At 47.2% G+C, this 57,671-nt stretch carries 49 protein-coding genes (1 of these 49 running past the window's edge); 7 read left to right on the plus strand and 42 right to left on the minus strand.

Going from position 1 to position 57,671, the window contains the following annotated elements; genetic code table 11:
- Window positions 1-156 precede the first annotated feature (156 nt).
- On the minus strand, window positions 157-2,829 hold the full coding sequence (locus tag RWO08_RS07740) for a cation-translocating P-type ATPase (RefSeq protein WP_314211700.1): 2,673 nt from the start codon (window positions 2,827-2,829) through the stop codon (window positions 157-159).
- A gap of 330 nt (window positions 2,830-3,159) precedes the next feature.
- Here RWO08_RS07740 and RWO08_RS07745 point away from each other — a divergent pair, with 330 nt between their 5' ends.
- Window positions 3,160-3,570, plus strand: coding sequence for a (deoxy)nucleoside triphosphate pyrophosphohydrolase (locus RWO08_RS07745; protein WP_311466257.1), 411 nt, complete (start codon window positions 3,160-3,162; stop codon window positions 3,568-3,570).
- Between the two features lie 49 nt (window positions 3,571-3,619).
- Here the strand turns inward: RWO08_RS07745 and RWO08_RS07750 are convergent, their stop codons facing one another.
- The 10 genes from RWO08_RS07750 to RWO08_RS07795 form a co-directional block, all read right to left on the minus strand.
- Window positions 3,620-4,282 (minus strand): redox-sensing transcriptional repressor Rex, encoded by a 663-nt coding sequence (locus tag RWO08_RS07750; RefSeq protein ID WP_070756831.1) that lies wholly within the window; start codon window positions 4,280-4,282, stop codon window positions 3,620-3,622.
- A gap of 311 nt (window positions 4,283-4,593) precedes the next feature.
- A complete protein-coding gene (locus RWO08_RS07755) occupies window positions 4,594-5,622 on the minus strand; it encodes a MupG family TIM beta-alpha barrel fold protein (RefSeq protein WP_314211701.1) in 1,029 nt (342 codons plus the stop codon).
- On the minus strand, window positions 5,619-7,040 hold the full coding sequence (locus RWO08_RS07760) for a PTS transporter subunit EIIC (protein WP_314211702.1): 1,422 nt from the start codon (window positions 7,038-7,040) through the stop codon (window positions 5,619-5,621). Before RWO08_RS07760 ends, RWO08_RS07755 begins: the two co-directional genes overlap by 4 nt.
- A complete protein-coding gene (gene murQ / locus RWO08_RS07765) occupies window positions 7,037-7,978 on the minus strand; it encodes an N-acetylmuramic acid 6-phosphate etherase (RefSeq protein ID WP_311468579.1) in 942 nt (313 codons plus the stop codon). Before murQ ends, RWO08_RS07760 begins: the two co-directional genes overlap by 4 nt.
- A gap of 171 nt (window positions 7,979-8,149) precedes the next feature.
- On the minus strand, window positions 8,150-8,998 hold the full coding sequence (locus tag RWO08_RS07770) for a formylglycine-generating enzyme family protein (RefSeq protein WP_311466266.1): 849 nt from the start codon (window positions 8,996-8,998) through the stop codon (window positions 8,150-8,152).
- A 2-nt stretch (window positions 8,999-9,000) separates the two neighbouring features.
- Complete coding sequence (locus RWO08_RS07775) at window positions 9,001-10,500, minus strand: arylsulfatase (protein ID WP_314211703.1); 1,500 nt, start codon at window positions 10,498-10,500, stop codon at window positions 9,001-9,003.
- Between the two features lie 192 nt (window positions 10,501-10,692).
- Window positions 10,693-11,202, minus strand: coding sequence for a hypothetical protein (locus RWO08_RS07780; protein ID WP_314211704.1), 510 nt, complete (start codon window positions 11,200-11,202; stop codon window positions 10,693-10,695).
- On the minus strand, window positions 11,192-11,716 hold the full coding sequence (locus tag RWO08_RS07785; RefSeq protein ID WP_314211705.1) for a hypothetical protein: 525 nt from the start codon (window positions 11,714-11,716) through the stop codon (window positions 11,192-11,194). Before RWO08_RS07785 ends, RWO08_RS07780 begins: the two co-directional genes overlap by 11 nt.
- Window positions 11,717-11,721: 5 nt before the next feature.
- Window positions 11,722-12,240 carry a hypothetical protein gene (locus RWO08_RS07790; RefSeq protein ID WP_314211706.1) on the minus strand — a complete coding sequence of 173 codons (519 nt, stop codon included), beginning with the start codon at window positions 12,238-12,240 and terminating at the stop codon, window positions 11,722-11,724.
- A 125-nt stretch (window positions 12,241-12,365) separates the two neighbouring features.
- A complete protein-coding gene (locus tag RWO08_RS07795) occupies window positions 12,366-12,878 on the minus strand; it encodes a hypothetical protein (RefSeq protein WP_314211707.1) in 513 nt (170 codons plus the stop codon).
- A 200-nt stretch (window positions 12,879-13,078) separates the two neighbouring features.
- Between RWO08_RS07795 and RWO08_RS07800 the strand changes: the two genes are divergently transcribed.
- From RWO08_RS07800 to RWO08_RS07810, 3 genes are all read left to right on the plus strand, one after another.
- Window positions 13,079-13,846 carry a DM13 domain-containing protein gene (locus RWO08_RS07800; protein ID WP_314211708.1) on the plus strand — a complete coding sequence of 256 codons (768 nt, stop codon included), beginning with the start codon at window positions 13,079-13,081 and terminating at the stop codon, window positions 13,844-13,846.
- 172 nt (window positions 13,847-14,018) lie between these two features.
- Window positions 14,019-14,714 (plus strand): response regulator transcription factor, encoded by a 696-nt coding sequence (locus tag RWO08_RS07805; RefSeq protein WP_314211709.1) that lies wholly within the window; start codon window positions 14,019-14,021, stop codon window positions 14,712-14,714.
- Window positions 14,711-15,748, plus strand: a complete 1,038-nt coding sequence (locus RWO08_RS07810; RefSeq protein ID WP_291454453.1) for a cell wall metabolism sensor histidine kinase WalK — start codon at window positions 14,711-14,713, stop codon at window positions 15,746-15,748. Before RWO08_RS07805 ends, RWO08_RS07810 begins: the two co-directional genes overlap by 4 nt.
- 36 nt (window positions 15,749-15,784) lie before the next feature.
- Here the strand turns inward: RWO08_RS07810 and RWO08_RS07815 are convergent, their stop codons facing one another.
- From RWO08_RS07815 to RWO08_RS07825, 3 genes are all read right to left on the minus strand, one after another.
- On the minus strand, window positions 15,785-16,858 hold the full coding sequence (locus RWO08_RS07815) for a hypothetical protein (protein WP_314211710.1): 1,074 nt from the start codon (window positions 16,856-16,858) through the stop codon (window positions 15,785-15,787).
- A 124-nt stretch (window positions 16,859-16,982) separates the two neighbouring features.
- Window positions 16,983-18,740 carry a tannase gene (locus tag RWO08_RS07820; RefSeq protein WP_314211711.1) on the minus strand — a complete coding sequence of 586 codons (1,758 nt, stop codon included), beginning with the start codon at window positions 18,738-18,740 and terminating at the stop codon, window positions 16,983-16,985.
- A gap of 51 nt (window positions 18,741-18,791) precedes the next feature.
- The gene (locus RWO08_RS07825) at window positions 18,792-19,475 is read right to left on the minus strand and encodes an NAD(P)H-dependent oxidoreductase (protein ID WP_314211712.1); all 684 of its coding nucleotides are present in this window, start codon (window positions 19,473-19,475) and stop codon (window positions 18,792-18,794) included.
- 146 nt (window positions 19,476-19,621) lie between these two features.
- Between RWO08_RS07825 and RWO08_RS07830 the strand changes: the two genes are divergently transcribed.
- Both RWO08_RS07830 and RWO08_RS07835 read left to right on the plus strand, forming a co-directional pair.
- Window positions 19,622-20,641, plus strand: coding sequence for a putative sulfate exporter family transporter (locus RWO08_RS07830; protein ID WP_314211713.1), 1,020 nt, complete (start codon window positions 19,622-19,624; stop codon window positions 20,639-20,641).
- A gap of 25 nt (window positions 20,642-20,666) precedes the next feature.
- Complete coding sequence (locus tag RWO08_RS07835) at window positions 20,667-21,254, plus strand: hypothetical protein (RefSeq protein ID WP_314211714.1); 588 nt, start codon at window positions 20,667-20,669, stop codon at window positions 21,252-21,254.
- Window positions 21,255-21,299: 45 nt separating this feature from the next.
- On the opposite strand, the gene thrB is transcribed toward RWO08_RS07835, so the two are convergent.
- Window positions 21,300-22,184, minus strand: coding sequence for a homoserine kinase (gene thrB / locus RWO08_RS07840; RefSeq protein WP_314211715.1), 885 nt, complete (start codon window positions 22,182-22,184; stop codon window positions 21,300-21,302).
- A gap of 12 nt (window positions 22,185-22,196) precedes the next feature.
- A complete protein-coding gene (locus RWO08_RS07845) occupies window positions 22,197-23,393 on the minus strand; it encodes a homoserine dehydrogenase (protein WP_314211716.1) in 1,197 nt (398 codons plus the stop codon).
- 159 nt (window positions 23,394-23,552) lie between these two features.
- Between RWO08_RS07845 and RWO08_RS07850 the strand changes: the two genes are divergently transcribed.
- Window positions 23,553-24,992 (plus strand): aspartate kinase, encoded by a 1,440-nt coding sequence (locus RWO08_RS07850; RefSeq protein ID WP_314211717.1) that lies wholly within the window; start codon window positions 23,553-23,555, stop codon window positions 24,990-24,992.
- A gap of 487 nt (window positions 24,993-25,479) precedes the next feature.
- On the opposite strand, the gene RWO08_RS07855 is transcribed toward RWO08_RS07850, so the two are convergent.
- The 26 genes from RWO08_RS07855 to RWO08_RS07980 all read right to left on the minus strand — a co-directional run.
- On the minus strand, window positions 25,480-27,153 hold the full coding sequence (locus RWO08_RS07855; protein ID WP_314211718.1) for an alpha-glucosidase: 1,674 nt from the start codon (window positions 27,151-27,153) through the stop codon (window positions 25,480-25,482).
- 5 nt (window positions 27,154-27,158) lie between these two features.
- Entirely contained in the window at window positions 27,159-27,824 is a 666-nt protein-coding gene (pgmB, locus tag RWO08_RS07860; protein WP_314211719.1) for a beta-phosphoglucomutase, read from the minus strand.
- 17 nt (window positions 27,825-27,841) lie between these two features.
- The gene (locus tag RWO08_RS07865) at window positions 27,842-28,846 is read right to left on the minus strand and encodes a LacI family DNA-binding transcriptional regulator (protein WP_314211720.1); all 1,005 of its coding nucleotides are present in this window, start codon (window positions 28,844-28,846) and stop codon (window positions 27,842-27,844) included.
- Between the two features lie 60 nt (window positions 28,847-28,906).
- Window positions 28,907-29,734, minus strand: a complete 828-nt coding sequence (locus RWO08_RS07870) for a carbohydrate ABC transporter permease (RefSeq protein ID WP_298077290.1) — start codon at window positions 29,732-29,734, stop codon at window positions 28,907-28,909.
- A gap of 12 nt (window positions 29,735-29,746) precedes the next feature.
- Window positions 29,747-30,655 carry a sugar ABC transporter permease gene (locus RWO08_RS07875; protein WP_314211721.1) on the minus strand — a complete coding sequence of 303 codons (909 nt, stop codon included), beginning with the start codon at window positions 30,653-30,655 and terminating at the stop codon, window positions 29,747-29,749.
- Window positions 30,656-30,727: 72 nt separating this feature from the next.
- Window positions 30,728-32,005 (minus strand): ABC transporter substrate-binding protein, encoded by a 1,278-nt coding sequence (locus RWO08_RS07880; protein WP_314211722.1) that lies wholly within the window; start codon window positions 32,003-32,005, stop codon window positions 30,728-30,730.
- A gap of 1 nt (window position 32,006) precedes the next feature.
- Window positions 32,007-34,340 carry a glycosyl hydrolase family 65 protein gene (locus RWO08_RS07885; protein WP_314211723.1) on the minus strand — a complete coding sequence of 778 codons (2,334 nt, stop codon included), beginning with the start codon at window positions 34,338-34,340 and terminating at the stop codon, window positions 32,007-32,009.
- Between the two features lie 811 nt (window positions 34,341-35,151).
- Complete coding sequence (locus tag RWO08_RS07890; RefSeq protein ID WP_314211724.1) at window positions 35,152-35,388, minus strand: hypothetical protein; 237 nt, start codon at window positions 35,386-35,388, stop codon at window positions 35,152-35,154.
- Between the two features lie 249 nt (window positions 35,389-35,637).
- Entirely contained in the window at window positions 35,638-37,983 is a 2,346-nt protein-coding gene (locus RWO08_RS07895) for a TIM-barrel domain-containing protein (protein ID WP_314211725.1), read from the minus strand.
- Window positions 37,976-39,016, minus strand: a complete 1,041-nt coding sequence (locus tag RWO08_RS07900) for a LacI family DNA-binding transcriptional regulator (RefSeq protein ID WP_314211726.1) — start codon at window positions 39,014-39,016, stop codon at window positions 37,976-37,978. The genes RWO08_RS07895 and RWO08_RS07900 overlap by 8 nt, the downstream gene beginning before the upstream one ends.
- Window positions 39,017-39,039: 23 nt before the next feature.
- Entirely contained in the window at window positions 39,040-39,861 is an 822-nt protein-coding gene (locus RWO08_RS07905) for a carbohydrate ABC transporter permease (RefSeq protein ID WP_023392404.1), read from the minus strand.
- A complete protein-coding gene (locus RWO08_RS07910; RefSeq protein WP_314211727.1) occupies window positions 39,858-40,727 on the minus strand; it encodes a sugar ABC transporter permease in 870 nt (289 codons plus the stop codon). The genes RWO08_RS07905 and RWO08_RS07910 overlap by 4 nt, the downstream gene beginning before the upstream one ends.
- 108 nt (window positions 40,728-40,835) lie before the next feature.
- Complete coding sequence (locus tag RWO08_RS07915) at window positions 40,836-42,164, minus strand: extracellular solute-binding protein (protein WP_291454662.1); 1,329 nt, start codon at window positions 42,162-42,164, stop codon at window positions 40,836-40,838.
- A 492-nt stretch (window positions 42,165-42,656) separates the two neighbouring features.
- Complete coding sequence (locus tag RWO08_RS07920; protein WP_314211728.1) at window positions 42,657-43,112, minus strand: hypothetical protein; 456 nt, start codon at window positions 43,110-43,112, stop codon at window positions 42,657-42,659.
- A 224-nt stretch (window positions 43,113-43,336) separates the two neighbouring features.
- On the minus strand, window positions 43,337-43,522 hold the full coding sequence (locus tag RWO08_RS07925) for a transposon-encoded TnpW family protein (RefSeq protein ID WP_268445227.1): 186 nt from the start codon (window positions 43,520-43,522) through the stop codon (window positions 43,337-43,339).
- A 99-nt stretch (window positions 43,523-43,621) separates the two neighbouring features.
- On the minus strand, window positions 43,622-44,026 hold the full coding sequence (locus RWO08_RS07930) for a nuclear transport factor 2 family protein (protein WP_070755722.1): 405 nt from the start codon (window positions 44,024-44,026) through the stop codon (window positions 43,622-43,624).
- A 214-nt stretch (window positions 44,027-44,240) separates the two neighbouring features.
- Complete coding sequence (locus RWO08_RS07935; RefSeq protein ID WP_314211729.1) at window positions 44,241-45,284, minus strand: hypothetical protein; 1,044 nt, start codon at window positions 45,282-45,284, stop codon at window positions 44,241-44,243.
- A 289-nt stretch (window positions 45,285-45,573) separates the two neighbouring features.
- Window positions 45,574-46,818 carry a DNA (cytosine-5-)-methyltransferase gene (gene dcm, locus RWO08_RS07940; protein ID WP_314211730.1) on the minus strand — a complete coding sequence of 415 codons (1,245 nt, stop codon included), beginning with the start codon at window positions 46,816-46,818 and terminating at the stop codon, window positions 45,574-45,576.
- A 41-nt stretch (window positions 46,819-46,859) separates the two neighbouring features.
- Window positions 46,860-47,843 carry a phospholipase D family protein gene (locus RWO08_RS07945; RefSeq protein ID WP_314211731.1) on the minus strand — a complete coding sequence of 328 codons (984 nt, stop codon included), beginning with the start codon at window positions 47,841-47,843 and terminating at the stop codon, window positions 46,860-46,862.
- Complete coding sequence (locus RWO08_RS07950; RefSeq protein ID WP_314211732.1) at window positions 47,844-48,542, minus strand: hypothetical protein; 699 nt, start codon at window positions 48,540-48,542, stop codon at window positions 47,844-47,846.
- Complete coding sequence (locus tag RWO08_RS07955) at window positions 48,535-49,479, minus strand: hypothetical protein (RefSeq protein ID WP_291454581.1); 945 nt, start codon at window positions 49,477-49,479, stop codon at window positions 48,535-48,537. Before RWO08_RS07955 ends, RWO08_RS07950 begins: the two co-directional genes overlap by 8 nt.
- 11 nt (window positions 49,480-49,490) lie before the next feature.
- Window positions 49,491-51,467 carry a hypothetical protein gene (locus RWO08_RS07960; protein WP_314211733.1) on the minus strand — a complete coding sequence of 659 codons (1,977 nt, stop codon included), beginning with the start codon at window positions 51,465-51,467 and terminating at the stop codon, window positions 49,491-49,493.
- Window positions 51,454-54,183, minus strand: a complete 2,730-nt coding sequence (locus RWO08_RS07965; RefSeq protein ID WP_314211734.1) for a Z1 domain-containing protein — start codon at window positions 54,181-54,183, stop codon at window positions 51,454-51,456. The genes RWO08_RS07960 and RWO08_RS07965 overlap by 14 nt, the downstream gene beginning before the upstream one ends.
- 191 nt (window positions 54,184-54,374) lie before the next feature.
- Window positions 54,375-55,694, minus strand: coding sequence for a restriction endonuclease PLD domain-containing protein (locus tag RWO08_RS07970; protein WP_314211735.1), 1,320 nt, complete (start codon window positions 55,692-55,694; stop codon window positions 54,375-54,377).
- Window positions 55,695-55,706: 12 nt separating this feature from the next.
- Entirely contained in the window at window positions 55,707-56,927 is a 1,221-nt protein-coding gene (locus RWO08_RS07975) for a DNA cytosine methyltransferase (RefSeq protein ID WP_314211736.1), read from the minus strand.
- 220 nt (window positions 56,928-57,147) lie between these two features.
- Window positions 57,148-57,671, minus strand: the 3' portion of a protein-coding gene (locus RWO08_RS07980; protein WP_314211737.1) for a CHAP domain-containing protein. 157 nt of this gene lie beyond the right edge of the window; the window shows 524 of its 681 coding nt (coding positions 158-681); its start codon lies beyond the right edge, outside the window; it ends in the stop codon at window positions 57,148-57,150.

A 57,671-nucleotide genomic window follows, 5' to 3' on the forward strand; every position in this document is an offset into this window, starting at 1 on the left:
CCACGTCGTGTTGGAGGCCCAACGCGTCATGGCGGGTTCCCAATGCGACGTGACGCGCTTTTTTTACCTCCTTTCGGGCTATTTTGGCGCCTTTGTCTGGGCACTTCAACAAAAAAAGCCACCTCTGAGCTAAGTCAGAGGTGGCAGGCCTAATTCTTATTTGGTTTCTTGTTTGCTTAACTTGTCAGCTAGGCCACTAGCGCGTAGGCCCCACTTGATGAGTTCGACTAGCACGATGATGCTGAAGGATACAGCTAGTACCAAGCCCCATTGTGGCAAGGTAGGCGCGGTCACGTCGAAGAAGTCGTTGATGCCTGGAATGACGATAACGCCTAGTAACATGACAGCCGACAAGAGGGCTGCGCCGTTAAGGAACTTATTATCGAAAGCTTTCCCTGTAAAGAGAGAGGTGAAGACATACTTGACGTTGAAAGCATGGAAGAGTTGAATCAAACCTAAGGTCGCAAAGGCCATGGTTTCGGCCAAGTTTTCTTGGTGGTACCATTGACGGGCTAACCAGTAGATGAAGAGGGTCAAGGCACTTTCCAAGACCCCTTGGTAGAGGATACTTGGCAAGATGCCGTTAGATAAGAAGCTAGACTCCTTAGTCCGTGGCGGACGATTCATCACATCTGGCTCGGCTTTTTCCATCCCCAAAGCGATGGCTGGGAAGACGTCTGTCACTAAGTTTATCCATAAGATATGAACAGGTTGCAAGATGGTCCAACCTATTAAGGTGGCTACGAAGAGGGTAATGACCTCACCCAAGTTAGCTGACAAGAGATATTGGACAGCCTTCTGGATGTTGGCGAAGACCTTACGCCCTTCTTCAACCGCCACAACGATGGTTTCAAAGTTATCGTCTGCTAGGACCATGTCAGAGGCACCCTTGGACACTTCGGTCCCGGTAATCCCCATACCGACCCCGATATCTGCTTGTTTGAGGGAAGGCGCATCGTTGACTCCGTCCCCGGTCATGGACACCGTCTTACCTTTAGACTGCCAAGCCTTGATAATGCGCACCTTGTGCTCAGGTGATACACGAGCATAGACTGACAAGTCTTGAACACGCGCTTCTAATTCTTGATCAGAAATAGCATCGAGTTCGGCCCCGGTCATGACGTGATGGTGGTTGTCTTCGTTTGGATTCAAGATGCCCAGACGTTCCGCAATGGCTTGCGCGGTTTCAGCGTGATCACCGGTAATCATGACGGTCCGCATGCCGGCCCCTTTGGCTACGGCAATGGCATCCGCAGCTTCTTGACGCTCAGGGTCAATCATCCCGACCAAACCAGCAAAGATTAAGTCATGTTCTAATTCCTCAGATTCGAACTTGCTAGGCAATTGATCAATAATCTTATAAGCCCCTGCCAAGACACGTAAGGCCTGACGCGCCATGCCTGTATTTTCGGTCAAGATGGCTTGGCGATCAGCATCGGTCAAGTCGGTCACCTGGCCGCCAAAGTCCTTATGAAGGCAGCGTTTGAGCAATTGGTCTGGCGCCCCTTTGGTGGCTACCAGGTAGCGACCATCCGCTAGCGGGTGGACTGTCGTCATCAATTTACGGGTAGAGTCAAATGGAATCTCGCCCACCCGTGGGAAGCTAGCCAAGCGTTCAGCCAAAGGATAGCCCTTGTCTAAGGCAAACTTAACCATGGCAGTCTCAGTTGGATCCCCGATCAAATTACCTTCGGCGTCCACCTCCGTGTCGTTAGCCAAGACAATGGAACGTAAGAGCGGCAAATCTAAATCTAAGTCTTCAGAGGCATTGTGGAGAACCCCATCATAGTAGGCTTTTTCAATGGTCATCTTGTTAAGGGTCAAGGTCCCCGTCTTATCGGAACAGATAATTTGGGTCCCACCCAAGGTCTCAACGGCAGGCAAGGTCCGAACCAAGGCCTTACGATCTGCCATAGTTTGAGTCCCGATAGAGAGGATAATGGTTGAAATGGCTGGCAAGCCTTCAGGGATGGCAGCCACGGCCAAGGAGATAGACACTAAGAGCATGTCGGGAATCTGACGGCCACGCAACAAACCAACGATGAAGGTCACAGCCGCAATGACTAAGATCATAATAGTCAAGGTCTTACCCAAACGGTCTTGGTCGCGTTGCAATGGGGTCTTGGTTTTCTCAGCACTGGCTAACATGCTAGCGATATGGCCGACTTCGGTATTCATCCCGGTTGCCGTTACAATGGCTAAGGCACGACCGTAAGTCACATTGGTGCTAGAGAAGACCATGTTATGGCGGTCCCCAATCCCGGCACCTTCTTCTGCAATCACGCTGATGTCCTTATCAACTGGCACCGATTCCCCAGTCAAGGCTGCTTCTTCAACCTTGAGTGAGTTGGCTTCAATCAAACGCATATCCGCTGGTACAATATCTCCAGCTTCCAATAAGACGATATCGCCTGGCACCAAGTCATGAGACTTAACGGTCATGACATTGCCATCACGGCGAACGCGAGCGTCAGGTGAGGCCATTTCCTTGAGGGCGTCAATGGCTTCTTCAGCCTTGGCTTCTTGGACTACCCCCATAATGGCGTTAAGCACCACCACTAGGAGAATGATGACCGCGTCGTGCCACTCGTGGCTGGCCACGAAGGAGACAGCCGCCGCAATCACGAGGATGATAATCATGAAGTCCTTGAATTGCTCAATAAACTTCTGCAAGAGGGTTGAATGAGCTTCGGCCTTGAGTTCATTAGGACCGAACTCTTCCAAGCGTTGCGCAGCCACTGCAGCTGTCAAGCCCGTCTCAACATGGCTTTCTAAGCTGTCAATGACGGCTTGCGCCTCTTGGTTATAGGCTGATAATTTTGTTGACATAGTAACCTCCTATTTGATCCATTCCTTCATACTGGCCGCCCCAGCTTGTAAAAAAAGACCTATGCCGCCACCCAACGAGTGAATCAGCATAAGTCTCACTATTTCAGTCAGTACCAGCAGCAGATGCTACATATTTGTTGATACCAACGAGCTAGGCTCTAGTTACTCCCTTATGAAGTCAATGGTTATATTACTCTTACTATTATAGAGATAAGCTGCCAAAAAAGCAAGAAAAAAACACTTGCTATTTTGGCTTTGACAAAAGCGGCGATCTTGACGATTGAGACCGGACGCGCTAGGATAGAAGTGAAGAAAAGTGGAGGGATTGACATGACAAAGACAGGCAAAATCATTCGTGTAGTAGGTGCCGCCATTATCCAAGATGGCCAGGTCCTCTGCCTACAGCGTGGCCAAGAAATGAGCCTAGCCGGACTCTGGGAATTTCCCGGCGGCAAGCTAGAAGCTGGCGAGACAGAAGCCCAAGCTCTGGCACGGGAAATTAAGGAAGAACTGACCCTTGAAATTGAAGTCGGTGACTGGGTGACGACAGCAGAGTACGCCTATGAATTCGCCACTATCCAGCTAGCAGTCTACAAGGCTAAGATTCTATCTGGCAGTCTGACCCTGCTCGAGCACCAGGCTAGCCGTTGGGTCCAGCCCCAAGACCTCATGAGCCTAGACTGGGCTCCCGTCGATATTCCAGCGGCTCAGCTACTGGCCCAAGAAGGCTCCTCCTTATAGCTATAGACAAAACAAAGGCGACCAGGACCCAGTCCTAGTCGCCTCTATTTTAATGTCTGCGGAAATCAACAAAGTCATCATGCTGATGCATGTTGCTGTCGATGAAATAAATCAAGGTTTGCAACTCATTGGTTAAATCCACATGTTGCATACGAACATGACTTGGCACATCGAAACGCAATGGCGTGAAGTTGAGAATCCCTTTGATGCCTGCTGCCACCAAACGTTCTACAGCTTCTGCTGCCTCTTCTTGCGGTACGGTCAAGAGCGCAATTTCAATTCCTTGGGCTTCTAATTGTTCTGACAATTCATCAATGGAATAGACAGGAACTCCTGATTGAATGGTCCCAATCAATTTAGGGTCTACTTCGAAGGCCGCCCCGATTCTCACATTATTATTCTTGCGGAAGTTATAATGGAGGAGCGCATTCCCCAGATTCCCTACCCCGATGAGAGCAACCGATGTCAGACGATCTTGGTTGAGGGTCTTGGTGAAGAAGTCTAATAAGTAATCAACATCATAGCCATAGCCCCGTTTGCCCAAGGCGCCAAAGTATGAGAAGTCACGACGAATGGTCGCACTGTCTACTTTCACCGCATCACTGAGTTCAGTAGATGAGATCCGCTTCTTACCGGCATTCTGTAAAAATCGTAAATAACGATGGTAAATAGGAAGCCGGTTCACAGTTGCTTTTGGTATTTCTCTACGCATTTGATCACTTCTTTCACATAAAAATATTTCGCTTATTCTCCAGTCGATATCTTTAGTATATCATCATATTTGACTAGACTCCATTATTTAGGGGTGAACTTAATACAATTATTATAGTTCAGTAATAATTGTCGCACTCCTGCCTTTATCCGCTTTCATTTACGTGATAACACAAACTTCAAATAAGAATCTTTATGTGACTCAGGCTACGATGAGAGAACTTCTCATAGTGCAAACCTTTTCACTTTGGCATTTTTCCTTAAATATTCAACCCCCATTATGGCCTTATGCTAGCCACAATGGGGGTTGTTTTATTCGCTCAGTGACAAACGAAAGCGAGACCAGTCGCCCCGAATATAGTCCAGAAGGCCTAGATCTGAGCTAGCCACCTGGCCAACAATGGCCTGGCGGTCATCCGTTGGCAAGTCTGTCAGGCAAATTTCCAATTCATTGGCGTAGCTACCATAGTTGGCCCGGCCCAGGACTAGGTCCCCTCGCTGGCGAGGGCCAGGCTGGCCCACTACTTCTTGCCCACGCAAGGCTTGACGGGTTTCCGAGGCCCGAATGACCCAATCACTGGCATCCGGTCGATTGGACCAGACCTGATCTAGCAAGGCTTGCGGAGCCTGAGCCCGCAAGTCTACCAAGCCATCATTAAGGCTGGCCAAGCGTCTCAATTGATCTTGACTGACATCACAATCCCCTATGTAGACCCGGTCAACCTGACATTGCGATAGGAGATAAAGAGCTGCCTGCTGACTTGGCCACTGGCGGGTCTGCTCGACTGTACAGAGGCCATCAAAGTAAGGCCCCCTAGCTACCTGGCCACTGACGAAGGCTAGACAAGGAATGCCTAAGGCATGCAGTCTTTGATTTTGGGCCAGAACATAGGCATGGCTGAGGCCACTATAGACCTTGGGATAATAGTTATGGGTAGCCCAGACCCGGCTCAAATCGACCCCTGCTTGAGCTAATTCTTCTAGCAAGGTCTCCGTAAGGGTCGAAGCATTAAGGACCAGGTGACTGGACTGGCTGAGGACGGCCATCTGCTGAGGGGTCAGTCCGGCATCTACTCGCAAGGAGCCAAAGCCCCAGGCTTGCAGGCGGTCCAGGCCATAACAATCCAGGCTGGCCTCATTAATATCTGCCATGACCTGGACCCCTTTTTCGTGGCAGGCCGCCATGATTAGGTCTAGCTCAACCGGCTTATAATGAGGGCTTAGGTTAAGACTGGTAAAGGCGTGGCCAAGGCCCTGCTGACTAAAACGATCAATCCGAGCCAGGTTGTCGTCTAGCGACTGATTACTATAGAAGGAAAAGCCGACTACCTGTCCTTTCATTGACTATCGCCACCATAGACTTGAGCAATCCGAGCTTCATCCACCCCGAAGAACCAGGTCAAGACAAAGCCACCTAGATAAGCTCCTAGCATGGCGATGACATAGGAGATTTGTGTGCCCGGCACCATAATCAGCAAGCCGAAGAGACCGGATACCCCTTGGGAGACAGCCCCTAGATGGAAGAGGACCGCTAGAACGCCCCCCAAACCTGAACCTAAGCAGGCCGTAATAAATGGTTTACCTAGTGGCAGGGTCACGGCATACATCATGGGTTCACCAATCCCGAGAATGCCGACTGGCAAGGAGTCACGAGTCAATTGTCTCAGGCGTTTGTTGCGTGATTTGAGGTAGAGGGCCAGACCCGCGCCGACCTGACCGCCCCCTGCCATCATAAGAATTGGCAAGAGATAGTTGACCCCGGCCGTTGGCCCTTGCGGATTATTCAGCATGGTATGAATTGGCGTTAAGGCTTGGTGGAGCCCCACAGAAACCAGTGGCAAGAAGCCAACGGAGAGGAGGAAGCCACCGAGGGCACCCAATTGGGTATAGAAATAATCTAAGCTAGCATAAATCCCGTCCGTCACTAGGGCTGCCAGCGGTTGAATGACAATGACCGATACCAGCACCCCGACTACGACGGTTAGGAGTGGCGTGAAGAAGGTGTCCAAAAGATCGGGCATGATACGACGAATGGCCCGCTCTAGGTAGGCGAAGAAAATCCCCATAAAGAGGGCGGCTAGGAGCCCACCAGCCCCTGGTGAGAAGGCCTTATTAGTTATTGGAAGAAGAATTGGCGCATCTGCCACCTTAGCTAAGAGAGGCATGCTTGGAACTGCCACGGACAATGCCCCGGCCATGCCACCCAGAACAGCACTGCCCTTGAATTCTTTGGCCGCATTCATGCCCACATAGATTGGCAAGAAGGCGAAAAGGGCCCACCCCATGGTCCGAATGGCTTGGAACCACCATTCGCCGGCCCAGGCATTCTGGTTGGAGACATTGATGACATTGGCAATCCCATTAATCATACCGGCTGCAATAATCCCCGGCAGTAAAGGAATGAAGATATTGGCAATCCGTTGCAAGAAGCGTTGCAGGGGCTTGTCATACTTAGCCTTTTGCTGGTCTTTGTTGGCCTTAGCCACTTGGTCTGCTGCTAGCTCTTCATAGCCCAGACTGAGACCTGTTAATTGGGCAAAGGCTGACCCAACTTGATTGACCTTGCCCGGTCCTAGGATGACTTGCACTTGGTCTTGGATGACTAGGCCCATGACCCCATCCACTTGCCTGAGGGCCTCTTGGTCCACTAGGGATAGATCGCGCAGGGTCAGGCGCAGACGCGTCATACAGGTTGCATTGGCCAGGACATTGTCCTTGCCTCCCACTAGGGATAGAATTCGACTTGCTAATTCATTCATGGTAATACCTCCTTAATTTGATCTTGCTTATTTACTGACTGCTGGCTGGCCTGGATAGCCTGGGCAATGTGGTCTTGATTATCAGCCAAGAGGGCTTGAGCACCCGCCAAATCACAACCCGTTAAGGCCATAAGGATGGCGCATTTGACCTGGCCCTGGGCTGCTTGAAAATAAGTCGCTGCCTGCTCCAAGGACAAACCGCTTGTGGCGGCAATAATACGATGGGCGCGGTCAATCAATTTCTGGTTAGTGGCTTGGACATCGACCATGTAACCTTGATAGACCTTACCTAATTGAATCATGGCAGTGGTGGAAATCATATTGAGCACCAACTTTTGCGCCGTCCCCGCCTTAAGTCGGCTAGAGCCGGTAATAATTTCTGGTCCCACTGGAATTTCGATTGGATAATCTGCCCACTGGCTAATCTCGGCCTCCTTAACACAAGCAAGGCCCGCCGTCAAAGCGCCCTGCTCCTTAGCATAACGTAAAGCAGCCACCACATAGGGGGTGCGGCCTGAGGCTGCGATACCGACTAAGGCATCTTTGGCTGATAGTTCGAGGGCGGCCAAGTCCTGGACCGCTGCTGCTTGGTCATCTTCCGCCCCTTCAACGGCCTGGGTCATGGCCTCTAAGCCACCAGCCATCAGGGCTTGGACTCGATCAGGGGCGACACCAAAGGTTGGGGGACATTCCGAGGCATCCAAGAGACCTAGTCGGCCTGAAGTTCCTGCCCCTATATAAAAGAGGCGACCGCCTTGAGCCATAATGGGTACCAGGGCTTCTATAAAGGCATTAATCTCTGGCAAGGATTGCCTGACGGCTAAGGGGACTCCTTGATCTTCTTGATTCATGCGCTGGGTGATTTCGGCCACTGACAGGGTCTCAATGGCCTGCGACAGGGGGTTGGCTTGTTCTGTTGCTAACTTGCCTAGTTCCATAGTAGTTCCTCCTTCCTACAAGCTTATTATACCCCTTATGTAAGCGCATTACAAGGCGCTGTCTAGCTTTTTGTCAAGACATTTCTTGCATTACAACAATTCTTGCTCTGTCTTATCTTAGAAGACAAAAAATGCCACAAGACCCTTCAAACTTAGAGGTCTTGTGACAGCTTATTTGATACAACGGAAACCAATATGGCTGGCCGTCACCAAGGCGTCCGCCCCATTGCGGGCCCCTAGGCGATAGCGCTGGCAGTAAGAGGCATGACAGAGGAAGGAACCGCCGCGAATGGCGTACTCCCCTTTCAAGTCCGCTAGACTTGGAAGAGGCTGGGCCTGCTTAAAATCCTGCAAAAGTTGATAGCGGGGATTGACGCACCATTCCCAGACATTGCCGATGACCTGATAGAGCCCCCAGTCATTAGGGGCGTAGGTCTTGACCGGCGCCGTGCCCAAGTAGCCGTCCGCCTGGCTATTAAAACCAGGAAAGTCCCCCTGCCAGGTATTGGCATGATAGCACCCATCGGCTTCTAGCTCCTGGCCCCAAGGAAAGGTCGTGGTCCGGCCAGCCCGAGCCGCATACTCCCACTGGGCTTCAGTGGGCAAAGTCACCCCTGCCCACTGACAGTAAGCTAGGGCATCGGCCAAGGAGACATGGACCACCGGGTGGTCAGCCAAGACGTCTGTGGCAAGGGGGCCTTCAGGTCCAAAAGGATGGAGCCAGTCGGCGCCCGCCACTACCCGCCACCAAGGCGTGCCCGGCACCCGTGGGGCCTTGGCTTCTAGGTCTTCTGACAGGAGGGCTTCAAAAACCAGGGAGCCTCCCGTCCGACTGGCAATGGTCTGGTAGCCAGTGGCCGCCACAAATTCAGCAAATTCCTGGTTAGTGACAGGCGTTGTAGCCACCGAGAAGGCCGCCACTTGCATGGGAATAGCCGGGGCCTCATAGTCCTCTACAAAACCCTGACCTAGGGGCGCCCCCATTTGGAAGTGCCCTGCTTGTAACTCGACCCACTCCATGACTAGCCCTCCTGACGGGGATAGCCCATGACATCCCCACGCCGGGCGGCTGCCAAGGTGGTCACTAGGGCTGACAGGGGCCGCGCCACTAAACGTCCATCCGCAACAAAGCCCTCTTCACGATTGGCTAAGTAGGCAACCAGCTTCTGAGTCAGCTCCAAGACTACGGGCGCATAGTCGGTCTGGTCATAGAGATTGACCTGCTCATAAGGATCGGCCACATAGTCGAAGAGTTGATAACGATCCTGAACCGGATACCAGATTAACTTATAACGTTCATTGAGGACAAATTGACTGGAATCTTGGCCTAGAACATGTTCCCCATGGATATCGGTCCGCCAGCCGTCAATTTGACCAAGCAAGAGCTGGCGCACGCTGCGACCGTCCGTGGCCACTTGCTGGCCCAAGACCAGGTCTACCAAGGATGGGAAGATGTCTTGAATCTTAACCAGCTGCGGAATAGTATGGTGGTAGGCGGCAATCAGATGGCCAGGATCATAGATAAAGGAAGGAATTTGGATGCTACCTTGATAAGGATAACCTTTGCGGAAGAGGTCATGCTCCCCTAGTTGGTCGCCATGGTCAGAGACAAACCAGAAGAGAGTATCCTGAGCATGGCCGAACTCTTCCAAAGCCGTCAGGAAGCGACTAATCTGATGGTCCAGATGGGTCACCAAGCCATAGTAGCCTGCCAGCAAGCGCCGTTGATCGTCGGGCTTGAGGCGCCCTTTTTTACTATCAATGCTAGGAACAGCATCCACTAGCTGCTCCCAATCCCCTAGATGGCGATCCCATTCCTGGCCCAAGAGTTGATAATACATATCGAAATAATACTGAGGCGGATTAAAAGGCGAATGTGGCTTCTCAAAGGACAACTTGAGGAAGAAAGGCACAGTTGGATCCTTGGTCTTGAGGAATTCAATAGCTTCGGTCACCAGCCAGTTGCTTGGATGGAGAGCCTCTGCATAAGGCCAAGGCCGGGCCATCCAGGAATTACAATTGAGGCCGTCGTCCATGAGATCGGCTTGAGGCCCCAACTGGGCCTTGAGGAATTTGAGATAGTCACTGGACTGTTCAAAGGAAGCCCCATAAGCCCCATCATAGTGGCGATCGACATGGAGGTAGCCGTCGTGCAGGGTCACATGGTCAAAGCCCAGACGCTTGCGGGCTGGGTAGACGTGCATCTTGCCGATACATTGGGTTTGGTAGCCGGCATCCCGGAAGGTCTGGGGCAGGGTCTGGGTGAAATTCCAAGGCATTTGGTCTTCGTAGCCCACCCGTCCTGAATTGGCCTGGTCCAAGCCAGTCAAGAGAGCTGCCCGAGCCGGCACACAGGAGGGCACCGGCGAATAGGCATTGACGAAATTATAACCTTGGCTGGCCATCATATCTAAGGTTGGGGTTGAGAGAAAATCAGGCCCCTGGTTAATCCCTAAGGCGTCGGCCCGCATCTGGTCGACGACAATAAGCACCACATTGGGGCGTTGCTTGCTGTTGGTCATGGTAGTGGAGTCCCTCCTCATTCGGTCGCATGATCAACGACCTGTCTTCGCTTTCATTATACACCCTCTGGCATCAAATTGCCTATCTTCTACTAAAAAAGATGAGAATATTAACAAAAATTATAAAGCAGGGCCAAACTTGAGCCAGCCTTCACCCTAAGAATTAAACCAAGCAAAAAGCCTGACTGAGAGTCAGGCTTTTGTTTTAAGATTTTGCTTTTTTAACTTGGCTTGCATATAAGCTTCTAAGTCACTGAGAGGGGCTACGGGCTGGTCCTTGGTCAGACGGAAAGAGCGGCTTTCAAAGACTAAGATTAAATCCACGCTAACCAACTTGCCCCGATTGGTGGTTCGATCCAAACGCACCTTGCGTAGGCTAGACCAGGGCAAGAGATAGTGACGACTGCCCAGCTCAATCCGAACCTTATCTCCCAAATCTTCTATGGTAACGGTTCGCGTCCAGAGAAAATTATAGAAGGCATTGGCCAGGAAAAATAGTAGGAGCAGTAACACAACGAACAATAAGGGTCCATATTGATTATCGCGCGGGTAGAGGTCCAAGTCCAACAAGAAATTGACAAGGTCCTTGATGCCTAGTTGTGCTAGACCTAGCAAGACCAGAATAGAGAGCAAGCGTTGGCCGACAAAGCGACTGACCCTTAACTTGACTTTATTCAGTAGATACTTGTTTTTACTTGTCATTTGGGCCTAGGCCTCCTTTTTGGGATCGCTTCAGGCCCTTTTCTAAATATTGAATCAGCCACTCTAGCTTAGCTACCTGGTCATCTGAGGTCAGGTAGAAGCTGCGGCCATGAAATTTGAGGACTGCCGTCTTGCTGAAGATTCCACCATGACGTTTGGGTGCGTTGAAAGTCTTGACACGACGCAGGCTAGTCCAATCATAGCGATAGAGCTTGTGGTTAATCAGGATTTCCAGACTTTGGCCCCGATCGTAGATGGTGACTGAGCGTTTCCATAAGCTATTGTAGAGCAACCAGCCCAGAATGACTGCCACTAAGAAGATTAAAGTAGCTAGCCAACTCCTAGGGTTCAAGTTCAATCTCTTGGCCAAGTCTAGACTCACAGGCGTCAAGATAGAGTAGACGAGAATGAAGGATAGGGCCTTAGCGCCCAAAAAATAAGACACCCGACAATCCAAGGTCATCACCAGGCCTTCTTGGCCTGGAGCCAAGGGCTTGCTTTTAGCAATAATCATACACGCTAGGCCCCTCTCTGATCTAAATAGACCTGAAACTCTTGACCCAGCTCCATCAGGGCGCCCATGGTCTTATCGGATGAAGACAAGCGGTAGGTGCGGTCCTCAAAGACCAAGACTAGGCTAACCACGACTAGGCGACGTGATTTATTGCGAAGCTGGGATGGCTTGACACGGCGGAGCTCCCGCCAGTCATAGCAATCCACTCGGCTACCTACTTGCACCAAGACTTGAGTTCCCAAGTCCACAATACGCACCGTCCGCTTCCAGATCCAATCATAGAGCCAGAAACCCAAGCCCAAGCATAGAAGTGCTGTCACTAGCGCATAGGCTTGGCTCCATTTCTGCAAGTCCCGATTCAATAGTCCCCAAGTGATGAGCCAATGTACGCCATAGGCAAATAAGAAGGCCATGAGGATGGCGATGACAACACCGCTATAGAAGCGTAGGCCAAATAAATGGCTGACCCGAAGCTTTCCCTCAAAGAGTAGCTTTTCCTCTCTATTCGAATTTCGATATTGCATCTTATCACCCTTCCTTACCTTCTCATTATAACTTAGCTAACGCCGCTTGAGAAGCCTAGCCCTACTTGGAAAGAATCCCATGAGAAAAGGCCAGGCACAAGGCCTGACCTGCTACTTCTAATGGCTTATCCCTGCTTTAGATAGGCCTGGAGGGCTTGACCTAGATCGCTCAGGGCCACCATACTCTTATCCGATGAAGAGAAACGATAGGTGCGACCCTCAAAGACCAAGACTAGGTTATAGGTACTGACCTGACCACGTCTAGAGTAGAAGCGATAGGCTCTGACCTTACGAAGAGTCTGCCACTTATAGTAGGCCTGGTCACGGCCGACTTGTAGGCAGGCTTGGTCGCCTAAGTCCAAAATACGAACCGGCCGCTCCCAAAGCTTATTGTGGAGCCAGTCACCCAGCATCCAAATCAGGATGCCCGAGATTATGAAGGAAGCCACACTCCAGCCTTTCAGATCCTCCTGCCACAAGCCTACTGCTTCCAAGAAATGTAGGCTGAGGATAAAACCACTGAACATAACCAAGGCCATGAGAACGCCGCCTAAGAAGCGCACACCCAAGACATGGCTGACCCGCACCTTGCCTTCAAATAGTAAGTGATTGGCTTGATCATTCTGTCTAGCTTGCATGTTTTCACCCTTTCTGGTCCTTTCATTATAACTTAGCGAGGGGTCCTTGAAAAGCCTGGTTCCATTTGCCTAGCTGTCAACGGGCTCAAATTTAATAAATTGTTAGCGACAAGTTAAGAAAGACTTAATACTTGCTTCAAGAAGTCTTCAGTTTCACCCGCTATAGTAAGGTCATCAAATAAATCCAAGGAGTGATTTCCATGTCAACCAAACACACACTAACCAAACTCAGCCTTGTTGCCTTACTTAGCCTAGGTCTTGGAGCCGGCAGCTTATCCCAAGTGGTCTTAGCTGAGGAAAGCAGCGCATCATCCAGCCAAATGCCAGAAGATAAGCAAAAAGACGAAATGAATCAAGCCCTTGTCGGCCAATTAATGGGTCAAGGAAAACACAAGGTCATGGGTATGGCCAAGGTCACCGCTAAGGAAGCAGTACTGACCGGCTTTTCAAGTGATGAAGCCCCTGACCTCAATGCCTACCTAACCAAGGATGGCGATGTAGAACATGGCCTCAAATTAGGCAAGGTCGATGCTAAGGGTGCCATCCAAGGCTACAAATTGGACAAAGTCGACCTCAGTCAATACAACACCCTCACCATCCACTGCGACCAAGTCAATGAAACCTTCGGTTCTGCTATGTTGACCAAGTTTTCTGACGGGGCCATGGACCAAGCTATGAAACGTATGGGCGAACTCATGGGCGCCAATGGCAAGATGGTCATGGGTTCCGTTAGCATCGAGAAGAACCAACTTAAACTCAGCAACTTCAAGAGCGACAAGGCACCTGACCTCCACGTCCTCCTTAGCAAAGACGGCAAATTAGAGACAGCCGTTGAAGTCGGTGCGGTAGACAATGAGATGATGGAACAAAGCTATGACCTTAATGGTTTGAAGGCAGATGGCTACAACAAGGTCTTAATCTACTGTGTTGAAGCGCATGAAGTCTTCGGTCAAGCTGACCTTAAATAAGCTTTCGAGCATCCCAACCACCTGAAGTCCTTTCAGGTGGTTGAAGTGCTTTGGGCTCAAGGTCTGCAAGCGTCGCTGACCCCTTCCCCTCTCAAGCTATGCTATAATGGCATTGCCCCTGCTACTTTCAAGCAGGTTTTGATTTCAGTCATTAATCGAAAGGAGGGTCCCTATGACCCACATCCTCCTAGTTGACGACGAGCCAGCCATCCTGGATATCGTCACCCGCTACTTAAGTAAGGAAGGCTATCAAGTCACGATCGCGATGAATGGTCAGGAAGCCTTAGACCACTACCGAGCTCAGGCCGTCGATCTGATTATCACGGACATTATGATGCCCCAAATGGATGGTTATGACTTCATTGATGCCGTCTTGCAATTACGCGAAGACCAGCCTTTTATTTTCATCACGGCCAAGGATCAGGCGGTCGATCGCATCTATTCCCTGACCCTAGGAGCCGACGACTACCTGACCAAACCCTTTAGCCCACGGGAGCTCACCTTGCGGGTCAAAAATCTCTTGCGTCGCATTCAGCCCAAGCAAGCGGGGCAGTCGGTTTTGAGCTATGCGCCCTTTGCCATCGATGAAGGCCAGCATCGCGTCACGCTCTACGACCAACCCTTGCAACTCTCACTCAAGGAATTCCAGCTCCTGGCCCTCTTCCTCAAAAATCCCGGTCGGGTCTTCGCTAAATCAGAACTCTTCCTCAAGATTTGGGAGACCGATTATATGGAAGATGCCAATACCCTTAATGTCCATATCCACTCCTTGCGCGATAAATTAGCCAAGTTAGCAGGTCAGCGTCCCTACCCTAAGATTGAGACAGTCTGGGGATTGGGCTACCGCTTAGGAGGTGACCCATCATGAAGCTGCGTTCACTTGTCTTCCTGGCCTTTCTTACTTCCACCCTCTGCGCCCTCCTGCTGGTCTGGTGGGGCCTGCAGCAAATGTTAGTCTCCCCGAATGTGGCCTATATCATTATCTGGATGACCTTAGGGGCTAATTTGCTAGGGGCCCTAGTGGGCTTCTGCCTACTTCAGCCCAGCGTCAAATCCCTGCAGCGACTGAGCCGAGATGTGAGACGGGTGGCCGACCAGGATTTCCAACCAGTTCAGACCATTAAATCACCGGCTGAACTGGCCTCGCTGACAGCCAACATCAACCTCATGATCCAAGACCTCAACCAAAGTTTCCAGGCCCTCAGCCAAAGCGAGCAGGACAAGACCCGCCTCATGGCTAGCCTAGGTCACGACATCAAGACGCCGCTGACCGCTCTCCAGCATCAAGTTGAAGCGCTAGAAGATCAGATGGTGTCAGAAGATGAAATGCAAGCCCTCTGGCAGGCCATGGCCCATCAAATCGACCGACTCAAGACCCTGACCCAGCAACTCATGGAAGTTGGCCTCATGGAGAAGCAAGCCAATCAGCAGGCTAGCCAAATCCAAGTCCAGACCCTCCAACTGGATGATTTTCTCATACATTTGCTGACCAGTATCCAACCCCATTGTCAACAGAAGAAACAAGAACTTGAGGTCAAACTAGCGCCAGAGCTAGAGACCATCCAGACAGACGGTGACAAACTATCCCGTATTCTCCTCAATCTCTTGGAGAACGCCAGCAAGTACTCGCCAGAGCAGAGTCGCATTCAACTCCATATCCAAAAAGAAGGCCAAGGAATCGGCTTCCATATCATTGATCAAGGCATGGGCATTCCCGCCCAGGACCTGCCTCATATCTTTGATCGTCTCTATCGGGTCGAACAGTCCCGTAATCGGGAGACAGGCGGCGCCGGCCTGGGACTCTATATCAGCCAAACCCTGGCCCAACAACTGGGGGGCCAGATTGAGGTCACCAGTCAAGTCAACCAAGGCAGCCACTTCAGCTTATGGCTTCCACTATAGCCATAGCAAAAGGCCAGGAAAACCCTGGCCTTTTTCTTATGGTCTAAATAGTTGATGAGCCCGCCAGGTCAAGTGGCTAGAGAGGCGACTGACCGGCTCCCAAGTCAGCCATTTGAGTGAGACTAGCTCATAGACGCCCTCTTGGGCATAAGCAAGAAGTGAGCTCCAAGCCTTGTGGTCATGGTCATGGTAGACAGCACCAGGCGGCAGGGGTCGGTTTTCTCCAGAAGACTCGGACTCCCGCTGCTGACGGGATTCGGTCTCATCAGAGGAAGACCAATCTTGCTGGCTAGAGCCAGATAGCTCACTATCCACCTCCGCCCCCTCAGGTAATCGGAAATCTGAGGCCTCTAATTGATTATAGCCAAAGAATTCAAATTGGCCCCGTACCTCACCGGACGGATCCAGGCAACGGTAGTTGAGACTGGTCATTTGGAAGTCGTCCTTGCTGAAGCGAACTTCCATATAGTTATAGATATCTTCTACCGGAGTATCTTCAGGTACTAAGGTGATTCCCAAAGTCTTAGAGGTAAAATCCGCCAAGTCAAAGTTACGTTCTAGGACCGTGAGCCGATAATCATCCTGGCCTTCTTCAAACTGGAAGTCGGCTTCATGGTCCAGTATCCAGTCTAACATGAGGCGATAGTTAGGTCGCAGGCGAAAATCATCGGGCATCTGGATGGCAGACCATTTGTTAGTCCGCTCTGTATAGAGGTAATACTTGTGGTTGGTGTCCCCCAGATAGTAGACCTCCATATGGTCAATCCCCCGACTATAATCCAAATAACCCTGGAGGACCTTGCCAGTCTTGGCTTCATAACGGTAGGCTGCTTGATAGCTTGACTGGCTTCTTCGATCGCCAGACACTCCCTTGAGGGCTACCGAGGTCAAAAGGTCCCGGCTTTTACGTACTTGATTGAGGACATCCTTGCGGTCTAACTGTGCACAATCATGATTCTGCCATTCTTCAGAGGTCTCCTCATGCCCTGATTCCTGGCTACTAGCAGATTCCAGGCTGACAGTCGCCTGCCCTTGGAAGCCTGGCCAGCTTAAGGCCAAGGCATTAGCAGTCAGAGCCGAGACCAGTAGGTATTTGAGACTTTTCTTCACGTCACTTCCTCCTTCATTCGAATCTAATCGACTTGCTTCTTGTCCCTTCTATTATAACAAAGCGGTCAAGACGACACAAACCCCTGGGGTCAGTCACTCGCTGATTCCAGGGGTTGCTTAATACTTAGTTGGCGTCTTGGGCTACAATTTCTTGCACCCATTGGATGAAGTTAGCCGACGCATGGCCGGTCCGTTCAGCTGTGGTATTACCTTGCCCCCATACCGTGGCAAAGTCCACTGATTTGACAGCCCCATTAGCTTGATTTTCCAGGGCTAGAGCCAGGTTGGTTTCCACCGTTAAGGCCGTGTCTCCTTGGCTAAGGCCGGAACGAATCCGCCAGTGAGGTGCTGGTTTAGAGGTTTGGTAGCCAGAATAAGCGGACGTCAGATAGAACATTGGATTGTAGAGGTCCTGACGTTCTGCAATGGTCTTACCCAAACTATCGGTCTTAGCCAAGTCAGACTCAAAATCCGTCACATACTGGCTGTTCCAGCCGGTCAAGCTCTCATACTTGGCCTGATTGTTCTTGAGCAGGCGGGCCACTAGCTGGTCAAAGTGAAGCTCATTGGCACCCGCTACCCCGAAGACCGCATTCTCCGCTAGGCTACGGTCCAAGGCATCGAAGGCAGGCACAGACTTGCTGGCCGTCTTAACATACTTGGCGAAATCCGCCAGGCTGGAAATCTTAGCCCTATTGGCGGCCGCATCATAAGTCACCCATTGGGTCTCAGCATTCAAGCTATCAATAAAGGCTTGAGCCGTCTCATAGGTGACAGATTCTGTCGTTCCACCCGGACCAGCACCATCGCTGGTATAAGGAAAGCTGGTATCGGCTAGAAAGTTATTGAGGGATTGATTGACGACCCCTTCTAGATAAGTGGCATAGGAGCCTTGGGTATAAATCCCCTCACTGGATTCTGTCAGGGTCAAGGCTTGGCCTTCATGTTTGAGGCCTAGCTGATTGATATAGTTGGCATATTCCTTAGCCAAGTCTTGGGATAAGGCCTGAGTAAAGGTACCCTCTGCCCGCGTATTGCTGTCAGCGAACTGACCCAGGTTCCATTCATAGGCAGCATCCGCATAATCCAAGCTGGTAATGGGACTCCAAGTCATAGTCCCATAAGGTGCATCGGAAATTGGGTTGCCTTCCTTGTCCTTCATGGCCGCCCCTAAGGCTTCCAAGTAAGGATTGTAGAGGGTCGAATCCCCACTAGCCCCTAGGACAGCAGACTGAGCCCCACCGCCACTATGGCCAAAACTCACAATCTTGTCGGTGTCACCTGGCAGGACATCCTTGTTATAACGAACATAACGGATAGCGGCCTTAAGATCGGTGACGCCCCATGGTGCACCGCCCACTACTTCTTGGCCCTGGCTATCGGTGGTGTTGTCGCGGCCACGAATACCAGGTTGCAGATAAATCATCCCGGCCTGGGTATAGTTGGCAATGCCGTCAGCAAGCCAGGTTGGTGCCTGAGAGGCATTAAAACCCGGCGTGTTAACCGGTAGGACATAAGGAGCAGTCGCAGCGGTAAATTGGCCCACTTGGGCGTCAGACTTGACGCTGGCAGTATAGGTCCCATCGCCATTGGCAGTTGCCTCTAAATAGGCACCCGGCACATAAATACCCAGGGTCTCATAGTCCAAGGAAGCAGGGTTGGCGACATAGACCACGCCGACTTGCCAGTAGATATCATTAGCCTCATCGTATTGCCAAGCCGCATTGTCAAAAGTCAAGCTGTATTGGCCGACGGTGGTCGTTTCTTGGCTCGACGCTTCTTGGTTATTGGCCTCTTGGGCTAGCACAGGCACTTGGCTAGCCAGCAGATTGGCACAAAGCAAGGTCAGGGCGCTTAGTTTCATTTTTCTCGATAGGGTCATATCATTCAGTCCTTTCTCTTATTAAGGGCTGGAGAAAATTCATGGGGGGATTTACTTGTCGCCTAGCCAGCAAATGACTTCCTGGCGTGGCTTACGGCTACGGGGATGTTTAGGGTCCTTGAGCCGGTAGCCCAGGGACAACATGCTAGCCACCCCTTCGTGCTCCGGATCCAACCAACCTTTGGCAGCCAGCAAGGCATTAACCGCCTCATAATCGAAGCCTTCGATTGGACAGGAATCAATGCCCAGCAAGCTAGCGCTCAACATCATATTGGCTAGGGCGATATAGGTCTGCTTACCCGTCCAATCAAAGAGGGCCCGCGGACTATCTAGACGCATGTGTTGGGTTTTGAAGGTTTCATAGAGGGTCAAACGACTATTAAGGTCCTGGTCAGAAGTCAGGCCTCGACGAATCAGGCTGGCCCGAATAGAAGGACCGTCGTAACGAGCATTCTTCTCCGCTAGGAGGATAACAAAATGGCTGGCGGTGTCCAATTGCGGTTGGGCACCCCAGGCTAGGGGTTGGAGGTCAGGCCGGATGGCTTGAATTTGGTCCCGGTCCAAGACCAAAAAGCGCCAACCTTCCAGACCAACTGAAGAAGGGCTGAGCCAGGCAGCGTCTAGGATGACCTCCATATCCTGACGGGAAATATCGCGATTTTCATCATAAACCCGTACGGCTACCCGATGGTCCAGGGCTTGACGAATCTGTTCTTGAATGGCTTCTTGTGTCATGGCATTCATCCTCTCTAGGCTTTTGTTTTAGTATAGTCCACTGGTCCCCTTAAGTCTAGACAAACGCTTTCTTCTAGCCCTGACCCAACTAGCGCGCGGGGCGGGACTTTGTTATACTAGAGGATGACAAAGGAGCGATATCAACCATGACATTTTCTAAGTTTTCTGACAGCAAGTGGGCCAGCTGGGCCAAGATTCTAATCATTACTGCCCTGGCCTATGCCATCGAAAGCCTGGTGCCAGCCCTGGGGGCTTCCATGCTGGCCATTCTGCTGGGCATGGCCCTGTCCGCCTGGCGACCCCCTGCCTCGACCAAGCCAGCCAAGCAAATCAGCGGCCAACTGCTCAAAATCGGCATTGTCTTTTTGGGCTTCGGCTTGTCCTTTGCTAAACTACAAGCAGTGGGTCTCAAAGTCTACCTGGTCTTGATTCCAGTCGTGGTGGCGGCCCTCTTGAGCGCCCGCTACCTAGGTCGCTGGATGGGCATTGAGTCGCGTTCAGCCCTCTTAGTGGGTATGGGAACGGCCATTTGTGGGGGCTCGGCCATTGCCGCTGCTGCGCCTATTGTGGAAGCTGAGGACTCGGAGATTGCCTTCGCCATCACCACCATCTTCCTCTATAATACCCTGGCCCTCTTCCTCTTCCCTCTCTTAGGGGCTTGGTTGGGCTATGGCGACCAAAGCTTCGGCCTCTTTGCCGGAGCCGCCATTAACGATACCTCTTCGGTCGTAGCCGCTGGCTTCGCCTTTAGTGAGGCCGCTGGCACCACCGCCACCATCGTCAAGATGGCACGGACCCTGCTGATTGTGCCGGTCTGCCTAGGCCTAGTGGGCGCCCGCTATCAACAATCAAGCGCTCAATTGGCTGACGGCCAAGGGGCTCAAGTCAGCTTGTGGACACAAGCCCGCCGCCTCTTTCCTAGCTTCATCGCCTACTTCCTCTTGGCGGTCCTGGCTAGCTCCCTCCTGCCTCTACCTGCTTGGCTGCTAGACAGCTTCAAGTTGCTAGCCCGCCTGACCATGATTGCGGCCCTAGCTGGGGTGGGCTTGGCCGTTGACTTAAGACAGTTGCGCCGGGCCGGTAGCCAGTCCATCTTGCTAGGGGGCCTCTGTTGGGCCCTGGTCATTGTCACGGCTAGCCTAGCCATTCATTTCTTCTATTCTTAAGACAAGCAGCGAAAGGATGAGGACCTTGAAGCATCGCGATAAAGTCGACATCTTCTTAACCCTACTGGCCGGCCTGCCCCTCCTGGCCAGCGGCCTATTCGGTCTTAGCTATGTGACGACCGTCATGCTAAGTGACTATCAGCATGCCCTCTGGATTGCCCAGGCCATGTCAGCCCTACTTATTTGGATTGGGGGCTACTTCTGCTATTATGCTTGGCGCAAAAGACGACGCATCTTGAGCGGCTATGATATGCTCTACCGCCACTATCCCGAACTGGCTGACGACTGGAGTCGACTCAGTCGCCAGTCTCAGGTAGGGAATTCCGATCTAGGCCTCTATTGTTACAAGGACCACCTGGTCATCACCGCCCAAGGTCTCTATATTTGCCCCCTCAAGCAAATCGCCGCCGTGGGCTACCAGGTGCAAAAGGTCCCCGTCAGTCGCCACCTCAAGGAAGCCCATCTCCTAGTCTACTGCCGCGACCTGGCTGGTCAGAAGGAAATGCGGGACCTAGGTCGGCGGACAGACGACCGCGAACGTGACCTATCTAATTTCTTAGCCGACCTTAAGACGCTTGCGCCCCAGGTCCAAGATGTCAGTCACAAAAAATAAGTTCACACAAGAAAGAGCCCAGCTGAGCTGGGCTCTTTTTTCATATTACTGGTCTGCCAAGGCTGGCAGAACCGACACCCCTTGGTGCTGACAGTCTACCGAAGCCTCAAGCGCCGCTAGAATGTCGGCCACTCGCTCCTGAGGACAGAGGGTCAAAATGCTAGGACCCGCCCCCGAAATGACGGTGGCATAGGCGCCCTTTTCAAGAGCCGTGGCCTTAACCGCTGGAAACTCTGCGATTAGAGACTGACGGTAAGGTTCATGGAACTTGTCTTGCATCATGAGTTGACCCATGGTCGGGTAATCGCCCTGCATCATGGCCATTAACATAACACTGGTCAGGGCATTCTGGGCAATGGAATCCGGCTTGGAGTAGACCTCAGGCAAGACACTGCGGGCTGCCGCCGTCGACAACTCATAGGCTGGAGTAGAAATAATGACCCCGACCCCTTCCAAGTTGCCTACTTGATAGAAAAGTTGATCGGTCTCCGGCTCATAGTAGCCAACGAAGAGACCACCGGTGATGCAGGCCCCCACATTGTCGGGGTGGCCTTCCTTGGCACTGGCCAGGCGCACCTTATCGAAGGTCGACAGACCCAAGTCAGCAAAATCATTGGCTAGCTCAATGCCGGCTACAATGGCTGAAGCTGAGCTACCCATGCCATGGGTCAGGGGAATCTGACTCTTCATGGTCAAATGAAGGGGCGCTAAGGTCTTGCCATAGCGGGCTGCCGTTTCCAGGGCCACTGCCACCACTAAGTTGGACTCATCCTGGGGCAGACCGGCCATAAAGTCGGTCTCAAAATCCACCTGCCAGCGCTCAGCCGGACGAGCCGTCACCGTTAGATAGCGGTCAACCGCAATCCCGATTGAGTCAAAGCCCGGTCCCAAGTTGGCACTAGAGGCAGGAAAATCCTTTTGCCATACCATGAATTCCGCCTCCTAGACCATGAGGTAGCGGGCTACCACAGTGGCATTGGCTTCTAACTTAGCCAAGACTGCCGGGCTGATAGCCTCGGTCTTAATGGTCAAGCCTGGCTCTTCAGCCAAGGTTAAGTAGCCAATTTCTAAGGTTTGGAGGACAGCGCGAACGTGGCTAGCTGGCGCGTCAAAGCGTAGGTAGTAGCAAGCTGGTGCTTCCTGGCTGACAATGGCTAATTCTTGGCTTGGCAAGACAGCTGGAATAAAGCCACGGTCGGCAATTTGCAAGATGTCCGACACCACGGCAGAAGCGGTCTCCAGACTACCGGCACCTGGCCCCCAGAACATGGTTTGACCCACGGCATTGCCTTCTACATAGACGGCATTGAAGGCTTCAGAGACACCGGATAAAGGATGGGCGTTTGGCAAGAGGACAGGCTCTACCCCGACTTGAATGCCGGCCGCTGTCTTGGTGCTCTTACCTAAGAGCTTCATGGTGTAGCCCGCTTGCGCTGCAATGGCGATGTCGCTGGCATCCACTGTGTCAATCCCCTTGACGCTGACTTGATGGAAGTCCACTCGGGTGTCATAAGCTAGACGAGACAAGAGGGTAATCTTACGCGCCGCATCAAAACCGCCCACATCATTGGTTGGGTCGGCTTCGGCATAGCCCTTTTCTTGAGCAACAGACAAGGCGTGATCATAGGTCCAGCCGTCTTGGGTCATGTGGCTGAGCATGTAGTTAGTCGTCCCATTGAGAATCCCCATGACGCCAGAAATTTGGTTGGCTGCTAGGCCTACTTGGACCCCGTTAATAATGGGAATCCCACCGGCTACACTAGCTTCATAGAGCAGGCTGACGCCCTTTTCATTGGCTAGGGCTTGCAGCTCATCAATGTGGAGGGCTAGCAGATCCTTGTTGGCAGTGACCACGTGACGGCCTTGGCTCAGGGACTGACGGATGACTTGATAGGCGAAGTCCACGCCCCCCATGACTTCCACCACGAGGTCGATGTCTGCTTCATAAATATCTTCTACCCGGTCGGTGAAGACTGCTGATTCTAAGCCCAGACGGTCCACCTTGTCGGGATCCCGGGTCAGAACATGGCTGATGACTAGGTCTTCTTTATATTTTGCTTGGAATTGGGCTTGGTTCTCAGCTAAGACCTTAACGACCCCGCCACCTACCGTACCGATACCACATAATGCGATTTTCATTCCTGCTCGCCTCCATTTCAATTCTACTCCTCTAAGTTTAGTGGGAATGGCCTGTTTTTTCAAGTAAATTTCATAAGAAAGTATATCGTTTGGGCAAAATATAGTGTATCATAGTAACTGTTAGGCTCTAGCGCCAATCTGATAGAAGGATGGATAGATATGATGATTGTAGCAAAATTCGGAGGCTCCTCCCTGGCCAACGCCGGCCAGATTAAGAAGGTAGCCGCCATCATCCAAGGCAAACCAGAAATTAAAGCCGTCGTCGTCAGCGCTCCAGGCAAGCGTTTCGCTGAGGACATTAAGGTCACCGACCTGCTCATCGCCCTCTTCGACGCGGTGCAGGCAGTGGCAGGCCAAGTAGGCCACCAAACGGAGGCCCTATTGCAGGCTGAGCCAGTGGCTGAAGCCCGTCAAAAGGTACTAGACCGCTATGCCAGCATCCTGATCGAGCTGGGCCTGTCGACAGAGCTTTTGGCTTATTTTGAAGATATCCTAAATGGCTACATGGCCGACATCCAGGAGCCTGAGCGCCTGCTGGATGCCCTCAAGGCTTGCGGCGAAGACTTCAACGCCCAAGTAATTAGCCACTACCTAGTCAGCCTGGGCCTTGACGCCCACTATGTGTCGCCTAAGGAAGCCGGCATTTTAGTGACGGATGAGCCCTCTAATGCCCGCCTCTTTGATGAGTCCTACGCCCAAATCGCCAAACTCCGTGACCGGGCTGGCGTCCTCATTATTCCCGGCTTCTTCGGCTACTCCAAGGGTGGCGACATCGTGACCTTCTCCCGTGGTGGGTCTGATATTTCCGGGGCTATCATCGCCAACGGCCTAGGCGCCGACCTCTACGAGAACTACACCGACGAGTCCTTTATCTACTCCATGCATCCGGGCAAAATCGCGCGGCCCCATCCCATTAAGGAGATTACCTATAGCGAAATGCGGGAGCTGTCCTATGCCGGCTTCGGGATTTTCCACGAGGAAGCCTTGGAGCCTGTCTATCGCAATGACATTCCCGTTATGATTCGTAACACCAACCAACCGGAAATCGCCGGCACCAAGATTGTCTCCAAGAAGGAGCTAGATCCTCGCTATCCAGTGACCGGGGTCAGCTCGGCAACCGGCTTTACTGCCATCTCCATCAGCAAGTACCTGCTCAACCGGGAAATGGGCTTCATGCGCCGCGCTATCCGCTTCTTCGAGGAAGCCGGCGTGCCAGTCGAACACGTGCCTTCAGGTATCGACAGCATTTCCCTGGTAATTCGCTCGGCTAATATCCAATCGCCAGAGCATTTGGCAGGCATCCTGGCTACCATTCAGGACAAGCTTAACCCAGACTCCATCCATGTGGAAGACGACCTCTGCATCTTCGCCATCGTCGGGGAAGCCATGCGGGAAAATGTCGGGGTCGCGGCTGCAGCCAGCCGGACTTTCGCTGACAACCACATTAACATTCGCATGATCAGCCAAGGCGCATCCGAAATCAGCATGCTCTTCATGATCAAGGCCGAGGACGAAGACATCGCCCTCCAAGGCCTCTACCAAGCCTACTTCCCACGTGAAGCCCTAGCTACCCTAGCCGCTGCCGCCCAAGGAGAATAGGTCAGATAAATGACAAAAGTGCAGTTCAGAACCTGAACTGCACTTTTTTGGTCTAAAGCCTTTAGCTAGTGGTCTACTCGAAAGAGTGGTCCACTAGCTCATTCATTTTCGGTACAAACCGCCCTTTTCCGGACTAAAGCCTTTAGCTAGTGGTCCACTCGACGGAGTGGGCCACTGGCTCATTCATTTTCGGCGAAATCCGTACTTTTCCGGCCTAAAGCCTCGAGCTAGTGGTCCACTCGAAAGAGTGGGCCACTGGCTCATCCATTTTCGGCGCAAACTGCCTTTTTCCGGCCTAAACACCCGAGCCAGTGGTCCACTCGACGGAGTGGACCACTGGCTCATTCATTTTGGGCGCAAACTACCCTTTTCTGGCCTATAAGCCTGAGCTAGTGGTCCACTCGATGGAGTGGGCCACTGGCTCGGCCACAATCGGGGCAGAAACCTTTTTTCGCGCCAAAGTGCTTGAGGCATCTCACCCTTTTACCTAGTTCATTACTAGCACCAGGGCTTGATAGGGCGCTAGCTTAAGGACCTGATTTTCTATTGAGTCTAGTTCCTCTAGATTATTGAGCAACACACTTTGCCATTTTCGCCCTAGATCAAGGACCTGCTCTTGGTTTTGATAATTCAAGACAACCCAGAGACAATGAGTCTGATTAGAGCGTTCGAAAGCCATGAGGTTCTCGACATCCCGGAAAAGCGGCAAGAAGCTTCCCGACACAATGACCTCTCCGTATATGGAGCTAGTTCTGAGTTGAATTAAGGTCTGATACCAATACCAGAGGGACTGCTTATCCTCTAGTTGGCTGGCCACATCTATCAAGTTACCTTTCACGGCGCCCTGCAACCAAGGCTGGCCCGTCGTAAAACCGCCCCACTTGTGCTTGTTCCATCTCAGCGGAATCCGCGCATTATCCCGAGAGTAGCGATTTAGAATCTCAAGCGCCTCTTGGTCCGTCATCCCGTTAGCAAGGACATTATGATATGCATTAATGGAAGCAATGTCGTTGACTTGCGTTAGGCTCTCGAATTGACGGTTTTCTGTCCCGATTTCTTGGCCTTGATAGATAAAGGGCAGACCACGGCGCATCATGAGCATGGTCGCCAATAGCTTTTTGCTGCTATCATTGATTTCCTGGCCTTGCAGATAGAAATTCACCCCGCGAGGTTCGTCATGATTCTCAATAATGGTCGACCAGTAGCCTGCCTCTTGCGTTTTGGCTTGGGTCTGGAAAATGGCCTCCTTAATCATTTCAGCAGTTACCGGCTGATGATCATACCAACCTAGAGGGCTCTTGCCTAATTCTGTCTGACTAAAGTCAAAGATAGAAGAAAAGTAGCCCTGATCGCCCATAAACTCATGAAGCTCTGATTCCGATGCATCAAAGACCTCCCCTACCGTAAAGGCTTGGTGGGGCTCAAAACACTCTGCCTTAAGTTCATTAAGGAAGGGCTCAATAGGCTGGGCATCTTGCAGTGAACGCTGCACCGCCACTAGGCCATCTGGCCGATCGGCTGGATAAGATTGCCAAGTCAGATTCTTCTTGATATTAATAATGGCATCAATGCGGAAGCCGGCAATGCCCTTTTCCAGCCACCAATTGACCATCTGATAGATTTCCTGACGCAGGCGCGGATTCTGCCAATTTAAGTCGGGCTGGGTCTTGTGGAAACTATGCAGATAGTAGGTGTTGGTGCCTGGCAGCTTTTCCCACACACTGCCGCCAAAGTAGCTGCGCCAGTTATTAGGTGGACCGTCCGGACTTTCTACAAAGTAGAAATAATCTGCATAGTGGCTGGATAAGTCCTTAAGCGCCGCCTGGAACCAGGGGTGCTGGTCTGAACAGTGGTTTACGACCAGGTCCATGACAATTTTAATGTCTCGTTTATCTGCTTGCGCAATCAATTCATCAAAATCCTCCATGGTCCCAAAAATCGGGTCAATGGCATAGTAATCAGATATATCATAGCCTTGATCAACAAAAGGCGACTGATAAATAGGCGAAATCCAGATAATTCCGATTCCTAGCGACTGGAGATAGTCCAGTTTCTCAATAATACCGCGGATATCGCCCACCCCATCGCCATTACTATCCTTGAAACTCTTAGGGTAAATCTGATAGGCGACACGATTTTGCCACCAATTGCTTTCAACCATGCTTGTCACTCCTTACTTACAATGTCATCCCAATTGAAATTCACTAAGTCCTTTGCAGACAAGAAATGATAATCGGCTGGGACATGCTCTAGCGATTGGCCAAGGGCAATCGCGGTCATACCGGCCGCCCGAATGGCTTCTATGCCTGCTCTGGCATCCTCTACCCCTGCACACTTAGCTGGGCTCAGGCCCAGGGCAGCGGCCGCCTTAAGGTAAATTTCTGGGTCAGGCTTACCCTTGCTCAAACTCCTTGGATCTACCATGGCCTCAAAATAAGGCTCAAGGCCTAATTTTTTGATAATCAGCCCAGCATTTTGACTGGAAGAAGCTAGGCCAATTTTGATGCCCCGCTTTTTCAAGTCCCTGAGACAGTCGCCTATGCCTGGCAGTAGATCCTGAGGGCCCAGGCTTTCGAGTGACGCCACATAGGTCCTGTTTTTTCTATCCGCCAAGGCTTGGCGTTCGGTCTCTGTGAAGTTATCATAAATTCCTGTTTTTCTCAGAATGATTTCCAAGGACTCTTGACGACTAATGCCCTTTAGAAGCTCATTCAACTCTAGATTTACTTCCACACCCAAGGAGTCCCCTAGTGCCTTCCAGGCCCAAAAATGCAAATGCGCTGTATCTGTTATAACACCATCTAAATCAAATATGACCGCTTGAATAGCCATAGCCTGTCCTCCTTGTCTTAGCGACTGCTGACAGATTCCCGTTCAATTAAGCTATGCTTAACATAAAATTGCTTCTGGTCAATCTGTCCCTTATCAAGAATCTCTAACAATATCTCACAGGATCTCCGTCCTATCTCATGCATATCTTGTTTGATTGTGGTGAGACTTGGCGTTACGTACTTAGCAATGGCAATATCATCAAATCCGATGACCGAAATATCTTGGGGCACATTGAGATTCATGGCTTGAATGCCCTTCATCGCCCCAATAGCCATTAAATCACTGGCGCAGAAAAGCGCAGTAATCTCGGGATGGTCACTAAGAATTTCCTTGACTAGTTCCTCCGAATACTCTTCAGAGAAGAGCCCTTCATAGATAAAAGTCGGAAGATGGTGATCCGCCATACATTTTTGATAGCCACTCTCGCGGTCCTTAGAGACCTGCGCCCAAGATTTCCCGGAAATCATGGCAATAGTCCGGTGTCCACGACTAATTAAGAACTCTGTTGCCTGATAAGCTGCTACTTCATTTTTTACCGCAATCCCATAGGAGTCAGCCGCTTCTGGATGTATATCTATTAGTAGATTAGGAATCTTTAGCGTAGCTAATTCTAATAGATAGGGGTCAGCTGTTGAGAAACCATGCAAGACTAATCCTGAAATATTATTCTCAAGGCAATACTGGGATAGGCTCTTTTTCTCTTGGTCGCGATTATTAGTTAGCAGTAGCACGTAATCCACATCATGCATATCCGCCATTTCATACACCCCTGTCAAAATTTCCAAGGGGATTGTATTGGTACGGGAGACCTTGAGGTCATTGATGACCATTGCAATCTTTTTATATTGCTTTGATGATAGTGCTCTAGCCGCCGCATTAGGAACATAGCCTAATTCCTTAGCTACCTCTATTACCTTATTCTTGGTGGCTAGGCCAATATCATCATAGCCATTAAAGACCCGCGAAACTGTGGCAATGGAGACACCTGCCTTTTGCGCCACATCTTTTATTGTCACCTTCATAAAACTTTACCTACTTTCACACAATGCTGGTGCTAGCATAGCATAAATATCGCTATAACACTATTTTTCGCCATCCATGCGGATACCTTTCAAGAAATATTTATTGAAGATTAAATAGATGGCAATAATCGGAATAATCGTAATTATACTAGCTGCCATCGTATGATCCCATCGCACGCCGCCATCCTTGGCTTGGAAGGTTTGTAAGCCCAAAGTCAACGTATATCGACTTGGCGTTGAAATGTAGAGCATAGGTTTCATAAACTCATTCCAGAAACCCATAAAGGTAAAGACAGCTTGCGTTGCGATAGAGGGCATGGCTAGCGGCATGACAATTTTAAAGAAGGTCTGGAAGCGCCCTAGGCCATCAATTGAAGCCGCCTCTTCGATATCTTTAGGGAAAGAGACAAAGAATTGTCGCATCATAAAAATGTTGCCAATATTGATGGCCGCAGGTATAATCAGCGCCCCAAATGAATCTAGTAGACCTAGGTTGACCAAAATTAAATAGTTAGGAATTAATAGAACCTGACTTGGTACCATCATCATGGCCAAGAGCCCATAAAAGATTCGCTGTCTACCTGGGAAACTGAGTCGTGCTAATGCATAACCCGCCATAGTGTTAAGGAAAATATTGACGGTTGTTCCTATTACCGAGATGATGACCGAGTTGATAAACCACTGGCTAAATAAGGAAGACCTACCAAAAATATAGGCGTAGGCATCCGTCGTAAATTCCTTAGGAATAAATGACAAGTCTCCACTGACAATTTCCTTCAAGGGCTTAAATGAAGCGGTAAATGCCCATATAAATGGATACAAAGTTAATACCGCATACACTATCAAAATGCCGTAAAGTAAATATTTGAAAAAGTTCTTCTGCTTCATTTGTCATGACACCTATCTTTCCCTGTTTACTTGCTCAGCCAATAGTGACACACAAAAGATTACAATAGCCAATACTATTGCTAAGGCAGCGGCATAGCCCATTGTATTCATCTGCCCAAATGCATATTGATAAATCATCAGGGCTAGCGTAAGGGTCGAATTGGCTGGTCCTCCAGAGCCATTAGAGAAAATGTAGGCTTGGTCAAACATTTGGAAGGTACCAATTAACCCGGACAAAAGAACAAATGTAGTGACTGGACGTAAATAAGGTACCGTAATAAAGCGAAATTTCTGAAATGACGATGCTCCATCAATGTCCGCGGCCTCGTAAAGGGCCTTAGGTAAATCAACCAAGGAAGCTAGATAAATTGTCATAAAGTAGGGCACAGTTGACCAAATGTTCATAACCATAATGACTTTCAGTGCATACTGAGGCTCTTGTAAGAAATTAATACGCTCAGCAATCATGCCGGTGCTTAGCATAAATTCGTTGATAGGCCCATAAACATTAAAGATAAACATAAAAATCATAGTCAAGGCTGAACTTGATGTTAGGGTCGGTAGAAAATAAACTAGTTTAAAAAACTTCCTCCCCTTCAAATCTTTGTTGTTTAATACATAAGCCACTACCAAAGCCACTACCGTCTGAACAGGTGCCACCACGAAGGCAAAAATAGCTGTGTTCTTTAAGGCGATGATTGCCCGCTTGTCGCTTAACATACGCTGATAGTTGGCTAGGCCCTTGAAGGTAAATTGGTTGTTGAATAGATTGACACTATTAAAAGATAAATATATAGCGAATACAATGGAGATTAAGAAGAATATCCCCACTATAACAAAGGTTGGAGATAGAAATGTATAGGCCTGTAGCATTTCTTCCCGCTGTCGCTTGGTCATTTTCTGCTTGATCTTCCCGGCCATTCTCTCATCATTCCTTTCGACATCGATATTAACAATAAATGGGGCTAAGGTTGACCCTCAGCCCCATTCTTCTTAGTTACCTGCGTCAATATCGGTATTAGCCTGTTCGTCTGCGTGTTTCATCGCATCTTCCATTTTTTCTGATCCATCTAAGGCTTTAGGTAAGAAGTTCATATAGGCATTCGCAATGGTAGAGAGTGAAGGTCCTTTTTGCCATGGGGTAGCATATTCCCAGGCCTTAATGTGCATATTTAAATCTTGGTTACCCGTGATTTTGGCCTCTTCAGCAACGTCTTGTCTTGATGGTAGGGTCCCGGTACCCTCAACCCATTCCTTCATGGCTTCGGCGCCGGTGATATAGCGAATCCAAGCATCTGCTAGTTCACTGTTCTTAGTTCCAGAGTATTTGCCCCAACCTACTGAGAACATCATAGAACCTTTTTGCCCTTTGTAAGTTGGCATTTCTTTTACTTTGAACTTGACATCAGAATATTGTTGTTTCAACAACTGATATACCCAGTTCCCTTCATCCATGATAGCTACTTTTTCTGTACCGAAGGCCTCACCATTCCAACCAGTCCCAACTTCTTTTGGTGTAGCAGCGGCCCCAGTATCTACTAATTGTTTGTAGAAGTTAAGGTTTTCTACAACTGCATTGTCTTGTAAATTGGAGCGGTTGTCCTCTGTGACTGGATTTGCCCCACCACGTTCGGCAATATGAAGGTTACGAGCTAGGTCTTGGTTATAGCTAATTGCTTTGACCTTACCAGGCCCATAGGCTTTATCTAGTTTAGCTTGAAATTCTGGCAACCATTTTAAGAGTTCTTCAAAACTATCAGGGACCTCATCCACTGATACACCAGCTTTCTCAAACATACCAGTGTTTAGGTACATAGCTAAGGTTGAAAAGTCCTTTGGAACAGCATAGAGTTTTCCATCTCTTGAGAATGCATCAATAATTGAGGAATAGAATTTATCAGTTTGAAACTTACTTGCGTCTAGCTCAGCCAAACCACCTTGTTCAACGAAGAATGGCAACATAGACATATCTACATAATAAACATCTGGTGCAGTCCGCCCAACCATATCTGCTTGAATTTGCGTATTATAGTCTGTATAGACTTTTTTCTCTACAGTGGCATGTGTCTTCTCTTCAAACTTCTTAATCAAAGCATCTAGGGTCTTTTCTTCTTGATCACTACCTCCCCAGAGCCCGACTTTTAAGGTCTGTCCTGAGAAATCTCCTAAATCTTCCTGTGCTCCAACTACTTTTTGAAAAGGTACTGTCGCTGATAATAAGCCAAGTGTCGCCATAAGGGTTGCTGCTACTTTTTTGAATACGGGTTTCATACTAGTTTTCCTCCTGTAACTCGAATGTAGTTTGCGGTGCGATTTCAATCTCACGATGATGATGTAAGAAATTGACTGACTTTAATTCCGAATGATTAGTCACACTAAAGGACTTGGGTTGCACATTAACTTCTAGCTTCACTCCTTTCCAGAAAATAGTGTAGTGCAAATGGTGCCACTCTGCTGGCAAATGCGGTTGAATGCGCAACTTCCCATCAATGCAACGTAGACCACCAAAACCAAACACTACCATTTGCCATATTCCTCCAAGGGATGCAGCATGAATGCCATCATCTGATGACGTCATTAAGCTACCCATATCGATGCTAATCGCCTCATTAAAAAGCCTATAGGCGAGTGCCTGGTCCCCCAAGTCCGATGCTAAGATGCTATGCGTGGACAGCGATAGTGAGGAATCATGTGTTGTTTTGGGTTCATAATAGTGCCAATTGGCTAGCTTAGCCTCCCTATCAAACAAGTGTTCAAACAAGAAGATTAATAAGAGGACATCCGCTTGCTTAGAAACCTGCATCTGATTAACTTGCTCTAAATTATATACCTTAAAGAGACTGCCTACTTCTAATTGATTCTTATAGGGTCTTAGGTCAATTACCTGCTTATCAAGATAGCTATCATCTTGAGGTAGAATTCCTGCTTGGTTAAGCTGAGGTAGGTAAAAGAGTTTTAATTTATCACTGAGCTCTGTCTCTAAATGCTCTAAATCTAAAGCTCGATCTAGCTCTTGATAAACTTGCTCTTGCTCCGCTCTGAGTTCGGCAATCAGACTTAAGGCACGCTGCATATTCCAATGCGCAATATAATTGGTAAAGGCATTGTTGTTAACATGCTCTTTGTATTCATCGGGGCCGATGACATCCCAGATTTCATAGCGATTAGCTTGATCGTTATAGTTTAAGCGTGAGGCCCAAAACTTAGCCGTATCCAAGATAATTTCATAACCATATTGTTTCATGAAGTCTTGATCATCCGTAATATCAACATACTGTTGAACAGCAAAGGCCACATCACCCGTAATATGCTGTTCGATGAAACCTGACCATATTTTGGTTGCCGTTCCTTTAATGATGTCCGCAGCTCCCCAGACTGGAGTCGTCTCGCCGTCACTAGGCCAAGCAGCCTCCCAAGGATATTGGGCCCCTTGGTAGCCATTATCCCGAGCCTTATTATGCGCACCTTCCAATCCAAGGTAACGATATTTTAAGAGACTCCTTGCAGTAGTAGGCTGTGAATAGGTAAAGTAAGGTAACATGAATAATTCGGTATCCCAAAAAGTATGCCCCTTATATCCCTCACCACTTAAACCTTTGGCACCAATGTTCATGCGTTCGTCATGTGCCGGCGTCATAATTTGAAGATGATACTTGGCAAAGCAAAGAGCCAACTCATCCATATCATTGTTTGATTTAATGTGAATAGGCGCTGCCTGCCAAACCTCGCGCTGCCATTTTGCTCGAGATTGGTCTAACAATTGTTCATAGCCAACTTGATAGATGCGTCGATTCGCTGCTAAGGCCCAATCTACTAGCGAGAGACTGTGGTCTCTATCTAAATCATAATCCGTATGATAGGTTCCATATCTCTCTATCTCTAAACCGCTATTTGGAGCTAAGGTTACCTTATAATTCATTAACAAGCGACGACGTTGTATATCAAAAGTCTGATCGATGTCTACCTCTTCTCCATTAATCTTTAGCCGATGCGACAGGGTCGTAACTAAGCTTTTCTTGGACTGACTGGTTGTGGACAGCATCTGCAGAAAAATCTTATCGCGCAGTCGCTTGTCGCCTTCTGCAAAATGTTGCGTCCCACTATTTGTTATTTGCCCATCAATCCCTGATATAATCTCAATGGTCATGGGCTTATCAGAGGAATTCTTTAACTCAATCTGATGGCAGTAGACATGTAAATCCTTAAGAGACACAAAGCGTTTGGAGGCCCATTCCACTCTCACTTGCTCGAATTCCCACTTAAAGGACCGCGTAATCTCACCAGTCGTTAAGTCAATTTGCCGCCTATAATCTTCGACTTTGCCCGAATCAAGATTGATCCGATTACCATTAACTTTGACCTCTACTGCGGTCATATCAGGACAGTTGGCTAATTCAGTTACTTCATTCTCATCAAACTGATTGAAATTGCCTGCAATGAAAGCTCCACGCTTTTCATTAGTATATCGCTCTTCCGTTGCGGCCCGAATACCCATATAACCATTACCTTGCGCGAAAATGGTCTCAAATTTCCGAATCCATTTTGATTGGAATCTGGGTTCTCTTATGCCTTTTACTTCCCCAGTCAAGTATTCAATATTTTCCATAGCGACCTCCTTCATCAATACTTAGACAACTTAAAAATATAGAGGACAGCATCAAAAAAAACTAAGCCTAGAACTAACACCAAGTTTAGTTTGAGAAATAAAGCTACCAGACTAAGTCCTACTTGCATAAGCAGAAAAGACCGCCATTTAAAGTAGCCGTCAGATTGTTTGGCAAGCATTGTCATGCCTAGGTACGAGATAATGACCAACAGGAGCAAGGGTAGTGTTGGAATATGGGCTAGTGGGGAGGTTTCTATTGGCTCATTCATAGGCTCAATCCACCTTAACAGAAGTCTGTCCAATTATATCATGCAAGTATCGCCCTTGCTTGAAAAAGACGACTAGTGTCACCACTATGAAGAACCAACCAATCCATGTTGGCAAAAAGTATAGCATTTTACTCACTTCCCTTGAAATCAAGCAGAGGAAAGATTGATCGGGCCGGTAATAATTCAAATGTAGATGACCAAAAAAACGGCCGACCGTCTTTCCAGAAAAAGACGAGGAAAAAATTACACCGTAAAGTATATAGAGGACTTGTGCCAACAAGTCTCGACTAGTCTCCTGAACTCCTAACAGAGTCATCACTAGATATAGGGTGAGATAGGCAATGATTAAATCAATTAAACCAGTGAGGATTCTAATGACTTTATCCATAAACCCACCTCACTAAAACGTTTTCGTTAAATCTATCATAGCACCTCTTTAGATAAAAAGCAAGCGTTTTCCTAAAACGTTTTAGTTCTGCAAAAAATTAGTGTGGGTGAAGTAAGATCTTCATCCACACTATAAACTAATTAATTACTATCACTCACTCCGTCACCAGCAACTCAATCACAGGCTCAATGACCTCCCGCTCTAATCCTAGGCCTTGGAGTTCTAACATCTTATAGGCTAGCGGTATGTCCTTCTTGACCCGGGCCCAGATTTGGTCCTTGGCCTGGTTCTCCATTTGGGCTTGCTCGATATAAGAGAAAATGACCTCTAAACGCACTTGCTGCAAGTCTCGCGGCGTATGCTTGAAGGAGAGGGTCACCGACCCGTTCAATTTCAGCCTAAACCACCTTTTTTCCGGACTAAAGCCTTTAGCTAGTGGTCCACTCGACAAAGTGGACCACTGGCTCATCTAATTTCGGCGCAAACCGCCCTTTTTCCGGACTAAAAGCCCGAGCTAGTGGTCCACTCGGCAAAGTGGACCACTGGCTCATCTAATTTCGGCGCAAACCGCCCTTTTCTGGCCTAAAAGCCTGAACTAGTGGTCCACTCGGCGGAGTGGACCACTAGCTCGGGGCGAGGGCTAAGGCTCCGTCACCAGCAACTCAATAACAGGCGCCACAAGCTCTGGCTCTAAGCCTAGTCCTTGGAGTTCTAGTATCTTATAGGCTAGCGGCAGGTCCTTCTTGACCAAGGCCCAGATTTGGTCCTTGGCCTGGTTCTCCATTTGGGCTTGCTCGATATAAGAGAAAATGACATCTAAACGCACTTGCTGCGAGTCACGTGGCGCCTGCTTGAAGGAGAGGCTGGCAGGCCCATCAGCTTCAAGGCGCACCAGGCTGTCGCCCTGATCATTGTGGCTAACATCAACTAGGCGACCCTGACCCGTTAGCTCTAGGTCCGTCAAACAAGCCCCCACAAAGGTTAGCTCATAGGTCCGAAGCCCAGTTCCTTGAGGCTCAAGCTTGAATACTTTGCCATCGACAAAGGTCAGCCCGGTCGTAAGGAAGGCCGTGCCGGCCCAAGTATCAGTTGCAGTTTCAGCCTCTTCCACCAAGTCGAAATGGCCATCGGCGCCAGTGAAGACCTTGATGGCCAAGACGCTTGGATTAGCCAGCGAATTGTCCGTCCCATCCTCCCCAGACAGAGGCAGGATAGCGCCCGCCTTGGCGAAGAGGCCCATGCGTTCCAGCGGCCGATAAATCGATAAGCGCCGGCCCCCACTATAGCGCAAGCCAGTCTGAATATCATACCAGGTCCCTTCAGGTAACCAACCATCGAAGCGAGAACAGAGACTGCCCTTATGACGTGGCTGGGTCAGGGGCATGACCATGATTTGGCTACCAAAATAATATTGATTAGCAATCTCATAGGCCGCCTCCTCTTCAGGGTGCTGATAGTAGAGGGGCTCAATCAGAGGCTGAGCCTGATAGGCCGCCCGGTAGTTCATGGTATAGAGATAGGGCAGGAGCCGGTGGCGCAGGCGCAAATAGTCCTTCATGCTGCTAGCATATGGCTCCGGATAGCGCCAGGGTTCTTTGCCTAGGAATTCTGAAGACGAACTATGCAGACGCATAATAGGAGAAAAGACACCCAGCTGGTACCAGCGCAAGGCCAGCTCATTGTCGCGGTAGCCGAAGATGTGGCCACCGATATCATGACTCCACCAACCATAGCCGATATTGCTGGCCGTCGCCGTGAAATAAGGCTGGAAGTCCAGCGATTCCCAGGTCATGTGGCTGTCGCCCGAGAAGCCCACTGGATAGCGGTGGCTACCCGGTCCGGCATAACGCGAGAAGGTAATGCCTTGAGGGCCACGGGCTTGAATATCGTGGTAGTGATAGTGGTTGAGCACCCAGAGTGGGTCCACGCCCTTGACGGTCTGGCCTTGTTGCCAGTCAATCCACCAGAAGTCTACCCCTTGCTCTTCTTTTGGATGGTGCAAGTGTTTGAAATAAGCCTCCAGGAAGCGAGGCGAGGTCGGGTCGAAGACTACATATTCGCCACCCTCCCAGTCCAGGCCAAGCTCTTGGGCCATTTGCTGGTACATGGACTCAAAAGGCCGCACCCCATCAGCCGGATGGACATTAAGGGTAATGCGCAGCCCATGTTGGTGGAGCCAGGCCATAAAGCCCGCAGGGTCCGGGAAGAGCTCCTCATTCCAGGTGTAGCCGGTCCAGCCGCTGCCATATTGAGGTGGAACGGAGACCACATGCCAATCCATATCGATGACCGCCACGGTGAAGGGCAGGCCCTCGGCTTCAAAACGCTCAATCAGCTGGCGATAGGTCGCCTCGCTATAGCGATAGAAGCGACTCCACCAGTTGCCCAAGGCATACTTAGGTAGGAGGGGCTGGGGCCCGGTCAAGCGATAGAAGTCGGCCAAGCAAGCCCGGTAGTCATGGCCATAGCCAAAGTAATAGAAGTCTTGGCTGTCGCCTTGCTTGACCTGGTACCAACCATCCTGGGTCAGCTGCAGACTCTGGCTGTCATCCAGGACGCTGAAGCCAAAGCGGGACATAAGCCCCCGCTCTAGTGGCACCGCCCCATTGGCATGGTCCAAGGTTTGAGCCGTCCCACCCAAGTCTTGGATAGGGTCGCCATAATGCCAATCACTGTGGTAGATACTGAAGTAACCCCGCAGCTTGAAGACCAAGCCCTCTCTAGAGAAGGCCTGCTTGTCATATTGAATGAGCACATGGTCGGTGATAATTTCCAGTAGGTCCTCCCGCTCCCGGATCTCATAGTGAGGCACAGGAAAGTCCCGGTTCAAAACCGTCTGGGTCTGACCATCATAGAAGGTCCCCGTCGGACTATACTCGGCCCGAATCAAGCGGGAAGTCAGAATAGTGAAGCGGTAATTGGGCCCCTGAATGATGGCCCCCGGCGCCGCCAAGGGCTGATAGTCTCCATAGACAGCTTTAATCATGGCTAGTACTCCCTTCTAAGGATAAATTCTTGTTGATGAGGTTGGCGGGGATGTATTGCTGGCGCTGGTCGTGAGCGGTCTGACCCGACTGTAAGACGCGACTCAAGCTAGCCATGGCCTCCTCCCCCTTGTGGACCTGATTGAGGTCAATGGTGTTGACCTCGGTCGCCAAGTACTGAAGATAAGGAATGTTATCAAAACTCATGAGGCGCCGTTCTGGATCCCACTGGCCTAGCTGGCTTTGGCTGACCTTGACTAATTCCATAGCCAAGACATCGGCGGTCACCATCAGGCCCCGGTAGTTAGACAGGTCCTTAATCAAGTCATCCAATTTAGTGTTGAGGTAGAGGGGCAAATCCCCCTGGCCGCCAGCCGCCTGATAGGCCGCATTGGCCCCCGCATAACGGGCCTGAATAACCCCCACTTGGTCAGGGTCAAATGGATAGCTTAAGAAGGCTAGGTCCAAGCCCTGGCTGCGGGCTAGCAATTCTACTCCGGCATAGGCTAGGTCATAGTCCTTGGAGTTGAGTAGCTGCACATGGTCAGAATCCTCTACTAGAGCCTGGCCTTGTGCCGTCAAATAGGTATCGATGAAGACCAAGGGCTCGCTGACACTTTCTATCATAGTCGCTGCCATATGAGCATCACAGCCCACCACGATATGACCTGCAAAGGCCCACTGACGTCTGACTTGGTGGACGGCTTCTAGGCTCTCTATATTATGAAGCAGGATGTAGTAGTTTTCTTGCCTAGCAATGCGCTCAATCCCCTCTAGTAGAGAGGCCACAAAAGGGTCGGAATAATTAAAATCCCGTCCGCCACTATAGAACAAGACACTGACCAAGCGCGAAGCCTTAGTCACTAGGGCTTTGGCATTGAGGTTGGGCATGTATTGCAGTTCCTGGGCCAGGGCTTGAATCTGGGCTACCGTCTCCTGAGAAACCTTGTGGTGGCGGTCATTCAAGACATTGGATACGGTCGCGATACTGACATTGGCGGCTTGGGCAATGTCTTTTAGGGTTGCTTTTTTCATTGGGGTCGCCTCAAATCTGACGATTACTTGCTGGAACCTGTCGCAATCCCGGCAATAAATCGTTTTTGGAAAATAATATAGACAATGACAATCGGAATGATTGAAATGGTCGTGGCAGCGAAGAGGCCGCCGTAGTCGGTGCCATACTGGCCATTGAATTGACGTAACCCTACCGCCAAGAGTTGCTTAGACTTGGTGTTAATCATCAAGTAAGGCCAGAGGAAGTCTTCCCAACTCCATAGGAATTGGAAGATGGCTAAACTGGAAATGGTGTTGCGTGACATAGGCAAGATTAGGCGATGGAAGATATAGAAATCCGAACCCCCATCGACTCGTGCCGCTTCAATCAGCTCATTGGAGATGCCTGAGATACTTTGTTTGAACATGAAAATCCCGAAGCCACTGACCATACTTGGGATAATCAGAGATTTATAGGAATCCAGCCAACCGAACTTAACCATCATCTCATATTTAGGAATAATGGTCACGGCCCATGGCAACATCATAGTACTCATGACCACCGCGAACAGCAAGGATTTGCCTTTGAAAGTGAACTTGGCGAAGATAAAGCCAAAGAGCGCAGAGGTGTAGATAATAATGGCCGTAATGGTCACCGAAATCATCAAGCTATTCCAGAACATGCCCATGAAATTGAACTTTTCCTGGATATTGGTGTAGTTGTTGAAGGTAGACATGCCCGGGAAGAGACCCCCACCTAACTTGACAATCTCACTATTAGGCGCAAAGGAAGACACCAGCATCCAGATAAAGGGAATAATGGTGATAATGGCCAAAGCCGCCAAAATCAGATTCAAAATCAGGCTTAAGATGCCTTTAGATTTCATTGTTGGTCACCTCCCATATCCATATAGCGGAACATTAAGAGCGTTAGCACGGCAATGACGACGAAGAGAATGACCGCAATGGCCGAAGCCGTCCCAAAGTTATAGTTGACGAAGGCCTCATCAAAGATTAAGTAGGAAATAACAAAAGTCGAAGTCCCCGGTCCCCCTTCCGTCATAATCAGAATTTGAATATAGGTTTGGAAGTAGGAAATGAGGGAGGTAATGGTAACGAAGAGAGTCACTGGCTTGAGCAAGGGCAGGGTAATATTCTTGAAGGTCTGCCAGCCATTGGCCCCATCAATGCGACTAGCTTCATAGACCTCTTCCGGCAGGCCCATGAGCCCCGCTAGGAAGAGAACCGTCGCGTAACCAAAATCTTTCCAGACGGTCATGATGATAATGGCAATCATGGCCCAGTTAGAGTTCTTGAGCCAGTTGATGTCCAGATGGAAGAAGCGATTAATGAGCCCAAACTGAGGATTAAACATCCACATCCAGACGAAGGAGACGGCCACCATGGGGGTAACAGTCGGCATATAGAAGAGGCCTTGGAAGAAGGTCCGCATCTTGGTCATGCGCGAGAAGAGCATGAGGGCCAAGGCCAAGCCCACTGCCAACCGCAAGACGGTCGAGACAAAGGTGAAGAACAAGGTATTAGTCAGCGACTTCCAAAAGAGCTTATCCCCTAATACGAAGCTATAGTTCTCCCAACCAATATAGTTGTACTTCTGGGTCAGCGGATTCCAGTCATGCAGACTCCCGGCAAAGGCCTTATAGATGGGATAGAAGAGGAAGACGGCAAAATAAACTATCAGGAAGAGGACCGACACATTACGAAAGTTGAGTTGTTTTTTCAGGATATTCATCATTTTAACTCCTTTTAACAACGAGAGTGAGTGAGTAGCTGACTACCCCCTCACTCTCAGATTGAGATGCTACCTCATGCCGAGCGGCCTAGGGCAGATCTTCTATTCTTATTGATAAGCTGATTCTAGCGACTTGAAGGACTCATTACGCATGTCGCGTTCCATTTGACGCTGCGCATTTTCTAAGGCTGAATCCAAATCCACGCCATTATAGAGCACTTCTTCGGCTGCCTTCTTGGCACTTGTTTCCATGGTAGCAGGGAATGGGCCAGGCCAAATCAACTTCTTGATACGTGGTGCAATCACGGATAAGACAGGGTCTGACTTGAGTGATTGATCTTCTTGGACGCTATTCTTGGTTGGATAAGAAGCATAGGCTTTGGCTGCTTCTAATGAGTATTGGTCGTTAGCCAAGAGATACTTGAGGAAGTCTTGGGCCACTTTTCTTTGTTCTTCTGATTGGTTCTTGTTAATACCTGGGGTGCTTTCGCCGTTGTAGCGGTCATAAGCAAAAGGCTGATCCTTGCTGAAGGTTGGGGTCGCGAAGACGCCGTATTCCACATCTGGATACTTGGTCTTAAGCTCGTTAGCGAACCAGCCCCATTTGTAAACCATAGCAGATTGTTGGTTACCGAAACTTTGGGTATCGTCGGTCCCGAAGTCCTTAGAACCCACGCCATCCACCTCATAGAGGTCCACTAGGAACTTGAGGTTTTCTTTGGTCGTTTCGTTATTGTAGTTAGGGGTGGTGCCATCTTCTTGGAAGAGTAAGGTCCCCTTTTGGTAGTTGAGGCCTTGGTAGAGACCAGCATAGGAGCCATTCCAGTTGAAACCGGCTTGAACTAGGTTGTCGCCTTCCTTGATGGTTAATTTCTTAGCCACTTGGCGGAACTCATCCCAGGTCTTAGGAATGTCCTTGTCCGTTAAACCGGCTGCTTGCCACATCTTCTTGTTATAGTAGATGTTGCCCGTATTCATGACGATATCGATATAGTTGACTTTACCGTCCACGACATGAGGCTCTACCCCGGTGAAATCTGCCTTGAGATCTTCGGTTGGAATATCATAAGCTTCTAGGTAGCTTGACAGCAACTTGTCTTGGGAGTTATGAATATTGAAAATGGCTGGACCATCCGAACCTTGTAAGGCCAATGGCAACTTGGTCCAGTAATCATCCCAAGGATGGTTAACCACTTCAATTTTGACATTAGGGTGTAACTTTTGGTAGGACTCCGCTAACTTGATAGCTGGGTCGCCGTCATTCCAGGTCCAGTACTGAATGCTGATATCCTTGCCGTCATTAACAGGCGCCTTGGTATCATATTGGACTTTCTGGCCGAGCGTGTCGTTAGCCTGAGCAGAGCTGAGGGGCACCACGCTGGTAGCTAACAAAGCAGAAAAGGCCACAAGTAGTGACTTCATCAACGGTTTTTTCATAGGGAACAGTCCTTTCTCGTGTTTAGGTTAAACGTTTAACCTTTACTTGAGTGTAGCACTCGGCTTAAGGTTTGTCAAGCGCTTTCTTTTTTGAGTTGGAGGAAATCCCTGATTTCTGGCTAAAGCAGAGGAGCCTTCCCCCCTTTTTCCGGCAAAATCAATGGAGCTAGTGGTCCACTCCGGAAAGTGGGCCACTAGCTCATACTAAATCGGGGTATTTTCCAGGTTTCCGGCAAAATCAACGGAGCCAGTGGTCCACTCGGGAAAGTGGACCACTAGCTCATACGAAATCAAGGCTTTTTCCCGGTTTCCCGGCTAAATCAAGGGAGCCAGTGGTCCACTCCGGAGAGTGGACCACTAGCTCTTACGAAATCGGGCCTTTTACCCGGTTTCCGGCTAAATCAATGGAGCCAGTGGTCCACTCCGGAAAGTGGGCCACTGGCTCGCACGTAATCGAAGCTTTTACCCGGTTTCCTGGATAAATCTGAGGAGCTAGGCTTGGGACTTGCGGAAGGAGCGCCACCAACGCCAGACTAGGACTAGGGAGAATAAGCCTATCAAGCAAAATAAGGTCGGTAGGACGACTTGTGGCACTAGTAGGTCAGCCTGGAAGTTGGCGCTTCTGACTAGGGCGGAATTTAGCCAGTCAAAAATCACATGCGCCAATAGATGAATGACATAGAGGACTTCCAGAATGAGCACGGCAATGATTAGCCCTTGCGACTTGTGAGCAAAGCGCTCTGATAATAGGACGACTTGAATGGCGAAATATACTACGAAGACTAGGATTGAATTGAGGCTGGTAGGCTTAATCGAAGCCTGCATCTGTAGGAATCTCAGCAAAGCGAGTCCAGCAAGCAGTAGGATTCTTGTGAGTAGGTAGAAGGACTTATAGCGCGCACGTTGCTTGCGCCCTTGCTCTTGAATGGAAGAAAATTGGTCGGTCATGATATTACTCCTTTGTTAAGGTGGCTAGGGTGTACTCTAAAATCCTTACCGCTAACACCGCTTAAGTAATTACTAATCTGATTATAGCAAATCTTAGCACAAGAGGTAAATGGAGAGGTGCTTTATTAAGCGAGAAGTTGCTCTGGCATCCGCCGCGATGCCGTCACCGTCTACGATGAAGTCGCTTGAGCTAGTTACACCTATTGCCACTTGTCAAGGACTTTTTAATCAAAATCATCTTTTTTTTCATTCGATTTTCTCCTAAGCTCCCTCAGCATTATTCTTGTAAGTTTATCTTGCATTGTTTCAGTTGCATTTTCATCGAAATGGACAACAACTTCATAGGTGGTCTTTCCAATCTTTCTCTTTGTGCTAATGCCTTTTTTATCTGTGTTTTTCAGTTCTTCCATAAATTCTCCTTTCCTCGTTGAAATAAAAAAAGCGATTAGATTTTTTATTTTCTAATCGCTCTTACCAATATTTTGAAATTAGTTCTAAAACCAAGAAGCTCAATCATCTCTAAATTGAGGTTTCTCACTATTTTCATATGGATTATAATGATTGATGTTGCAGCCAAATTCTTTTAGTTTCTTGATTTTATTCTCCTTTGTCCACTCAACCAACGATATACCATCAAATCCTTCTATTCTTCCATCATTCATCTTACTTTTGAAGTACCATTCAACAACTGTTTGATGTTCACTATGGAAAAACTGCTTTATATCCCACGCAAGCACTTTTCCTCTTGTATTCCACTCATTAAACCAATGCTTTACAGTTGCTCGATTTTCATATTTAGGACACCAACTTTCAGTATAAACAACATCTTCCGCAAATATATCGTCTATTCCTAGATCTTGTTGTTTGAGCCACATATCAAACCATAAGCTAATGATCTTCTCTCGGTTTTTCATATTTATCACGCTCCTAATGCTCGGACTTATAAATCCATTTTTAGATAAATCATATGCACCCTTGCTCTTGAATTGAAGAAAATTGATTGGTCATGATATTACTCCTTTGGTTGAAATGAGGACGGGTCTGGGGTAGCCAGCGACAGTCCCTGTCACCTCTATAACTCTAGGCGCCCCTATGAACGCATCACCTGAGCACCTTCCTGTTTGGCGTCTAACTTTCTAACGCCTTGTCTTCCTCAGTCGCGGCAATATCCTGCTGGGACTTGCGATAGGAACGCCACCAGAGCCAAGAGAAAGTAAGCGATAGCAGACCTAGGCCCAGTAGGATGGCTGGAAAAAGGAATTTGAAATAAAACATTAGTCTCTCGGTATTCTGTGACTTTACATAAACAAAGTTCATCCAACTAAACACAAAATGAACAAAAAGGTGTAAGGCATAGAGGGCATCTGATACGACAACGCCCACCAATATCGCGGCTGACTTACGTCCAAAGTGCTCTGATAACAAAACTAACTGTGCAGTGAAGACTAGTGCGAAAAACACCAAGGGCATCGCTTTAAAATCTTTGATTTTCGCGAGAGCTTGTATGGCACTGAAGACTATCAGACCAAGGAGAAGCAGATATTTTGTCAGCATATAGAAGGATTTATAGACTAGTCGCTGATGGCGTCGCTTGTCTTCTAGATTAGGCGACACTTCCAATCCTTGAATCAGAAGATAGAGAGAATCGCTTGGGCTATCTTCTATTGCGGACCGTTCCGACTCCCAGACTTCCAATGCAGTGCGACGAACTTTTTTAAGGGACATGACTAGCAGCAGCATAGATAAAATAGATAAACAAGCGCCTATAACTAATCCAGCTTCCAAGAGTGCGGCATAGATAAGAAGAGCAAAACCTAATCCACCCTCACCATAACCATGTCGACCATTCCTATTAAATATCATAGCAATAATCAAGGCAATATTGACTAAATCCCAGACCATAAGGGCAACATAAGCACCCGACTGGTAGCGGAAGCGTCCGAAGAGAGACATACCTAAGCCGATTAAAGCCGGTAGCACCACCCAAAGCCATATTCCATATCCCGGTCTATACTCCAAAAGTAAATCAGGTATCCACCAGAAAAAGAGGTAGATAATCAGCATAGTCAGACGAAAGATAAGCGTGACATGGTGAGTGAATTTAAAGCCTCTTATGGCTTGCCAGAAATCCTCGCGAATCTTTCTATCTTTGTCAGAAAGTTGTCTTGTCATTGGAACACCCCTTTATTCAGGCGACTGGGATAGCACCTCTATCTCTAGCTTCCCTAGCCCCTTGGTGGAAAATCACTAACCTAATTATAGCAAATATTAGTATAGAAGGTAAACGGATTATTTAGAGATTTTAAAAGGCTAAATGCTTTTCTGCCTGAGCCAGTCCATTGTTCTGACTATCTATGGACTGGATCAGAAACAGTCCGATGCCTACCCCAATAAATAGAAAAGCCCAGCGCAAGTCAATTGCACTGGGCTTGTTTTATAAATCAGTAGAAATCAGTTAATACTAGAGATAGTTCTCATGTAAGTCTCGAATTTGCCGGAAGATTGCTTCTAAGACTTGAACCACAATACTATTTCCAGCCATCTTAACTAGCTTGGTAACGGTTAGAATGGTCCTATCTCTACCTACAGTAATATTCTCTTGAGTTAAGCGATCAAACTGCTCCTCAGAAAAACCCATTAATAAGAAGCACTCTCTTGGGGTCAGGTTACGATATTTAGGGTTCTTTTCCGTCAGAACCGCTGAACCATACGCGATAACCCCTGAATTAGGATTCCTATCTTGCTTAGTTGTGACTGTACGGGCACTTAAATTCTCAAAGACTTGATTACCTTCTGCTAAAATGAGGTTCTCAGCAAAGATCTTTTCTCGTGAAGGTGTTAATTCTGGTGTACTCTCTATCGCTTCAGCGCGATAAACGTCGTTACTATAATCTACCTTTAGGTAATCCGCCAAAGACTTTCTTTGTGCCTCTGGGCAAATAATATGTTCTAGTGAATTGACTACAAAGTAGTCTTCTATCTCTCTTCGCTTTCCAGCATCCGTTGCAAGAACACTAATCATGTAGGTTCTAATTCGAGATTGCGGCACTCCAAAATTTCTTGCATCTAAAGTGTAGACTTGATTGATATAACCCAAGGAACTTAAGAAAGCTTGCCATTCTAAGAAGTTGTCGATGTGGCGTGGCGACAATATATTACTTACATTCTCCATTAATAAAAATGGCGGTAAATCTCGTTCACATGCTACATATTCTTTAAGAATACGCTCTACTTGCCATAATAAAGTAGATTTATTATTGGCATCACGGTCAATCCCTCCGGAATCTCTATTATGCCAATAGCCGCTTATTGATAAATCTTGACAGGGAAATGAATAAGTTAATATATCAGCTTCAGGCAAGTCTTGCGCATGAATCTTAGTAATATCAACTAAGTTGTTGTTGTTGCGAATTGAGCACAAAATAGCCTTAAGATGCAAGATTGATAAGGAGGAAATCGCTCGCTCACTCATCGGGTTCTTACCATCCATGGATAATGTGTATTCTTTGAGTTCGTCAATTAGATCTTGCTTCGTATAGTGTCGGAACGCGGACAAATCTTGCTTGCCGTTGTGTAGAATATCGTAGGCATACATAGCATTAACGTCCCACTCAGAGATTGCTACTACCTTGTGGTCGAGGCCAATATTTTTTAGGGCTTGTGTTTGGCTCCCAATCCCACTGAATGTCTCAATCATTCTGAGCATGTCCTTCACTCCTTCCAAACATGAGATATTCTATCATACTTCTAAATGAGTTTAAAGATATAATAGTCTATCTCGTTAAATCTCTCAATTTTTAAATGTCTCTTATCTATGTTGCGCAGGTTTCCAACAGTAACCTTATCTAAATTGGCCAATCTCCGATCTAAATATCCTAACAATTCTAGCAAAGCCCTCTCAGGAATACATAGTTTTTTCCCGAATTGTCCCGCTAACCTTGCTTCTATCACATTAGGATTGTTGATATCACCAAAATATAGTCTGAATGATTTTTCTTCTGGAAATTTATAAAGCTGGTTAAACCTAGGTGGGAAGATAATTTCCCCGCTTATATGTGTACTATCTAAGTCACTCAATAGATACAATGGGATCTCAAATTCATTATAATACCTATCTATCCTATTCCGCGGATTGTATCCCACGTGTCTAGTAATTATAACTTTTGGACTGTCCCCATCATTAGCTATACTTTCTTCTTTATCCAAAACTATATCTAGTGGGAGTTCTTCAGAATTCGACTCAACGATGGAATCTACTTCTCTCCCTACAATAGGGACATTAGCTAGAACTCCTATATCATTCGCGAGCATTGACAGACTTGCTTGCTCCAAAAATAGCTCATTTACATTTTCAACAGACTTTATCATCAGCTCTCTCTGAGCAAGGTATCCGGCCTCGGAAAAATTAGCCGAACCAATAAATACATGGCTACCCTCAGAATGACTAGATATAAATTCGATTAACTTAATATGTGTACAAGGTTCCTTTACTTGGTAAAAAATTTTTATATTGGGGTAAGTGGACATTAAGGCTAAATAGCCCACATGATCTTCTTTGGGAATCCCGCGAGTCGCCATGCCTATATAAACTTCTAAGTTACGTCCACCAAGGATATTAGCTACACGCTCAATGAATTTCGTGGAACTATAGCCAGTGATTACTCGTATAGTTTCTACTTTTTCTATGTATCCTTCAATAATATTTTCGTAAATTTCGTCACTAATTAACATCTAGGACCCCTTGATTGAATCAAAAAGATACTGAACATATCCTTCGATGCCACCTTCAGCTAATTCTGGATAAGTGACAGGAAGTAATGCTGTATTTAACTTCAGGATTGAACGAAAGCCGTTCCGACTAGAGTCCTCTATCAAGGCGTATTGCTTCATGATCTCTCTGTATAATTCAACATAATAACCTAGCCCTGGCCGTTCCACTAGGTTCATAATGGTATCTGTTGTATTAGAAGCTAGCCTTTCCCTTGTTGCCTCTACACTTCCAGCCCAAGACAAATGGATATACCACCATATTTGCTTAAGCCAGATCCGTCTATTCATCCGGAAAATACGATCTTCATTAGCATTGCCTTGCCAACGTACACGAACAATATCAGGAACTACTCTTACTGATAAATACCGCCATACATCATCATTGGTGGCTACACGATTATTAAAACCCGTTCTTGGATTTAATACCTCATACAAAGCAAGGCCAAAATTTAAATCGTATAGGTAAGTTGGAATACGATAAAACTGATCAAAACCTTCTCGCTCATACATCTCGTCTCTTTTTGCAAGCAACCGCTCCCTTAATGAAACAAATTCAGGACTAGGTGAGATAGATAGACTTCCATCTTTATTGATGAACAAGCGCTCATAATCTATTGCTGCACTTGATACATCGTAGTTTAATTGTTCCCAATTAATCATCTTTGTTTCCTCCAGTCAAGTTCATTTGCGAAATTGACGCCCGTAGACTATTTAAGACTGAAATGACATCAGAGCGATCAACTGAAAATGTATCGAGCCAATATTGTACAGCTGCAAGCACCGATCCTGGAGCAGCTTCGTCGAGATGCTCATAGTCGATATCTCCTGAAAATAATACCTTATTGATGATCATAGCCATAGCCTCCACCATCACTTCCTGCATTAAACATTGACTGACTTTTTGCTTTTCCTCTTTGACTTTTAAGAATACTGGATGCTTGGTATTAAATAGTACTCGAACATTGTCGTAGTTGAAGATATCGGTATCCGGTTCTGTAAAATATGTCTCTAGTTTCCAGAGTGGGCCACCTACCTCTTCATACTCGCCAATTGGGAAACTAGATCCCTCTCCATCAACTGAAATGACAAATTCAGCCAGATTGTTTTCTGTGAGAATCATACCTGCTAATTCAGCTTGATCAGGTGACTTTTTCACCGCTTTTTCCAAGTACATAAACAGATGGAAATGTACCTTTCCTCTTAGTGAGCCTTGAGGAAACTCTTTAATCAAAGTCCATTTCTTCTGATCAGAATCCAACTTGATAGAACCTACATTTTCTGAATATTGGAATTTAGCCTCATTTGAAAACACATGAACGCCAAAGCCAATAGTATTCATAAAATTGGTAATCCCGAATGGACCAAATAAGTCGCTAGGTTTATCAATCTTCACCTCTAACTTTACTTTCAAGTTATTGGAGTCCGGAGCCCATGAAGAATCTATATCACTAATTACAATTTCACCATAATTGGTGGTGTCGATAGCAATTTCTTTTCCTTCATAGTCATAACTTAGGAAAGGACCCTTCACGTCTAAACCAATCTTCTTATAATCCTTAGTCCCTATCTTCTTATATAGGTTGATTATGTTAGCCATTAAAGATCCCCCTACTTACTCTCTATAATAATGTTTGGCATAAATTTATTAGATGTCTTACGCATTGCTAGTACCATATGATATGTCTGTGGTTTATTAGCAGCAAGGAAGTGAACAGCCGTCTGATTCATAGCAAAATTATAGGCTACATTTCGACCATCCTGGAACCGAAGCTTAGTGAATTTAAATGGAAATGGCACATCAGTAATTTCTTTTTGCCAAGACGCATAGTCAAGGTTGCCTGCTTGACTCACTACCGCAATCTTCAAGCGACATTCCTTGTTGATTGGGATCGCAACTTCTACTTCAATTTCAACTTGGTCTTCCCCTACTAACTTGCTTCCAAGAATGCTTACCGTAGCCTTATGTTTTGGCCCGTTTCTTCTATCACCAGATGGTCTTGAAGGGCGATCCTTGCTAGCGCTAGATCCCTTGCCAAAGCCAGTTGGCGGCATAAGTAAGGTACCATACTTTTTAGCCAATCGGCTAGTTGCAGAAAAACTGTTGTTAGATGTTTCCGTCTCAAAATATTCTTGAATCGCCTTACGAGAGTTACGTATGATTCGCTTCACTAAAGTGAACTTATCACCGTCAACCCAATCTGCGTGGTCTGCATTCTCTGAAGCTCTTAAATACTCCTCTAAACTATCATGCTCATAATATAGAGGGGACAATTTTACAGCTGACCTTGGAACAAACATGCCTAATAGCATATGTTTTTCACTTTGAATAGGACCTGTTGGAACCCACGATTCGTCTATCGCATATCGCACAACCATACCTGGCATTCGAGAAAAGGCAAGTACCCTAGAGTTATGCGATTCAATTTTATCCTTGGAGTAATTTCCAAAATATGCCAATGGTGATTGATAATAATCTGGTGGCCCCATCTTCAGTTCTTCACGACTCGCTTCTATAAATGCTACATATCCAATCTCTTCAGTAGTATTAGCTAAGTCTTTACGATGAATAGCAACTGGTTTGACTATTATCTTTTCAGATACACTGTTTCCTATTAATGCAGAATTATAGATATCTTGCATCAAACGGAAAACAGGAAGCATAGTGCTTTTTAGAATCGGACGATCATTTACCCTACACAATAATTGAGCTCTCTTAAAGTGAGTACTGTAGGATTTGTTATTTATACGCGGATAGTACCATCTTTGAACAGCAACTTCTATCTCACTTGAAAGTTCGTTTAGCCAACCACACTTTTCTTTTATTGGATCATTGCTGGTCTCATGATTAATAAACTCTTTCTTGAGATAAGGAATTATAATACTAGTACCTGTTTCATCCCCACTATAGCGTCGCAGATTGAAAATCGAGAGAAATTCCTGTATAGTTTCGGGATCTACGATAGGATATATTCGATTACCATTTTCGCTTTCTACGCCCCACCAAGCGATCCCTCTATTACTCTTCGTCAATAAGCGATATGGTTGCTTATTATCTTCTATCAATGAAGCAATAAGACGTTCTTGATAGCCACTTTTTCGCTTAATGCGTGTGTAGTAAATAACTAGTCCTATCCCAACACGAAAATAGCTAGTCTTACCTAGACCCCAACTACCACCCGCACCTTCAACGTCCTGGTTCTTTCCTATACCAAAGACTAACTTATGGAAGTTAGACTCATTTAATACTTCAGGTACTTCAGATGTGAAGCTCCCAGTCAAACCTGTAGTTCCACTATCTTCAATGGATAAATAATGTTGAGTTCTAGGAAATCGTCTTGCTATTTCGGGGCCAACAGCTTCAAACCATCTACTTAGTTCTTGAGACTCAAACTGTCCAACGTGATAATCTACATAGGTGAATCCATTAGCACTTCTGTCAATCGAGGCATCTAAACTGTTCTGTATAGACTCACGAACTAGTAAATCAACCATGGGTAAGCTTCTATTCTGTAAAGACCGAAGAATGGAAGACCCGTCTTGCGCCATACTTTGAGGATCTTCAGGCGCCAATTTAATCCTTAACATCATTTTTCTCCTCATCATCACTAAAATTACTTACATTCGGACTCACATACTCTACTGTAGAAGTATTTTCACTAGAGCCCGGAATCCAAATACTAATACCGATCGCATCATGGTCTAACCCAAGAGATTCCCGATTATCTCCCATATTCGGAGTTACGCCATCTTTTGCAATTCGATAAATGAGCAACTGTGGCACATTATCAAAATGATGCTTTCTACGAATTGCTCGTATTGCAACTGTCTCACTTTTCTTATTTTCTATAGATTCACAATTCGGTATATCTGCCAACAAATCATTAGGACTTCTTAGCGTCCCGATAGAATAGATCTTGTCTGTGCTTCTAGCTTTGTGCTTGGTACGGATCACACTATGCGGATCATAGCCGTATATATCCCAATCACTATTACTATCTGCTGGCTCAACTTGCCCCTTGGAGGAGAGTACCACCGACCAATTTTCTAATTTGTGTTGATTCTTTTCACACCATTCCACCAATGAAGATAGCATATCAAACGTGTTATTTTCTCGCACCACATAATACTTACTTAAGTACTTAGCAACATCAACAAAACTAACATCTCGCCAAACCATGTATTTTCCTGTTACTTCTGGAACGCTTAATGAATTTAAGAACTCTTCGGTTAATCTGAAGTTTGCTTTAAGTTTCTCTACATTATTATCATAGTAAACTACTTGTGGACGGAACCCATTAAAATTGAATTCTGTACTTATGGCTTGCTGCATTCGATTGGATGCTGTTAAGCGAATTAGGCTTAAATTAGGCGACTGCTTCAATCTCACACCATAGTCAGTCGGCTTTAGGCGATTTTTCGCTAAGACCTCTATCTCCTCACGCAATTCCTCATTCATTTGAGATAGAAATTGATATTTTATGTGGGTATCGGTATCAAGCCATATTCTAGGGAATATCTCATAGCCTTTACGGTAACCGAACCAACGAGCCATCTGCATCAGGGTATCAGCAGTTCGACTTTGTCGTAAGAAGTAAGTAGATACTAAACCTTGGATCGTAAGCCCACGCGCTAGTGTATTGCCTCCTACCACAATAAAAGCTGGCGCTTGAGACATTGCTTTATCAGGATACACTAAACGAATATGTTCGTCGCTATGTCTGTTGGCATTGCCTCGACTATTATCTATCGCCAAATGAAATCCCTTATGGTAGGATAAAGCCCCATTATCATCAATCTTAATATGGCTAATATACTCTTGGTCATCATACCGTAAAATACGTTGGACCCATCCTTTTATATTCTCCCAACGTGGATAAACTGGGATGTTTTCAGGGTGTGGATAATCAGGAAACCCATCTAAAAACATTTCTTTGTTGAAGTCTAGTGTCTCATTTTCGTATTGGATTTTCAGCTCTTTAATTACGCTACCACTGTTATTTTTTAAACTCTTCATATATGCTTCGATAGCTTCTGCTATAATCTTATGATCATCAACTTTAAAGCTAGTGTGCACCAACATGCTAATTGGCTTACGGTAGTTTAGACTACGCAAAGCTGCTACGCTAATTATGAACCAATTGACCGCTTCCTTTAGTGACTTTGGAAACGCGACCTGTTCACCAGAGCATAGACGGATTACATTATTTCTATCTTCAGATGAGATTTGTCGTACAATATCAACACTAGGGTTTTGTTCAGGCTCTGATGTCCCAAAAATCTCACTAGGCCCAATATATTCAGGCGATTTTGGTAAGACAATGATATAGTCTTTGGGATATAAAGAGTGTTCCCCTACTTCATTAAGAATATTTGCATAAGGAGTAGCTGTATAAGCAACATAATTCATTGACTTAATACCATCTTGATGTACTAAGCTCTTTATGATCCGGTTAATCACAGTTGGTGACTCATCTGATGCAACGTCATTGGTATTAATACTTGCTTGATCAGCCTCATCATCTATAATCAAAATCTTCATTTGCTTCATCTTCTTCTGATCAGCATATAACCATCTTTTCAGAGACTCTAAACGCGCTTTATTTTTCAAACACACCATCATATAGCGCTCGCGAGAACCATCTTCTAAGGAAAAACGACTCATGTCATATGCCGGGTTGGAGGAACGAGGAGAAGGCTTGTCTATATGATTCCACACCAAAGCCCCCCCAGGTACATGTAAATCGTGAAAAAGGCGAAATGATGTCTGTTGTCTTAAAGATTCAATAGTACCACTTAGAACAATAAATATATTAAAGCCCTGATCTGCAGCCATTGCCATTACACCAGCCATATTAGCTGTTTTCCCAGACTGAACGTTACCAACTACTAACCCCTTAGTGGGCCCATCTTCCTGTGAGTCTAATGTCATATTCTGTAATATAGATACCGCTGATTCCTCTAGTTGTTTAACCGTCTCATACGACCATCCTTGTTTCAACAATCCTTTAGAATATTTTTGCCATGAGGAAGCCTCATTCTGAGATATTTCTACATTCATACGCTTATTATTCGTAAAGCACTGGACTTCTTGTCCATTTTCTGAGGAGTAGATCCTTTTAACTAGATCATCAAAAATTTTTTCATCTATATTATTAAGCATCTTTAAACCAAATGCCTTATTCATCCCCTCATTAGTGAAAAAACTTCCATCTATTAAATGTTGCATTTCTACTTGTTCGCTCATCTTTGCCTTTATCCATTCAATAACAAATGAATAGCTAAAATCATCATAATTTTCCATATGTGCTCCCCCAATCTTATTTCGTAATTAAAATCACATAACCGATAATATTATATCATTATTCACATAGATTTGCCTTATTATTTTGTATATTCTCAAATAAAATTTCGATTAGAATATTTGAATAAATCCAATAAAAAATGGACATGGTTGTTAGTCACATCCATGTCCACTTCTACCATATTCTATCTTCACTCTACTCCGTCAACATCCTGTGGGATATCCTTCATAAACCTTTCGAAAGCTCCTACAGGTGCAAAATCAATGTAGATTGTAGAGTAATCATCCTTCTTACGCCACAAGCGTACAGAATCAGTTCCTCGCTTCATTAGCCATTCTTTTGTAACTAGTTTTCGCTCACTTAGGCCTAATACATCAACTAATAGCCACTGACCTAAAGCACTTTGCCCATATAGAACTCCATTTTCGTCGCGCTCTGTCCGACTACCTGATTGGAAGGCCTTCATTCCTTGCTGAGTTATTAGCCCAGGAATTACCTTACCATTTGGCAACACGATATGAAATCTCAAGATCGGTTTGTCGTCTTTTGAATATTTTGCTTGATCAGCTTCAAAGCTAAAAATATCTTTAACAAAGAAGTCAGGGCACTTTCTATGAAATTCTTTAGGAATAGGAATATAAACTTCATTTAGCGGTCTCAAACGGTCAGAGCCCTTATTTTTTGACGCTGCATTCCACATATTCAAACCTGATTTCTCAGGAACCTCCTTATCCCGATAGGAATAAAGAGGCAAGTATGCTTCCACATATTCTTCTTGAGATGTCTGGTATACACTTTGCGTTTCTTCCACAAGACTTAAGTAAGCATTTAGCAAGAATTCGAACGGATCATCTATAATATTCACATCAAACTGATTCACTACTAAAGAATCAGGAGTGTCTGAATCAAAATATTGGAAGATCTGCGAATCCCCATAAGTGTACTTATATTTTTTCATCCCATCTGACCACTGGAAAGAGGTACTAGTTCGACTGAAGTCTTGTAAGTTATTTAAATCCACTAGTGGGTACGAGCACTCTTGTATCCGGAATCTTCCAGCGTCTCGTGTGATATAGTGATAGATATTGCTGTCTTCTTTAAGACCCAAGCGCATATAATCTTGTTGCATACGTCGATTCTTAATGGCTGATATCTTATATGCAATAGCCTCAAGTTCACTCCCTTTTAATACTTCATCAATTTCTGATTTATAGCTCTTGAGCTGCATTACTTTCTGAAAAGATGGCGAAGACTTCATCCAAGTTTTAAGGCCTATCCCTATTCGTTCTTGACCAAAGATCGATAGAATATCATGGGGGGTATTCCCAATATCGACATTCTCGCTATTAAATACTCGTGCATAAATAGTCTCTTGAAACTTTGAATCTAAATAGGGGATTTCATCCCCATGCTTCTGGCGAAAAAGGTTGGATAAGGCCCCATAAACCTTCAAAAACTTAATATACTGTTCGCGTTCTTCCTTCGAGTATCTTTCCCACACAGACATCATAATCACCACACATTATTCTTGGACAATACTATAAAATTCTAGACTTGCTCGTTTCTTGATTAGCGCTAAGTACTCCTCATCTGATAGGAGGGGTATATTTTCGCGTAACTGATGTGCCTTTTCTTCAGCCTCTTGATAGGTACTTGCTAGATCAACGACATAGCTCTCACCTTCGAATTTACCGTGTAAAACCGTATAGGTGACTGCATAAGGTCCGTCCATCGTATCTTGATCCCCTTGCCTATCCCCAGCCATGTCTAGGGCTAAGGCAATATTTTCCGCAATACGCTTGATAACAGGAACCACTACACTGTTTCCTGCTTGTTTATAGAGATGACTGTCTGTTATTTCAGGTAATTTAAAATCTTTAGGGAAGCCCTGAACATTAAAAGTCTCTCTTGGTGTTAGCTTTCGAATCCCGGTATCTGATAAAATCAGCGGTACATTGTGCCCGCCCATCCCCATATTAGCAGTCAAGGTCGGAACAACACCAGACTTATTCTCTCTTACATATTGGCGACGCCATTGATAGACTGTTTCCTGGCTTGTGATAGTGTCAGCTAGCTCACGGTAGAAGCGTTGCTTATCAGATGTGTAATAGTACTTAGCCTTTTCAGCTATGTGGAAGTCAATAACATCATCTAACTTAGTAGTTAGATCTACTGATTCTGGAAATTGAAACGCATCGAAGGCCTGTTTGTCTCGGAATCCTACAATATAGATACGTTCTCGGTTCTGAGGGATATTACCGTGATCCTTACCATTAAGAACTTTCCACTTAATATAGTAACCATTGATTGTAAGTGCCTCACGAATTACCTTGAAGGTATTACCGTGGTCATGGATCACCATGTTCTTAACGTTCTCAACAAAGACAGCCTTTGGACGTCTTGCGATCACCATGCGTAGTAGTTCAAAAAATAAGTCGCCTCGTTCATCTTCAAAACCTTTGCGGTAACCTGCGATACTAAAGGCCTGACACGGAAACCCACCCACAACAAGATCCACTTGCTCGCCTATCTCGTCTGGGCTTACTTCGTGAATGTCACGTGGATCCAGAAATGTATCAGGATAATTCAAAGCATAGGTAGTACGTGCATTGGCGTCAAACTCATTCGCATACACTGTATGGAATTTTCCTGTTTGCTCGAATCCAAGCTCAATGCCACCGACACCACTGAAGAAGGCTGCGATATTATATTTTGCTGTTTTCTTTGTTTGTTTCTTAGGCATAAACTTACTTCCTGTCTGAGATCATTTGATTTCGAAAAAGGCTACGACCTATTTGTCGGTCATAGCCTATGAGATAATATTTGCTAGGCAAACTTCTGTTCTATTTTAGCATAATTAACACCCTTTGTATAGAATTACGAGCTACTCTCAGGCTAAGAATTCATAGCATAAAACAAGCTCTGACAATATGAAAAAGCGCCCTACCGGCGCTTTTCTTTCTCTAATTTGCCAATTTCTCATTCACCAATTCCTGAACAACTTGCGCATCATAACCCGCATCAGTTAGCCGGTCGATTCGTTCCTGTCCATTGCCCCAGTCACCTCGGATAACTGACCAGGCCAGATCACCTAGGTCGCTAGCTGCATCGACACATCCATTCGAATGGTTGGCTCCCCTAGCTTCACTGCTAGTGGCTACACTCCCTGCCCTAGCATCATATCGAGGCCGGGCATAGCCTAGAATGCGCCAGTCGTCACTAGCATAATGGCGGCGAACAACCTGGTTGAGCCAGTTACCCTCAATAGTATTGATGGTCTCGCTGTCGCCGTCCACACTTTCCACGATGCCGATGTGAGATGCAGGCCCACCACCAAAATCGAAGAAAATTAAGTCGCCGGCTTGAGGCCAGACATGCCCTAGCCAAATGCCCTGCTCTTGGCACCAGGCCAGATGACGGGGCACGCCACATTCGCGCCCAATCAGGTGGGCTATACCAGCCTGGTCCCCCATGACGGTGACAAAGA

This window comes from uncultured Abiotrophia sp., from assembly GCF_963520105.1.
Taxonomy (GTDB): Bacteria; Bacillota; Bacilli; order Lactobacillales; family Aerococcaceae; genus Abiotrophia.

Bases quoted from the DNA above. Each gene is read 5' to 3' on its own strand.
- RWO08_RS07855 (WP_314211718.1), bottom strand. From the start codon at position 27,153: ATGGTTGAAAGCAATTGGTGGCAAAATCGTGTCGCCTATCAGATTTAC.
- RWO08_RS07880 (WP_314211722.1), bottom strand. From the start codon at position 32,005: ATGAAACCCGTATTCAAAAAAGTAGCAGCAACCCTTATGGCGACACTT.
- RWO08_RS07965 (WP_314211734.1), bottom strand. From the start codon at position 54,183: ATGGAAAATTATGATGATTTTAGCTATTCATTTGTTATTGAATGGATA.
- RWO08_RS07920 (WP_314211728.1), bottom strand. From the start codon at position 43,112: ATGACCGACCAATTTTCTTCCATTCAAGAGCAAGGGCGCAAGCAACGT.
- RWO08_RS07830 (WP_314211713.1), top strand. From the start codon at position 19,622: ATGACATTTTCTAAGTTTTCTGACAGCAAGTGGGCCAGCTGGGCCAAG.
- RWO08_RS07910 (WP_314211727.1), bottom strand. From the start codon at position 40,727: ATGAATATCCTGAAAAAACAACTCAACTTTCGTAATGTGTCGGTCCTC.
- RWO08_RS07915 (WP_291454662.1), bottom strand. From the start codon at position 42,164: ATGAAAAAACCGTTGATGAAGTCACTACTTGTGGCCTTTTCTGCTTTG.
- RWO08_RS07950 (WP_314211732.1), bottom strand. From the start codon at position 48,542: ATGATTAATTGGGAACAATTAAACTACGATGTATCAAGTGCAGCAATA.
- RWO08_RS07930 (WP_070755722.1), bottom strand. From the start codon at position 44,026: ATGAAAAACCGAGAGAAGATCATTAGCTTATGGTTTGATATGTGGCTC.
- RWO08_RS07795 (WP_314211707.1), bottom strand. From the start codon at position 12,878: ATGCAAGCTAGACAGAATGATCAAGCCAATCACTTACTATTTGAAGGC.
- RWO08_RS07790 (WP_314211706.1), bottom strand. From the start codon at position 12,240: ATGCAATATCGAAATTCGAATAGAGAGGAAAAGCTACTCTTTGAGGGA.
- thrB (WP_314211715.1), bottom strand. From the start codon at position 22,184: ATGGTATGGCAAAAGGATTTTCCTGCCTCTAGTGCCAACTTGGGACCG.
- RWO08_RS07760 (WP_314211702.1), bottom strand. From the start codon at position 7,040: ATGAATGAATTAGCAAGTCGAATTCTATCCCTAGTGGGAGGCAAGGAC.
- RWO08_RS07925 (WP_268445227.1), bottom strand. From the start codon at position 43,522: ATGGAAGAACTGAAAAACACAGATAAAAAAGGCATTAGCACAAAGAGA.
- RWO08_RS07900 (WP_314211726.1), bottom strand. From the start codon at position 39,016: ATGAAAAAAGCAACCCTAAAAGACATTGCCCAAGCCGCCAATGTCAGT.
- RWO08_RS07770 (WP_311466266.1), bottom strand. From the start codon at position 8,998: ATGGAGTGGGTCGAGTTACAAGCAGGGCACTTCCAAATGGGGGCGCCC.
- RWO08_RS07845 (WP_314211716.1), bottom strand. From the start codon at position 23,393: ATGAAAATCGCATTATGTGGTATCGGTACGGTAGGTGGCGGGGTCGTT.
- RWO08_RS07785 (WP_314211705.1), bottom strand. From the start codon at position 11,716: ATGATTATTGCTAAAAGCAAGCCCTTGGCTCCAGGCCAAGAAGGCCTG.
- RWO08_RS07810 (WP_291454453.1), top strand. From the start codon at position 14,711: ATGAAGCTGCGTTCACTTGTCTTCCTGGCCTTTCTTACTTCCACCCTC.
- RWO08_RS07960 (WP_314211733.1), bottom strand. From the start codon at position 51,467: ATGTTAAGGATTAAATTGGCGCCTGAAGATCCTCAAAGTATGGCGCAA.
- RWO08_RS07740 (WP_314211700.1), bottom strand. From the start codon at position 2,829: ATGTCAACAAAATTATCAGCCTATAACCAAGAGGCGCAAGCCGTCATT.
- pgmB (WP_314211719.1), bottom strand. From the start codon at position 27,824: ATGGCTATTCAAGCGGTCATATTTGATTTAGATGGTGTTATAACAGAT.
- RWO08_RS07850 (WP_314211717.1), top strand. From the start codon at position 23,553: ATGATGATTGTAGCAAAATTCGGAGGCTCCTCCCTGGCCAACGCCGGC.
- RWO08_RS07755 (WP_314211701.1), bottom strand. From the start codon at position 5,622: ATGAAAGGACAGGTAGTCGGCTTTTCCTTCTATAGTAATCAGTCGCTA.
- RWO08_RS07955 (WP_291454581.1), bottom strand. From the start codon at position 49,479: ATGGCTAACATAATCAACCTATATAAGAAGATAGGGACTAAGGATTAT.
- RWO08_RS07805 (WP_314211709.1), top strand. From the start codon at position 14,019: ATGACCCACATCCTCCTAGTTGACGACGAGCCAGCCATCCTGGATATC.
- RWO08_RS07750 (WP_070756831.1), bottom strand. From the start codon at position 4,282: ATGCGTAGAGAAATACCAAAAGCAACTGTGAACCGGCTTCCTATTTAC.
- RWO08_RS07745 (WP_311466257.1), top strand. From the start codon at position 3,160: ATGACAAAGACAGGCAAAATCATTCGTGTAGTAGGTGCCGCCATTATC.
- RWO08_RS07820 (WP_314211711.1), bottom strand. From the start codon at position 18,740: ATGACCCTATCGAGAAAAATGAAACTAAGCGCCCTGACCTTGCTTTGT.
- RWO08_RS07825 (WP_314211712.1), bottom strand. From the start codon at position 19,475: ATGACACAAGAAGCCATTCAAGAACAGATTCGTCAAGCCCTGGACCAT.
- RWO08_RS07905 (WP_023392404.1), bottom strand. From the start codon at position 39,861: ATGAAATCTAAAGGCATCTTAAGCCTGATTTTGAATCTGATTTTGGCG.
- RWO08_RS07945 (WP_314211731.1), bottom strand. From the start codon at position 47,843: ATGTTAATTAGTGACGAAATTTACGAAAATATTATTGAAGGATACATA.
- RWO08_RS07875 (WP_314211721.1), bottom strand. From the start codon at position 30,655: ATGGCCGGGAAGATCAAGCAGAAAATGACCAAGCGACAGCGGGAAGAA.
- RWO08_RS07775 (WP_314211703.1), bottom strand. From the start codon at position 10,500: ATGACCAACAGCAAGCAACGCCCCAATGTGGTGCTTATTGTCGTCGAC.
- RWO08_RS07800 (WP_314211708.1), top strand. From the start codon at position 13,079: ATGTCAACCAAACACACACTAACCAAACTCAGCCTTGTTGCCTTACTT.
- RWO08_RS07935 (WP_314211729.1), bottom strand. From the start codon at position 45,284: ATGACAAGACAACTTTCTGACAAAGATAGAAAGATTCGCGAGGATTTC.
- murQ (WP_311468579.1), bottom strand. From the start codon at position 7,978: ATGGAACTAGGCAAGTTAGCAACAGAACAAGCCAACCCCCTGTCGCAG.
- RWO08_RS07885 (WP_314211723.1), bottom strand. From the start codon at position 34,340: ATGGAAAATATTGAATACTTGACTGGGGAAGTAAAAGGCATAAGAGAA.
- RWO08_RS07975 (WP_314211736.1), bottom strand. From the start codon at position 56,927: ATGCCTAAGAAACAAACAAAGAAAACAGCAAAATATAATATCGCAGCC.
- RWO08_RS07870 (WP_298077290.1), bottom strand. From the start codon at position 29,734: ATGAAGCAGAAGAACTTTTTCAAATATTTACTTTACGGCATTTTGATA.
- RWO08_RS07970 (WP_314211735.1), bottom strand. From the start codon at position 55,694: ATGATGTCTGTGTGGGAAAGATACTCGAAGGAAGAACGCGAACAGTAT.
- RWO08_RS07895 (WP_314211725.1), bottom strand. From the start codon at position 37,983: ATGATTAAAGCTGTCTATGGAGACTATCAGCCCTTGGCGGCGCCGGGG.
- RWO08_RS07780 (WP_314211704.1), bottom strand. From the start codon at position 11,202: ATGACAAGTAAAAACAAGTATCTACTGAATAAAGTCAAGTTAAGGGTC.
- RWO08_RS07865 (WP_314211720.1), bottom strand. From the start codon at position 28,846: ATGAAGGTGACAATAAAAGATGTGGCGCAAAAGGCAGGTGTCTCCATT.
- dcm (WP_314211730.1), bottom strand. From the start codon at position 46,818: ATGCTCAGAATGATTGAGACATTCAGTGGGATTGGGAGCCAAACACAA.